The sequence below is a fragment of the Blastococcus sp. SYSU DS1024 genome (assembly GCF_054050795.1).
Genome location: NZ_JBJHAA010000008.1, coordinates 111667 through 166336, shown reverse-complemented (window position 1 = coordinate 166336; position 54670 = coordinate 111667). Strand labels below are relative to the sequence as shown.

General features: G+C 75.6%; 61 protein-coding genes (2 of these 61 running past the window's edge). 39 read left to right on the top strand and 22 right to left on the bottom strand.

Going from position 1 to position 54670, the window contains the following annotated elements; all coding sequences use genetic code 11:
* On the bottom strand, nucleotides 1-1086 hold the 5' portion of the coding sequence (gene pstS / locus ACI79S_RS10065) for a phosphate ABC transporter substrate-binding protein PstS (RefSeq protein WP_456593289.1). It extends 30 nt beyond the left edge of the window; the window shows 1086 of its 1116 coding nt (coding positions 1-1086); it begins with the start codon at nucleotides 1084-1086; its stop codon lies off the left edge, out of view.
* Nucleotides 1087-1485: 399 nt separating this feature from the next.
* Here pstS and ACI79S_RS10060 point away from each other — a divergent pair, with 399 nt between their 5' ends.
* Nucleotides 1486-1815, top strand: coding sequence for a hypothetical protein (locus ACI79S_RS10060; RefSeq protein WP_456593288.1), 330 nt, complete (start codon nucleotides 1486-1488; stop codon nucleotides 1813-1815).
* 24 nt (nucleotides 1816-1839) lie between these two features.
* Here ACI79S_RS10060 and ACI79S_RS10055 read toward each other — a convergent pair whose 3' ends face one another.
* The 3 genes from ACI79S_RS10055 to ACI79S_RS10045 form a co-directional block, all read right to left on the bottom strand.
* Nucleotides 1840-2781 (bottom strand): lysophospholipid acyltransferase family protein, encoded by a 942-nt coding sequence (locus ACI79S_RS10055; RefSeq protein WP_456593287.1) that lies wholly within the window; start codon nucleotides 2779-2781, stop codon nucleotides 1840-1842.
* A gap of 133 nt (nucleotides 2782-2914) precedes the next feature.
* Nucleotides 2915-3808 carry a mycothiol synthase gene (gene mshD / locus ACI79S_RS10050; RefSeq protein ID WP_456593286.1) on the bottom strand — a complete coding sequence of 298 codons (894 nt, stop codon included), beginning with the start codon at nucleotides 3806-3808 and terminating at the stop codon, nucleotides 2915-2917.
* 7 nt (nucleotides 3809-3815) lie between these two features.
* Entirely contained in the window at nucleotides 3816-4571 is a 756-nt protein-coding gene (locus ACI79S_RS10045) for a winged helix-turn-helix transcriptional regulator (protein ID WP_456593285.1), read from the bottom strand.
* A gap of 245 nt (nucleotides 4572-4816) precedes the next feature.
* Here ACI79S_RS10045 and ACI79S_RS10040 point away from each other — a divergent pair, with 245 nt between their 5' ends.
* From ACI79S_RS10040 to ACI79S_RS10020, 5 genes are all read left to right on the top strand, one after another.
* Entirely contained in the window at nucleotides 4817-5641 is an 825-nt protein-coding gene (locus ACI79S_RS10040) for a hypothetical protein (RefSeq protein WP_456593284.1), read from the top strand.
* A complete protein-coding gene (locus ACI79S_RS10035) occupies nucleotides 5638-6327 on the top strand; it encodes an LmeA family phospholipid-binding protein (RefSeq protein WP_456593283.1) in 690 nt (229 codons plus the stop codon). The genes ACI79S_RS10040 and ACI79S_RS10035 overlap by 4 nt, the downstream gene beginning before the upstream one ends.
* 54 nt (nucleotides 6328-6381) lie before the next feature.
* A complete protein-coding gene (locus tag ACI79S_RS10030) occupies nucleotides 6382-6708 on the top strand; it encodes a thioredoxin family protein (protein WP_456593282.1) in 327 nt (108 codons plus the stop codon).
* A gap of 236 nt (nucleotides 6709-6944) precedes the next feature.
* Nucleotides 6945-7772 (top strand): sulfurtransferase, encoded by an 828-nt coding sequence (locus ACI79S_RS10025; protein ID WP_456593281.1) that lies wholly within the window; start codon nucleotides 6945-6947, stop codon nucleotides 7770-7772.
* Between the two features lie 6 nt (nucleotides 7773-7778).
* Nucleotides 7779-8072, top strand: coding sequence for a DUF1416 domain-containing protein (locus ACI79S_RS10020; RefSeq protein ID WP_456593280.1), 294 nt, complete (start codon nucleotides 7779-7781; stop codon nucleotides 8070-8072).
* 64 nt (nucleotides 8073-8136) lie between these two features.
* Here ACI79S_RS10020 and ACI79S_RS10015 read toward each other — a convergent pair whose 3' ends face one another.
* Both ACI79S_RS10015 and ACI79S_RS10010 read right to left on the bottom strand, forming a co-directional pair.
* Nucleotides 8137-9894 (bottom strand): SpoIIE family protein phosphatase, encoded by a 1758-nt coding sequence (locus ACI79S_RS10015; protein WP_456593279.1) that lies wholly within the window; start codon nucleotides 9892-9894, stop codon nucleotides 8137-8139.
* Nucleotides 9895-10021: 127 nt separating this feature from the next.
* Nucleotides 10022-10699, bottom strand: coding sequence for a WHG domain-containing protein (locus ACI79S_RS10010; protein ID WP_456593278.1), 678 nt, complete (start codon nucleotides 10697-10699; stop codon nucleotides 10022-10024).
* Nucleotides 10700-10828: 129 nt separating this feature from the next.
* Between ACI79S_RS10010 and ACI79S_RS10005 the strand changes: the two genes are divergently transcribed.
* The 3 genes from ACI79S_RS10005 to ACI79S_RS09995 all read left to right on the top strand — a co-directional run bounded on the left by ACI79S_RS10005 (nucleotide 10829) and on the right by ACI79S_RS09995 (nucleotide 14134).
* Entirely contained in the window at nucleotides 10829-11758 is a 930-nt protein-coding gene (locus ACI79S_RS10005) for an NAD-dependent epimerase/dehydratase family protein (protein ID WP_456593277.1), read from the top strand.
* A 136-nt stretch (nucleotides 11759-11894) separates the two neighbouring features.
* Nucleotides 11895-12428 carry an FABP family protein gene (locus ACI79S_RS10000; RefSeq protein WP_456593276.1) on the top strand — a complete coding sequence of 178 codons (534 nt, stop codon included), beginning with the start codon at nucleotides 11895-11897 and terminating at the stop codon, nucleotides 12426-12428.
* Nucleotides 12425-14134: a DUF885 domain-containing protein gene (locus tag ACI79S_RS09995; protein ID WP_456593275.1), complete on the top strand. Its 1710-nt coding sequence runs from the start codon at nucleotides 12425-12427 to the stop codon at nucleotides 14132-14134. Before ACI79S_RS10000 ends, ACI79S_RS09995 begins: the two co-directional genes overlap by 4 nt.
* On the opposite strand, the gene ACI79S_RS09990 is transcribed toward ACI79S_RS09995, so the two are convergent.
* The 3 genes from ACI79S_RS09990 to ACI79S_RS09980 all read right to left on the bottom strand — a co-directional run bounded on the left by ACI79S_RS09990 (nucleotide 14131) and on the right by ACI79S_RS09980 (nucleotide 17799).
* Nucleotides 14131-14889 carry a hypothetical protein gene (locus tag ACI79S_RS09990; RefSeq protein ID WP_456593274.1) on the bottom strand — a complete coding sequence of 253 codons (759 nt, stop codon included), beginning with the start codon at nucleotides 14887-14889 and terminating at the stop codon, nucleotides 14131-14133. The genes ACI79S_RS09995 and ACI79S_RS09990 overlap by 4 nt on opposite strands.
* A gap of 350 nt (nucleotides 14890-15239) precedes the next feature.
* Nucleotides 15240-16859, bottom strand: a complete 1620-nt coding sequence (gene nhaA / locus ACI79S_RS09985) for a Na+/H+ antiporter NhaA (RefSeq protein ID WP_456593273.1) — start codon at nucleotides 16857-16859, stop codon at nucleotides 15240-15242.
* Nucleotides 16860-16950: 91 nt separating this feature from the next.
* The gene (locus ACI79S_RS09980; protein WP_456593272.1) at nucleotides 16951-17799 is read right to left on the bottom strand and encodes an aminotransferase class IV; all 849 of its coding nucleotides are present in this window, start codon (nucleotides 17797-17799) and stop codon (nucleotides 16951-16953) included.
* A 38-nt stretch (nucleotides 17800-17837) separates the two neighbouring features.
* Here ACI79S_RS09980 and ACI79S_RS09975 point away from each other — a divergent pair, with 38 nt between their 5' ends.
* The 7 genes from ACI79S_RS09975 (at nucleotide 17838) to ACI79S_RS09945 (ending at nucleotide 22945) form a co-directional block, all read left to right on the top strand.
* A complete protein-coding gene (locus tag ACI79S_RS09975; protein ID WP_456593271.1) occupies nucleotides 17838-18296 on the top strand; it encodes a Fur family transcriptional regulator in 459 nt (152 codons plus the stop codon).
* A complete protein-coding gene (ygfZ, locus tag ACI79S_RS09970) occupies nucleotides 18293-19402 on the top strand; it encodes a CAF17-like 4Fe-4S cluster assembly/insertion protein YgfZ (RefSeq protein ID WP_456593270.1) in 1110 nt (369 codons plus the stop codon). Before ACI79S_RS09975 ends, ygfZ begins: the two co-directional genes overlap by 4 nt.
* Nucleotides 19403-19529: 127 nt before the next feature.
* Nucleotides 19530-20090, top strand: a complete 561-nt coding sequence (locus tag ACI79S_RS09965) for an RsiG family protein (protein WP_456593269.1) — start codon at nucleotides 19530-19532, stop codon at nucleotides 20088-20090.
* 118 nt (nucleotides 20091-20208) lie between these two features.
* Nucleotides 20209-21153 (top strand): asparaginase, encoded by a 945-nt coding sequence (locus ACI79S_RS09960; protein WP_456593268.1) that lies wholly within the window; start codon nucleotides 20209-20211, stop codon nucleotides 21151-21153.
* An 89-nt stretch (nucleotides 21154-21242) separates the two neighbouring features.
* Nucleotides 21243-21707 (top strand): helix-turn-helix domain-containing protein, encoded by a 465-nt coding sequence (locus ACI79S_RS09955; RefSeq protein WP_456593267.1) that lies wholly within the window; start codon nucleotides 21243-21245, stop codon nucleotides 21705-21707.
* Nucleotides 21708-21742: 35 nt separating this feature from the next.
* Nucleotides 21743-22519: a hypothetical protein gene (locus tag ACI79S_RS09950; RefSeq protein WP_456593266.1), complete on the top strand. Its 777-nt coding sequence runs from the start codon at nucleotides 21743-21745 to the stop codon at nucleotides 22517-22519.
* A 138-nt stretch (nucleotides 22520-22657) separates the two neighbouring features.
* Complete coding sequence (locus ACI79S_RS09945; RefSeq protein WP_456593265.1) at nucleotides 22658-22945, top strand: DUF2516 family protein; 288 nt, start codon at nucleotides 22658-22660, stop codon at nucleotides 22943-22945.
* A 25-nt stretch (nucleotides 22946-22970) separates the two neighbouring features.
* Here the strand turns inward: ACI79S_RS09945 and ACI79S_RS09940 are convergent, their stop codons facing one another.
* Nucleotides 22971-23174: a PspC domain-containing protein gene (locus ACI79S_RS09940; protein ID WP_456593264.1), complete on the bottom strand. Its 204-nt coding sequence runs from the start codon at nucleotides 23172-23174 to the stop codon at nucleotides 22971-22973.
* 65 nt (nucleotides 23175-23239) lie between these two features.
* Complete coding sequence (locus ACI79S_RS09935; protein WP_456593263.1) at nucleotides 23240-24079, bottom strand: spermidine synthase; 840 nt, start codon at nucleotides 24077-24079, stop codon at nucleotides 23240-23242.
* Nucleotides 24080-24182: 103 nt separating this feature from the next.
* Between ACI79S_RS09935 and ACI79S_RS09930 the strand changes: the two genes are divergently transcribed.
* On the top strand, nucleotides 24183-24530 hold the full coding sequence (locus ACI79S_RS09930) for an AraC family ligand binding domain-containing protein (RefSeq protein WP_456593262.1): 348 nt from the start codon (nucleotides 24183-24185) through the stop codon (nucleotides 24528-24530).
* Between the two features lie 7 nt (nucleotides 24531-24537).
* Here ACI79S_RS09930 and ACI79S_RS09925 read toward each other — a convergent pair whose 3' ends face one another.
* Nucleotides 24538-25401: a class I SAM-dependent methyltransferase gene (locus ACI79S_RS09925; RefSeq protein ID WP_456593261.1), complete on the bottom strand. Its 864-nt coding sequence runs from the start codon at nucleotides 25399-25401 to the stop codon at nucleotides 24538-24540.
* A 35-nt stretch (nucleotides 25402-25436) separates the two neighbouring features.
* On the opposite strand from ACI79S_RS09925, the gene ACI79S_RS09920 reads away from it, so the two are divergent.
* A complete protein-coding gene (locus tag ACI79S_RS09920; protein WP_456593260.1) occupies nucleotides 25437-26444 on the top strand; it encodes a UDP-N-acetylmuramate dehydrogenase in 1008 nt (335 codons plus the stop codon).
* Between the two features lie 6 nt (nucleotides 26445-26450).
* On the opposite strand, the gene ACI79S_RS09915 is transcribed toward ACI79S_RS09920, so the two are convergent.
* The gene (locus tag ACI79S_RS09915; RefSeq protein ID WP_456593259.1) at nucleotides 26451-26948 is read right to left on the bottom strand and encodes an N-acetyltransferase family protein; all 498 of its coding nucleotides are present in this window, start codon (nucleotides 26946-26948) and stop codon (nucleotides 26451-26453) included.
* Nucleotides 26948-27733 carry an SDR family oxidoreductase gene (locus tag ACI79S_RS09910; RefSeq protein ID WP_456593258.1) on the bottom strand — a complete coding sequence of 262 codons (786 nt, stop codon included), beginning with the start codon at nucleotides 27731-27733 and terminating at the stop codon, nucleotides 26948-26950. The genes ACI79S_RS09915 and ACI79S_RS09910 overlap by 1 nt, the downstream gene beginning before the upstream one ends.
* 83 nt (nucleotides 27734-27816) lie before the next feature.
* On the opposite strand from ACI79S_RS09910, the gene mshA reads away from it, so the two are divergent.
* The 5 genes from mshA (at nucleotide 27817) to ACI79S_RS09885 (ending at nucleotide 33439) form a co-directional block, all read left to right on the top strand.
* Nucleotides 27817-29154, top strand: a complete 1338-nt coding sequence (gene mshA, locus ACI79S_RS09905) for a D-inositol-3-phosphate glycosyltransferase (RefSeq protein ID WP_456593257.1) — start codon at nucleotides 27817-27819, stop codon at nucleotides 29152-29154.
* The gene (locus tag ACI79S_RS09900) at nucleotides 29151-29696 is read left to right on the top strand and encodes a YbjN domain-containing protein (protein WP_456593256.1); all 546 of its coding nucleotides are present in this window, start codon (nucleotides 29151-29153) and stop codon (nucleotides 29694-29696) included. The genes mshA and ACI79S_RS09900 overlap by 4 nt, the downstream gene beginning before the upstream one ends.
* A 77-nt stretch (nucleotides 29697-29773) precedes the next feature.
* The gene (locus ACI79S_RS09895; protein WP_456593255.1) at nucleotides 29774-31285 is read left to right on the top strand and encodes an MFS transporter; all 1512 of its coding nucleotides are present in this window, start codon (nucleotides 29774-29776) and stop codon (nucleotides 31283-31285) included.
* A gap of 100 nt (nucleotides 31286-31385) precedes the next feature.
* A complete protein-coding gene (locus ACI79S_RS09890) occupies nucleotides 31386-32636 on the top strand; it encodes an aminotransferase class I/II-fold pyridoxal phosphate-dependent enzyme (RefSeq protein WP_456593254.1) in 1251 nt (416 codons plus the stop codon).
* Nucleotides 32637-32680: 44 nt separating this feature from the next.
* Nucleotides 32681-33439, top strand: coding sequence for a phosphoglyceromutase (locus tag ACI79S_RS09885; protein WP_456593253.1), 759 nt, complete (start codon nucleotides 32681-32683; stop codon nucleotides 33437-33439).
* 57 nt (nucleotides 33440-33496) lie between these two features.
* On the opposite strand, the gene phoU is transcribed toward ACI79S_RS09885, so the two are convergent.
* Nucleotides 33497-34162 carry a phosphate signaling complex protein PhoU gene (phoU, locus tag ACI79S_RS09880; RefSeq protein WP_456593252.1) on the bottom strand — a complete coding sequence of 222 codons (666 nt, stop codon included), beginning with the start codon at nucleotides 34160-34162 and terminating at the stop codon, nucleotides 33497-33499.
* Between the two features lie 167 nt (nucleotides 34163-34329).
* On the opposite strand from phoU, the gene ACI79S_RS09875 reads away from it, so the two are divergent.
* Nucleotides 34330-35532, top strand: a complete 1203-nt coding sequence (locus ACI79S_RS09875; protein ID WP_456593251.1) for a sensor histidine kinase — start codon at nucleotides 34330-34332, stop codon at nucleotides 35530-35532.
* A complete protein-coding gene (locus ACI79S_RS09870; protein WP_456593250.1) occupies nucleotides 35529-36218 on the top strand; it encodes a winged helix-turn-helix domain-containing protein in 690 nt (229 codons plus the stop codon). Before ACI79S_RS09875 ends, ACI79S_RS09870 begins: the two co-directional genes overlap by 4 nt.
* Nucleotides 36219-36267: 49 nt before the next feature.
* Here the strand turns inward: ACI79S_RS09870 and ACI79S_RS09865 are convergent, their stop codons facing one another.
* Nucleotides 36268-36456 (bottom strand): DUF3072 domain-containing protein, encoded by a 189-nt coding sequence (locus ACI79S_RS09865; RefSeq protein WP_456593249.1) that lies wholly within the window; start codon nucleotides 36454-36456, stop codon nucleotides 36268-36270.
* 10 nt (nucleotides 36457-36466) lie between these two features.
* Nucleotides 36467-36685: a hypothetical protein gene (locus ACI79S_RS09860; protein WP_456593248.1), complete on the bottom strand. Its 219-nt coding sequence runs from the start codon at nucleotides 36683-36685 to the stop codon at nucleotides 36467-36469.
* Nucleotides 36686-36766: 81 nt separating this feature from the next.
* Between ACI79S_RS09860 and ACI79S_RS09855 the strand changes: the two genes are divergently transcribed.
* The gene (locus ACI79S_RS09855) at nucleotides 36767-37867 is read left to right on the top strand and encodes a GlxA family transcriptional regulator (RefSeq protein WP_456593247.1); all 1101 of its coding nucleotides are present in this window, start codon (nucleotides 36767-36769) and stop codon (nucleotides 37865-37867) included.
* On the opposite strand, the gene ACI79S_RS09850 is transcribed toward ACI79S_RS09855, so the two are convergent.
* Complete coding sequence (locus tag ACI79S_RS09850) at nucleotides 37751-38572, bottom strand: hypothetical protein (RefSeq protein WP_456593246.1); 822 nt, start codon at nucleotides 38570-38572, stop codon at nucleotides 37751-37753. The two genes, ACI79S_RS09855 and ACI79S_RS09850, sit on opposite strands and share 117 nt — an antisense overlap.
* Before the next feature lie 89 nt (nucleotides 38573-38661).
* On the opposite strand from ACI79S_RS09850, the gene ACI79S_RS09845 reads away from it, so the two are divergent.
* The gene (locus ACI79S_RS09845) at nucleotides 38662-39606 is read left to right on the top strand and encodes a Ppx/GppA phosphatase family protein (protein WP_456593245.1); all 945 of its coding nucleotides are present in this window, start codon (nucleotides 38662-38664) and stop codon (nucleotides 39604-39606) included.
* On the top strand, nucleotides 39606-40400 hold the full coding sequence (locus tag ACI79S_RS09840; RefSeq protein ID WP_456593244.1) for a hypothetical protein: 795 nt from the start codon (nucleotides 39606-39608) through the stop codon (nucleotides 40398-40400). Before ACI79S_RS09845 ends, ACI79S_RS09840 begins: the two co-directional genes overlap by 1 nt.
* Nucleotides 40401-40407: 7 nt before the next feature.
* Here ACI79S_RS09840 and ACI79S_RS09835 read toward each other — a convergent pair whose 3' ends face one another.
* On the bottom strand, nucleotides 40408-40974 hold the full coding sequence (locus ACI79S_RS09835) for a type 1 glutamine amidotransferase domain-containing protein (protein ID WP_456593243.1): 567 nt from the start codon (nucleotides 40972-40974) through the stop codon (nucleotides 40408-40410).
* A gap of 360 nt (nucleotides 40975-41334) precedes the next feature.
* Here ACI79S_RS09835 and proC point away from each other — a divergent pair, with 360 nt between their 5' ends.
* From proC to ACI79S_RS09810, 5 genes are all read left to right on the top strand, one after another.
* A complete protein-coding gene (gene proC / locus ACI79S_RS09830; RefSeq protein ID WP_456593242.1) occupies nucleotides 41335-42153 on the top strand; it encodes a pyrroline-5-carboxylate reductase in 819 nt (272 codons plus the stop codon).
* A gap of 330 nt (nucleotides 42154-42483) precedes the next feature.
* Nucleotides 42484-42837, top strand: a complete 354-nt coding sequence (locus ACI79S_RS09825; protein WP_456589141.1) for a helix-turn-helix domain-containing protein — start codon at nucleotides 42484-42486, stop codon at nucleotides 42835-42837.
* A gap of 317 nt (nucleotides 42838-43154) precedes the next feature.
* Nucleotides 43155-43253, top strand: coding sequence for a 30S ribosomal protein bS22 (locus tag ACI79S_RS09820; protein WP_012854759.1), 99 nt, complete (start codon nucleotides 43155-43157; stop codon nucleotides 43251-43253).
* Nucleotides 43254-43263: 10 nt separating this feature from the next.
* A complete protein-coding gene (locus ACI79S_RS09815; protein WP_456593241.1) occupies nucleotides 43264-44370 on the top strand; it encodes an NAD-dependent epimerase/dehydratase family protein in 1107 nt (368 codons plus the stop codon).
* Nucleotides 44363-45277 (top strand): lysophospholipid acyltransferase family protein, encoded by a 915-nt coding sequence (locus tag ACI79S_RS09810; RefSeq protein ID WP_456593240.1) that lies wholly within the window; start codon nucleotides 44363-44365, stop codon nucleotides 45275-45277. Before ACI79S_RS09815 ends, ACI79S_RS09810 begins: the two co-directional genes overlap by 8 nt.
* A gap of 28 nt (nucleotides 45278-45305) precedes the next feature.
* On the opposite strand, the gene ACI79S_RS09805 is transcribed toward ACI79S_RS09810, so the two are convergent.
* The 3 genes from ACI79S_RS09805 to ACI79S_RS09795 all read right to left on the bottom strand — a co-directional run bounded on the left by ACI79S_RS09805 (nucleotide 45306) and on the right by ACI79S_RS09795 (nucleotide 48359).
* The gene (locus tag ACI79S_RS09805; protein ID WP_456593239.1) at nucleotides 45306-46208 is read right to left on the bottom strand and encodes an HAD family hydrolase; all 903 of its coding nucleotides are present in this window, start codon (nucleotides 46206-46208) and stop codon (nucleotides 45306-45308) included.
* Between the two features lie 107 nt (nucleotides 46209-46315).
* Nucleotides 46316-47479: a DUF5667 domain-containing protein gene (locus tag ACI79S_RS09800; protein ID WP_456593238.1), complete on the bottom strand. Its 1164-nt coding sequence runs from the start codon at nucleotides 47477-47479 to the stop codon at nucleotides 46316-46318.
* A 115-nt stretch (nucleotides 47480-47594) separates the two neighbouring features.
* Entirely contained in the window at nucleotides 47595-48359 is a 765-nt protein-coding gene (locus ACI79S_RS09795; protein ID WP_456593237.1) for a sigma-70 family RNA polymerase sigma factor, read from the bottom strand.
* Nucleotides 48360-48557: 198 nt separating this feature from the next.
* Here ACI79S_RS09795 and ACI79S_RS09790 point away from each other — a divergent pair, with 198 nt between their 5' ends.
* The 6 genes from ACI79S_RS09790 to ACI79S_RS09765 all read left to right on the top strand — a co-directional run.
* A complete protein-coding gene (locus tag ACI79S_RS09790) occupies nucleotides 48558-50159 on the top strand; it encodes an AMP-binding protein (RefSeq protein WP_456593236.1) in 1602 nt (533 codons plus the stop codon).
* The gene (locus ACI79S_RS09785) at nucleotides 50152-50394 is read left to right on the top strand and encodes a glutaredoxin family protein (RefSeq protein WP_456593235.1); all 243 of its coding nucleotides are present in this window, start codon (nucleotides 50152-50154) and stop codon (nucleotides 50392-50394) included. The genes ACI79S_RS09790 and ACI79S_RS09785 overlap by 8 nt, the downstream gene beginning before the upstream one ends.
* 276 nt (nucleotides 50395-50670) lie before the next feature.
* Nucleotides 50671-51333: a redox-sensing transcriptional repressor Rex gene (locus tag ACI79S_RS09780; RefSeq protein WP_456593234.1), complete on the top strand. Its 663-nt coding sequence runs from the start codon at nucleotides 50671-50673 to the stop codon at nucleotides 51331-51333.
* Entirely contained in the window at nucleotides 51330-52709 is a 1380-nt protein-coding gene (locus ACI79S_RS09775; protein WP_456593233.1) for a glutamyl-tRNA reductase, read from the top strand. The genes ACI79S_RS09780 and ACI79S_RS09775 overlap by 4 nt, the downstream gene beginning before the upstream one ends.
* Nucleotides 52706-53692, top strand: coding sequence for a hydroxymethylbilane synthase (hemC, locus tag ACI79S_RS09770; RefSeq protein WP_456593232.1), 987 nt, complete (start codon nucleotides 52706-52708; stop codon nucleotides 53690-53692). Before ACI79S_RS09775 ends, hemC begins: the two co-directional genes overlap by 4 nt.
* A 91-nt stretch (nucleotides 53693-53783) precedes the next feature.
* Nucleotides 53784-54670: the 5' portion of a uroporphyrinogen-III synthase gene (locus ACI79S_RS09765; RefSeq protein ID WP_456593231.1), read on the top strand. It continues 658 nt past the right edge of the window; 887 of the gene's 1545 nt are visible here — the first part of the coding sequence; the start codon lies at nucleotides 53784-53786; its stop codon lies beyond the right edge, outside the window.

Below are 54670 nucleotides of genomic sequence, written 5' to 3'. Positions count from 1 at the left end.
GGACTGGTTCTGCTCCCGGAGGGCGTCCGAGATCGGAGCCGACCCGGCGGCCTCGGCCGCGGCCTGCTGGCCCTCCTCGCTGATCACGTAGCCCATGAAGTCCTTGACCAGGTCAGCGGTCTCCTGGTCGTCGTACTCGATGCAGCCGATGTGGTAGCTGACCAGCACGATCGGGTAGTTGCCCGACTCGGTGGTGTCGCGCGCCAGCTCGATGGCGAAGTCGTACTCGCCCCGGCCCTCCAGCGTCTCGGAGTTCTCCACGACCGCGGCCGCGGCCTCGGCGGACGGCGCGACGAACTCGTCGCCGACCCCGATGTTGGCCACGCCGAGATCGCCCGCCTGGCTCAGGTCGGCGTAGCCGATGGCGCCGTTGCCGGCCCCGACCGCGCTGATCACGCCCGACGTGCCCTGGGCGGCCTCGCCGCCGGACACCGGCCAGACGCCGTCGGCCTCGTGCGGCCAGGCGTCACCGGCGGCCGCGGCCAGGTACTCGGTGAAGTTCTCCGTGGTGCCCGAGTCGTCCGCGCGGTTGACCGGGGTGATCGGGAGGTCGGGCAGCGTGGCGTCGGGGTTGTCGGCGGCGATCGCCGGGTCGTCCCAGTTGGTGATCTGCTGGTTGAAGATGCCGGCGAGCGTCTCGGGGGAGAGGTTCAGCTCGTCGACGCCCTCGAGGTTGTAGACGACCGCGATCGGCGCGATGTAGTTGACCAGCTCGAACACCCCGGAGGTCCCGCAGCGCTCCTCGGCCTCGGCGAGCTCCTCCTCGTCCAGGTAGGCGTCCGAGCCGGCGAAGTCGGTGCCGCCGGCGAGGAACTGCTCGCGACCGCCGCCCGAGCCGACCGGGTCGTAGTTGACGGTCACGTCCGGCTGGACGCTGTTGTACCCCGCCGTCCAGCCCTGCATGGCCGCCTGCTGAGCGCTGGACCCGGCGCCGACGAGCGTGCCGCTCAGCTCGCCGCCGCTGCCGGTGTCGCTGCCCCCACCGGTGCTGCCGGACTCGTTGGACGCGCCGCAGGCGGCGAGCGCGAGGGTGCTGGCGAGCGCCACGGAGAGCGTGGTGGCGCGCGTCTTGGTGCTGAGCTTCAACTCAGGGCCTCTCAGGTTCGCCCGGACCTGTTCCGGGCAGCGTGGGACCGACGCGACCGAAGCTAGGGACCTCAGGTGGCGCGCTTACCGAGGACAGGTGAACGCGGGGTGAACGACCGCGGAGGACTGAGATGATCATGGGTGGCGGGGGTCACGTCGGCCGGCGTGGATGGTCGCCCAGGCGATGCCGGCGGGGCAGGACCGGGCACGACCCGGGGCGTGTCCTCCCGGGTCGGCGTCACCGGGCGGCGCGGCGACCGCCGTCCGGGCGTCCGTCGGCTCCCGGAGATGCCGCGCGGACTCCAGCCGGCTGACACGCCCGCGCCACCCCGGGGTCACGTCGACGGCCGAGGGTGGGCTCATGAGGAACCACTCCGGCCGCGTCCTGGTCCCCGGTCCGTGACGACGGTGGTCACCGCCCTGCTGCTGCTGGCGGCCGCGGTGCTGGCGGTCGCCGCGGGTGCGTCGATGGTCCGCCAGGCGGGGGAGCCGCCGGTGGGGGCCGGTGACGCCGAGCGCGAGTGCGGTCGCGCGGTGCGCGTCCTCGTCCTGGCGGCCTCGGCCGTCGCCGCGGGAACCGCAGGAGCCGCTCTGGTGAGCACGGGCGAGGTGTCCGCCGGTGGCCTCGGACCGTTCGCCTTCCCCGCGGCCCTGGTGCTGACCCCGCTCGTCGCAGCGGTCCGCCGCGGCCGGCGGGGCGGTCGCGGTCGCCGGGGCGTCGGGCCGTAGCGCGGCGGTGTCCCGGCGTCGCCCTCAGGCGGCCGGCGGGGTGTGCCGGCGCGGGACGGGGATCCCCGGTCGACCGGGGGCTGGGGTCGACCGGGTGGGGCCGACCGGCGGCGGCAGGGGCCGGCCGGCACCGTGGATCGCGTGGGCCGCGAGGGCCCTGCGGTCGCCCGCGGTCGCCTCCAGCGCGGGCAGCAGGTGCACCTCGACCACCAGGCGCCGCGCGGCGAGGACCCGCCGGATGCTGCGCCGCAGCGAGCCGCCGGCGCAGAAGGGCAGACCCGCGGGCCCTGCGGTGCGGTACCGGATCGAGACGGGGCACACCGCGGCGCCGGCGTCCACGGCAGCTTGGGAGAACACCGGGCGGACCTGCCCGACCTGCCCGCTGCAGGCGGGGGTGCCCTCCGGGTGCACGGAGACGGATTCGCCGCGCCGCAGCCGCGCGGTGACCTCCGCGGCCCCCGCCGCGACCGACCTCGGTCGCCCGGGGTCCACGACGACCGCGCCGAGGCGCCGCGCCAGCCGGCCGAAGAGCGCCCGGTCCCGCTCGCCGGCCTCGACCACCGGCGTCGCCCGGACGGCGACGAGCAGCGCGAGCCCGTCGAGCCACGAGGCGTGGTTGGCCACGACGAGGTGGCCGGTCCGCGGGCGGGGCCAGGGCCGTGCCGGGTTCACGACCTCGACGCGGACCCCCAGCGCGGTGAGGATGCCGGCGGCGCTGCAGACGGCGGCCCGCCGCCGGGCGTTCGCGCCGGTGCTCGCCCGCAGCGGGACGCGGACCGCCGCGGCCAGCAGCGCCCCGGCCAGGCGGCACGACCTGAGGCGGCGGGTCGTCGTGTCGGCGCGAAGGCCGTCCCCGTCGGAGCAGGCCGCTCGACACGGCGCCGGCGCCTCGGTGGCCGGGCCGAGAGGTCCGGCGCCGGTGCCTTCGGGGAGCGTGCGCGGACGACGGGGTCGGAGCAGGGGCACGGTGCGACCTCGAGTGCTCGGGAGACCGGAGGGCCGGACCCGCCGAGCATCACCGGGCCAGGTGGACGGGCGGTGGCCGGCGTGCGGAGCCGGTGCGACGGCTGCCCGAACGGTCAGCAGCTCTCCGCGGCGGTCAGCCGCGGGGAGTCGGGCGCTCCCACGCGACGTCCACGGCGAACCGGCGGAACCCCCGCCCCTCGTACAACCGCACGGCCGCCGCGTTGTCCTCCTCCACGTACAGCAGCACCTCCTCGAGGTCCTGCCGCCGCAGGTGGGCCAGGCCCAGGTCGGTGAGCGCCCGGCCGAGCCGCAGCCCCTGGGCCGCGGGGTCGACACCCAGCACGTAGATCTCGCCGACCGGCTCGGGACCGGCGTCCCCGGCCGGGTGCACCTTGGTCCAGTGGAAGCCGAGCAGCTCGCCGGCTCCCGGATCCCCCCGCCAGGCCATCAGGAAGCCCTCCGGGTCGAACCACGGCTCGGCCTCCCGCAGCTCGAGGTCCGCGCGCGTCATGCGGCCCTGCTCCGGGTGCCAGGCGAAGGCGCGGGCGTTGACCCGCAGCCACGCCTCCTCGTCGCGGCCGGGGACGAACGGCACCACCTGGACGTCGGCGGGCAGCTCGGGCCGCGGCTCGGGGTCGACGCCGGCCAGGTCCCGCCGCATCTGCAGCAGGACCCGTGCCCGCCGGAACCCGTGCGGAGCGAGCAGCTCGGCGGACCCGGGCAGGTCGCCGTGCGCCCAGACGCTCAGCGTCCGGTCGCCGGCGACGTCCAGCAGGCGCCGCAGCAGCGCGGTGCCGTGGCCACGCCGGCGCCGCTCGGGGTGCACCACCAGCTCGGCGGTGTCGCCGTCGAGGCGGGCGTAGCCGGCCAGCTCACCGTCCTCGTCGTGGACGGTGAGGTCGTGCCCCTCGGGCGCGCCGTGGCGGAGCCGCAGCTCGCCCTCCTCGGAGACGGGGCGGACCCCGTCGGCGGCGCCGGCGGCGCGGAGCAGGGCGAGGACGCCGGCGACGTCGGGATCGTCGATCACCGGGCCATCAGACCAGTTCGGCGCCGGCCCTGTCCTCGGCGGTGGCGGCGCGGTCCTCCGCGGCGGCCCGGGCGGTCGCGTCGGCCACCTGCTGGTCGAGCTTGTAGCCGACGTTGCGCACGGTGCCGATCAGCGCCTCGTGCTCGGTGCCGAGCTTGGCCCGCAACCGGCGCACGTGGACGTCGACGGTGCGGGTGCCGCCGAAGTAGTCGTAACCCCAGATCTCCTGGAGCAGCTGCGCGCGGGAGAAGACCCGCCCCGGGTGCTGCGCCAGGTACTTCAGCAGCTCGAACTCCTTGTAGGTGAGGTCGAGGGGGCGGCCGCGCAGCTTCGCCGAGTAGCTGTGCTCGTCGATCACCAGCTCGCCGGCCTGGGTGACCCCGCCGTCGGCGCCGTCGGCCGGGGTGGCCGCGGCCAGCCGCCGGGCGGTCGCCCACTTCAGCCGGGCGTCGACCTCGGCGGGGCCGGCGGTGTCCAGCAGCACGTCGTCGACGCCCCAGTCCGCGGACAGGGCCACCAGCCCGCCCTCGGAGAGCACCGCGATCAGCGCAGAGGCCACCCCGGTCGAGGAGAGCAGCCCGCACAGGGTGCGCGCCTGGATGAGGTCGTACCGGGCGTCGACCAGGACGACGTCGCCGGAGTCGCCGTCGAGGAGGCTGGAGAGCTCGGGCGCCACGACGCGGACCTGGTGGCCCAGCAGCCCCAGGGCGGGCAGCACCTCGGTCGTGGCCTGGCGCGCGGCGGTCATGAGCACGAGTCGCATGTCGTCTCCTCAGGGGTCCAGGGCCGGCGGGTGCCGACCGGACCTGCGACAACGCTGTCGAGGTGAGAGGGCAGGATAGCGGACGTGCCTTCCGGGCAGCCCCATCTGCCGGGATGCGGCCGGTCGAGGTGCCGACCGCGGGCCCCTCGGTCGCCGGGTGGGTGCCCCGGGGGGTCCGGACACGCCGGGAGGGGAGGTCCGCTCGTCGAGCGGAGCGGGCGCCCGGCTTCTGAGACGATCGGCCCGTGAGCCCCAGCGCGGTCCCGTCGACGGCACCGGCCCGACCGCACCACCTGTCGGGCGCGGGCCTCGCCGTCGTCGTGGCGGGCCTGGTCGCCGGCCCCCCGGCGGTGGTCGGCGAGGTGGGCACGCTCGCCGCCGTGCTCGTGCTCCAGCTGGCGCTGGTCCTCTCCTGGGTGCTCGCCACCGGGATGCAGGGCTTCGCGGCCTCGCTCGCCGTCGGCACGGCCGCCGCGGTGGCGGCGGACCTCGCGCTGGCGCTGCCCGAGGACCCGGGGCCTGGGGGCCTGCTGGCCGTGCTCGGCGTCGGCTTCCTCGCCGCCGTCCTGCAGCAGATGCTGCGCACGCCGCGGCACGACCTGGTCGACTCGCTGGCCGGGTCGGCCGTGCTGCTCACCGCCGTCGGCGCTCTGGCGGTGCTGCTGCCGCTGGGCCGGGCCGACGACGGCCGCCTGGCCACGACCGCCCTGGTGGCCGGCGTCGCGCTCCTGGTCGGCCACCTGGTCGACCAGGTCCTGCCGCGGCCGCAGCTCGCCCCCGGCGTCCCCCGCGGGCTGCTCGGCATCGTCCTCGCGGTCCTCGCGGGCGCCGGCACGGCCTGGGCCGTCCGTGATCTGGCCGAGCTCGGTGCGCTGCGCGCACCGGCCGTCGGTGCCGTCGTCGCCGGGGTGGTGGCGCTGGTCGCCGTGGCCGGCAGCTACCTCGCCGTCGAGACGACCACCGAGGGCCGGGCGGAGGCGCTCTCCCCGTGGGCGCCGACCGTGGTGCAGGTCGTGCTCCCCTTCGCCGCCTGCGCGCCGGTGGCCCTGGCCCTGCTGACCGTCCTGTGAAGGTCGCCGCCGTCCTCATCGTCCTGCTCCTCGGCCTCGGCATCCTGCTCGACCGGGTCGCGGTGGGCTTCGCCGAGGACCAGGTCGCCGAGCAGCTGGCGAGCCAGGACGAGCTGGCCGGCCGTCCGGAGGTCGACGTCCGCGGCTTCCCGTTCCTCACCCAGGCCATCGGTGGGCGCTACGAGGAGGTCCACGTCTCGCTGACCGCGGAGGACCTGGGCCAGCCCGAGGGCACCCGCGCCGACGTCACCCTCCGCGGGGTGCACCTGCCCCTCTCGGCGCTGCGGTCGGGGTCGGTGCAGGAGGTACCCGTCGAGCGCATCGACGGGACGGCGACGCTCTCCTACGAGCTGCTCGCCCGGGAGCTCGGCGGGGACACCACGCTGGAGCGGGAGGGAGAGGGCCTCCGGATCACCCGGACGGTCGAGCTGCTCGGCCGCCCGCTGCCGCTCACCGCCGTCGGCACCGTCTCGGTCGACGGCGACGACCTCGTCGTCGACGTCGACCGCGTCTCCGGTGCCGGCATCGAGGTGCCCCGTTCCCTCGTCGACCGGGTCACCGATCTGCTCGACCTCCGCTACCCGGTGGAGCTGCCCTACGGGCTGCGGCTCACGGACGTGACCCCCGCGGGGGACGGCGTCGAGGTGCGCGCCGAGGCCGAGGACACGGTCATCCGGCCGGAATAGCGCCCCGGCGGGTCCGGTTCGTGCCCACCGGGGCCCGGAGCGGAGGTGGATGCGGTGGACACGGCTGCGGTGTTCGGACGGCTGGGCGTGCGCCCGGCCGAGGCGGACCTGACCGTCGTGCAGTTCTCCACCGCGTTCTGCGGGCCGTGCCGGGCGACCAGGGCGCGGCTGGCCCGGCTGGCGGCGACCCGGCCCGGCCTCGTCACGGTGCACGTCGACGCGGAGAGCCACCTGGACGAGGTGCGGGAGCTCGGCGTCCGGCGGACGCCCACGCTGTTCTACCTGGACCGGGCCGGAGCGCTCGTGGCGCGCAGCACCGGCGCCCCCCGGCCGGAGGAGCTCCTCGCCCTGGTGGACGCCCACGTGGGGGGTGCGCCGTGATCGGCTACCCTCGCGCCGTGGGCATCCTGCTGACCTCGCGCCGCGCAGTCGACCTGTGCCGCGTCGGCAGCTGCCTGTGTCGCGCCCTCTGAGGGCGGCACCGCGCCGTCCAGACGCGCTGTCCGCGCCGTCGGGATGCCCCTCTCTCCCGTGAGTTCCGCGGTCTGAGCGATCAGCGTCGTCCCTGCACCACCAGACCGACCGACCGCACACCGATCACCCGGAGGACCACCACCATGAGCCGCAACGACGTGCTCGTCACCGTCGACTGGGTCCAGGAGCACCTGGGCCAGCCCGGCATCGTCCTCGTCGAGGTCGACGAGGACACCACCGCCTACGACGGCGGCCACATCGAGGGCGCCGTCAAGCTGGACTGGAAGAAGGACCTGCAGGACCCGCTGCGCCGCGACTTCCTCGACAAGAGCGCCTTCGAGGAGCTCATGTCGGCCCGGGGCATCAGCAACGACGACACGGTTGTGCTCTACGGCGGCAACAACAACTGGTTCGCCGCCTACGCCTACTGGTACTTCAAGATCTACGGCCACTCCGACGTGAAGCTGATGGACGGCGGCCGGAAGAAGTGGGAGCTGGACGGCCGCCCGCTGTCCAAGGACGTCCCGCAGCGCCCGGCCACGCAGTACAAGGCGAGCGAGCCGGACCTCTCGATCCGGGCGTTCCGCGACGAGGTCGTGGCCTCCATCGGCAGCAAGAACATCGTCGACGTCCGCTCGCCCGACGAGTTCTCCGGCAAGATCCTCGCCCCCGCGCACCTGCCGCAGGAGCAGTCGCAGAAGGCCGGCCACGTGCCCACGGCGATCAACATCCCGTGGAGCAAGGCGGCCAACGAGGACGGCACCTTCAAGTCCGACGAGGAACTGGCCAAGCTCTACGCCGAGCAGGGCTTCGACGACAGCAAGGAGACGATCGCCTACTGCCGGATCGGCGAGCGCTCGAGCCACACCTGGTTCGTCCTGCAGGAGCTGCTCGGCAAGAAGAACGTCAAGAACTACGACGGCAGCTGGGTGGAGTACGGCTCCCTCGTCGGCGTCCCGATCGAGAAGTGAGCTGAGATGTGCGGAGCGCCGAAGCAGGGTGGTTCCCTCGACGGGATCGACCTGAGCACGCAGACGGTCATCCAGGGCTCGGTGTGGCACGACGGCGCGCCGGTGGCCGGGGCCTACGTCCGGCTGCTGGACTCGACCGACGAGTTCACCGCCGAGGTGGTCACCAGCCCCGAGGGTGAGTTCCGGTTCTTCGCCGCGCCGGGGCAGTGGAAGCTGCGCACCCTGGCCGCGGTCGGCAAGGGCGAGCGCGTGCTCGCCGCCGAGGTGGGGTTGAACGAGACCACCGTCGCGATCGCCTAGCGAGGTGGTGTCCGGCGGCCCGTCTCCCTCCGGGGGGCGGGCCGTCGGCGTTCCCGGGGTCGCCTCAGGCCAGGCCCGGCGGCACCCGGCGCGGACCGGCCTCGGCCGGCCGGGGCCGGTCCTCGGGGAAGGCGCGGACGGCCACGATGGCGACGTCGTCGGCCCCGGCGTCGGGCACCAGCCGGGTGAGGACGGTGTCCAGCAGCTCTTCCAAGGGGGTGCGGCCGAGGTCGCGCAGAGCCTCGCGCAGCCGCTCGAGGCCCTCGTCCAGGTCGATGTCGCGGCGCTCGACGAGCCCGTCGGTGACCAGCAGCAGGGTGCACCCGTCGAGCAGGTCGGCGGTCTGGTCGCCGCGGGGTGCATCGGGATCGATGCCGAGCATCAGCTCCGGGCTGCTGGTGAGCAGCGTGGTGGTGCCGTCGGGGGCGAGCAGGACCGGCGGCAGGTGCCCGGCGTTGCTCCACCGCAGCTGCCGCCGGCCGGCGACGGGCTCCGCGGGATGCCGTTCGATGCGCGCCAGCACCGCGGTGGCCAGGGCCGAGACCGCCAGCCCCCGCGCGGCGTGCTCGACCCGGGTGAGGGTCGCCGCCGGGCCGTCCTCCTCGGCGTAGGCCAGCGCCCGCAGCAGCCCGCGGAGCTGCCCCATGGCCGCGGCCGCGCTGCTGTCGTGGCCGACGACGTCGCCGATGACCAGCATGGTGGCCCCGTCGGGCTGGAGGAAGGCGTCGTACCAGTCCCCGCCCACCTGCGCCTCGTGCGCCGCGGGGCGGTAGCGCACGGCGATCTGCAGGTGGTCGGGCTCCGGCGGCGGGGTGAGCAGGGACTGCTGCAGCCGGTCGGACAGGGCGCGGTCCGCGGCGGCCCGGGCGGCCAGCGCCTCCAGCTCCGCTGCCTGCCGCTGGGCGGCCAGCCGGTCGGTGAGGTCGCGGAAGGAGACCACCACGCCGGTGAGCTCGTCGTCCTCCACGGTGGGCACGACCACCATCTCGACGGGGATGGGGGTGCCGTCGCTGCGCCAGAACGTCTCCTGGTCGGCGACGACGGTGCGGCCGGTGCGCAGCGCCTGCCAGACCGGGCACTCCTCGCGAGGGTAGGGCGAGCCGTCCGGGCGCGTGCCGTGGATCAGGGCGTGCTGGTCCCGGCCGAGCTGCTCGTCGGGCAGGTACCCGGTGAGCCGGGCCGCGGCGGGGTTGAGGAACTCCACCCGGCCGTCGACGTCGAGGCCGTAGATGCCGTCGGCGACGTTGGCCAGCACCCGCTCGGTGATCGCGAGCGCGCGGGTGAGCTTGGCCTCGGTCTCCCGCAGCACCTCGAGGTCCCGGGCGCGCGCGGTGGCGACCTGGCGCAGCGTGGTGGCCTCGGCACCGGCCGCCCGCGCCTCGGCGGTGAGCCGTTCGTTCTCCAGCCGCTCGGTGACGTCCAGGCCGGTGACCAGCAGGTACTCCTCCTGCGTGCCCTCGCTCACCAGCTGCAGGGTCAGGTCGGCGACCCGTCGCGTCCCGTCGGCCAGGAAGAGGTCGGTGGCTGCGCGCACCGGCGCGCCGCCGGTGGCCACCTGCAGGCACCAGGTGGTGACCCGGGCGCGGGCCGCGGGGTCGCCGGCCCACCAGTCGACGTCCCACAGCAGCCGGCCCAGCTGGTCGCGGCGGTCGAAGCCGCAGTCCTCCAGCGCCAGCCGGTTGGCGGTGAGCAGCGTGCCCCCGGTGTCGCAGACGGCGGCGAGCAGCAGGGAGGAGTCCTGCAGCACCGAGAACCACGACGGCGTCCCGGGCAGCGCCTCCTCGCCCGTGATCGGCGCCGTGCTGCGGCCGGCCTGGGCCATCTCGATGTCCGCTCCTCCCACTGCCTCCCGCGTGCGCGGGGCCGGTCCAGCCTGCCGTACGACCTGCCGACTCTCCAACGACCCGGCCTGTCGGGTCGGCCTCACCCCGGCCCACGCCGGTGGCGGGTCAGAGGCCGAGCGAACCGGCGAGCTCGGCCATGGCGCGGTCGAACCAGCGGTCGCGGTCGACCACCGAACCCACCAGGTGGCCGAACAGCTCGAAGCTGATGGCACCGAACATCGAGCTCCAGGCCAGCAGGGCACGCACGCGCACCGTCTCGTCGAGGGCCGGGTGCTCGCCGCCCAGGAGCGCGACCGCACCGTCGCTGATCAGACCGGGGTCGCGCTCGCCGGCCGACTCGGGGAGCGCACCGGAGCGGGCGGCATCGCCCAGGATGCGACCGAGGACCACGCCGGCGCGGGCGGCGGCGGGCACGGTCTCGGCGGGCGCCTCGTACCCGGGGACGGGTGAGCCGTACAGCAGCGCGTACTCGTGCGGGTGCTCCAGAGCCCAGCCGCGCACCGCCCGGCAGACGGCCAGCCAGCGCCGGCGCGGCGGGTCCGACGGGACGTCAGCAGCCTCCGCCGCGGCGCCCAGGTCGTCGTAGCCGTCGATGATCAACCGGGTCAGCAGCTCGTCGCGGCTGGGGACGTAGCGGTAGACGGCGGAGGACGCCATGCCCAGTTCGCGGGCCACCGCGCGCAGGGAGAGCCCGGCCGCACCGACGGCGGCGAGCTGCCGCCGGGCCGCGTCGGCGATCTCGGCGGTGATCTCGGCGCGGACGCGCTCCCGGGCGGTGGGCACCGGTCCAGGGTGCCCGCTCGGAGCGGTGCACGCAACGGAGAGCGGTGCTCTTGACAGGCGTCGTCGGCGAGCGCGAGCATCGCCCCACAACGAGAGCACTGCTCGCAGCGTGATCACCGAGGAGCACCCATGGCACTGCACGTCGTCGTCGGCAAGGGGCCGGTCGGCCTGACCACGGCCCGGGAACTGCGGGAGCGCGGGCACGACGTGCGCGTCCTCTCCCGGAGCGGCGGGGTCTCCGCGGACGGGCTCGAGCACCGGCAGGTCGACGCCGCCGACGCCGGGGCCCTCGCCGAGGCCGCCCGGGGCGCGGCGGCGCTCTACAACGCGGTGAACCCCGCCTACCACCGGTGGGCCACGGACTGGCCGCCGGTCGCGGCCGCGCTGCTCCTGGCCGCCGAGCGCACCGGCGCCGTCCTGGTCACCATGTCCAACCTCTACCCCTACGGGCGCCCCGACGGGCCCATGACGCCGCGGACGCCGCTGGCCGCCACCGACACCAAGGGGCTGGTGCGGGCGCGCATGTGGCAGCAGGCGCTGGCCGCCCACCAGGCGGGCCGGGTGCGGATCACCGAGGCCCGCGCCGCGGACTTCGTCGGGCCGCAGGTGCCGGCCGCGCAGTCCCACCTGATACGCCAGCTCCCCGCCCTCCGGCGCGGGCGCACCGCCTGGGTGATCGGGGATCCCGACGCCCCCCGCAGCTGGGCCTACCTCCCCGACGTGGCCACCACCCTGGCCGTCCTGGGCACCGACGAGCGCGCGCTCGGGCGGGCCTGGCACGTGCCGAGCACCCCACCGCGCTCCCAGCGCGCGGCCCTCACCAACCTGGCGGCCGCCTTGTCCGCCCCGGCGCCGACCGTCCGCGGGGTGCCCTGGCCGGTGCTGCGCGCGGTGGGGCTCCTGTCGCCGGTCATGCGGGAGGTCGTCGACGTGCGGCACCAGTTCGACCAGGAGTACGTCGTCGACGCGGCGGAGACGACGGCGACGTTCGGCATCGCGGCGACCCCGTGGGCCGAGGTGGTGGCCGCGACCGCGGAGCACGCACCGGCGGCCGCCTGAGCACCGGTCGCCCCGCCGTCACTACGGTGGTTCCCATGGTCTCTGCCTGGCTCCTGGTCACCCTGACGGCGTCGTGCGCCGTGGCGCTGGGCTACGGCGCCCTCCGGCTCGCGCGCGGCCCGAAGGCGGGCCGGCGATGAGCGGCCCGACCGAGCTGCCGGTGCCCGACACCGCCGACGTCCGCAGCGGACCGGAGGTCTCCGAGCAGCTCCTCGCGGTGCTGCCCCTGCTGGGGGAGTGGCACGGGGAGGGGCAGGCGGCCGGCACCGGCGGCGACCACCGGTTCGGCCAGTGGATCCGGTTCGCCCACGACGGCCGGGGCTTCCTGGCGTACGAGTCGCGCACCTGGCGGCTCACCGACGACGGGAAGATCGTGGGGCCGGACGTCCGCGAGTCCGGCTTCTGGCGCCCCCGCGGGAACGACGACGTCGAGCTGCTGGTGGCCAGCCCCGACGGGCTCGTGGAGATCTACGTCGGCACCGCCCGCACCACCACCAGCTGGGAGCTCACCAGCGACGTGCTGGCGCGCACCCCCGACGCGCCCGAGGTGACCCGGTCGGTGCGGCTCTACGGCATCGTCGAGGGGGCGCTGATGTACGCCATCGACCGGGCCGTGGGGGAGCAGCCGCCCCGCCCGGTCATGTCGGCCCGCCTCGAGCGCATCCGATGACCGCCGGCACGACCCGCCCCACGACTCCTCGCCAGGTCGCCGACGCCTACGTCGCACGGGCCGCCGAGCTCGACCCGATCCTGGCCACGGCGCTCGGCGTGCGCCCCGGTGACGACCGGCTCCCGGACCTGTCGCCGGCGGGCATCGAGGCCGAGGCGGCGCTGGCGCGCGAGACGCTCACCGAGCTGGACCGGGTGCTGGCTGCCACCCCCGCGCTCGGCGACGACCCGGTCGAGCGCCGGTGCGCCCGGCTGCTGCGCGAGCGGCTCACGGCCGAGCTCGACGCGCACGCCGTGGGGGAGCCCTACCGCTCGCTCAACAACCTGTTCAGCCCGGTGCACTCGGTGCGCCAGGTGTTCAGCATGATGCCGGCGGCGACGGAGGAGGACTGGTCCGTCCTCGCCCGGCGCCTGGCCCGCGTCCCGGAGGCCTACCGCGGCTACCTGGAGACCCTCGAGGAGGCCGTGCGGCGGGACCTGCTCGTGGCCCCGCGCCAGGTGCGCACCGTCGTCGAGCAGCTGGACCAGTGGTTGGCCGGCCCCTACTTCGCGACGTTCGTGGCCGCCGGCCCGGAGGCGCTGCAGCCGCAGCTGCGGGCGGCCGCCGAGGCCGCCGACACCGCGGTGGCCGCAACCCGCGACCACCTGCGCGACGAGTACGGCCCGCGCACCGAGGGCGTGCCCGACGCCGTGGGCCGCGAGCGCTACGCCCGGGCGGTGCGCCGCTGGACCGGGTCGGACCTCGGATCGGGCGGAGGGCTGGAGGAGGTCTACGCCTGGGGCTGGGCCGAGCACCGGCGGATCCTCGCCGAGCAGCGGGTCGAGGCGGAGAAGGTCCGCCCCGGCGCCACCCCGCTGGAGGCGATGCGCTGGCTGTCGACCAACGGCCCGGCCGTCGAAGGCGTGGCGGAGATCCGCGAACGGCTGCAGCAGATGATGGACGAGGCGATCGCCGAGCTCGACGGGGCGCACTTCGACCTCGCCGAGCCGGTGAAGCGGGTGGAGGCGATGATCGCGCCGCCCGGCAGTGCGGCGGCGCCGTACTACACCCGGCCGGCGCAGGACTTCTCCCGCCCGGGCCGCACCTGGCTGCCCACCCTGGGCCGCACCCGGTTCCCGCTGTGGGACCTCGTCTCGATCTGGTACCACGAAGGCGTTCCCGGCCACCACCTGCAGCTGGCCCAGTGGGTCCACGTCTCCCACCAGCTGTCGACGTACCAGACCTCGATCGGCTCGGTGAGCGCGAACGTGGAGGGCTGGGCGCTGTACGCCGAGCGGCTGATGGACGAGCTCGGCTACTTCCGTGACCCCGCGGAGCGGCTCGGGTTCCTGGATGCCCAGCAGCTGCGGGCGGTGCGGGTGGTCATCGACATCGGCATGCACCTGCAGCTGCCGGTCCCGGACGACGCCGAGGGGGCGCTGGCCGAGCACCGCGGTCAGCCCTGGACGCCGGAGCTGGCGCGCGCCTTCCTGGGCGAGCACTCCGGCGCCGATGTCGCCTTCCTCGACAGCGAGCTGGTGCGCTACCTCGGGATCCCGGGGCAGGCGATCAGCTACAAGCTCGGGGAGCGGGCGTGGCTGGCCGGCCGGGCGGCGGCCCAGCAGGCCCACGGGGCGGCCTTCGACCTGAAGGCCTGGCACATGGCGGCGCTGTCGCAGGGGTCGCTGGGCCTGGACGACCTCGAGGCGGAGCTCGCGCGGCTCTAGCCGCGTGGTGGGGTGGGGTTGACCGGGTCGTCGGCGTGGCCGACCCGGTCCGCCACCCCGCAGGTCAGGACCTCCAGCCCCGGCGTGGACAGCAGCTCGGCGACGCAGGCGGGGCTGCCCCCGACGTAGGTGCTCATCAGGTCGATGTCGGTGGCCACGACCCAGGTGCGGTCGGCCGGCCACCACAGGTTGGCGCTCTGCTCGGAGGGTTCGGGCGCCAGGTTGCGGGCCGCGTCGGCCACCCGGCCCCGCACCAGCACGGCGTCGCGGCCCCGGGGCAGCGGCAGGGTGGGCTGCCCGCGCAGCGCGGCGGCGTCGACGCCGAGGCCGGCCCACCGGCCGAAGAGGCAGTCCTCCGGCGCGGTCGTGTGCCGGGCGAGCACGGCGGCCATGCGCGCGGCGACCGTGGTGGGCAGGTGCCCCTCCGCGGGGGCGCCGTCCCAGTCGGGAGGCTGGCTGTCCTCGTGCAGGTACTCCCACCCGCCGGTCACCGACGGCCACTGCGCCAGCGGGTGGATGACGGTGCCGTTGAGCGCGGCGACCGCGGCCCAGGGGACCTCCACGTCGTCGTCGCCCTCGTAGCGGTAGGCGGGGTGCAGCACGCGGGCGTGAGCGGGGAACACCGGCGGCACGAGCGAGGCCACCGTGCCCCAGTGGGCCCGGCCGACCGCCTCGGCGATCCAGGCGCCGGTGGACACGTCGGCCTCGACGGGAAGTCCGCCGAGCTGCACGTACGCCTCCTGGGAAACGGACAACCCCCGGGCTGCTCCGCGGCGCTCCACGGGGGAGCCGCACGCGGGCCGACTGGACAACTGTCGGCGGCCCGGGGGTCGGGTGACTGTCCGGTTCTCGCTCGCCGCCATCGACGGACGGGCGATCATGCCGTCGTTCGGATTCCCATCCGAACGGGCGGCCCATCTGGACGGCGGCTAGCGGACAGCCACCTCACGAGTCCTGTAGCTCAGCAAAGTTACGGACCACCTCCTCTCTCGTGTGCCACGACGGTACGGCCGCGGGCACGGGAGCGGCAACCGATCTGCTCCGCTGTGAGCGAACGCGCTGGTGGCCGGTCCGGGACCGGCGTGTCCCGGACCGGCCGGACGGGTCAGCTCCCGCTGCCGGGACCGATCGTGCGCCCCGGCGGGCGGGTGCCGGACCAGTCGGGGTCGTGGTCGGCCTGGTCGTCGACCGTCTCGTAGTCCGGCCGCGGGCCGTCGTCGTTCCCGAGGTCCTCGGCGGCGTCGGTGGCGGTGCGCCCGGGCGGCGTGGCGACGCCCTCCCACTCCGGCTCGTGCTCGGCCTGGTCGTCGACCGTCTCGTAGCCCGGCCGTGCGGCCTCCTCGCCGAGCTCCTCGGTCGCCGGGGTGGCGCCGGGGCCGGGCGGCGTGGCGGCCGCTCGGGCCGGCTGGTGCTCGGCGCGGTCGTCGACGGTGTCCCAGGCGTCGGGGATGCCGTCCTGGTCGACGTCGCTGAGCTCGTGCAGGTACATCGCCTTGTAGCGGCGGTTGCGCAGCCGCAGGATCACGCTGGCCAGCAGGGCCGCGGCGACGGTGCCGGCGAGGATGCCGACCTTGGCGTGCTCGTAGCTCTCGCTCTCGGCGCCGTAGGCCAGCTCGGTGATCAGCAGCGAGACCGTGAAGCCCATCCCGCCGAGCAGCGCCAGCCCGAGGACGTCGGGCCAGCCGAGGTTCTCGTCGAGCTGTGCCCGGGTGAAGCGGGCGACCAGCCAGGTGGCGCCGGTGATGCCGATCGCCTTGCCGGCGACCAGGCCGGCCACGATGCCGAGGGCGATGCTGTCCCCGAGGGACTCGCCCAGACCCGACAGCCCGCCGACCGCCACGCCGGCGGAGAAGAAGGCGAAGACCGGGACGGCCACGCCCGCCGACAGCGGGCGGATGCGGTGCTCGAAGTGCTCGGCCAGGCCCGGCCCGGCGTCCGGCCCGCCGGCCGCCTCGCTGCGGACGACCGGGACGGTGAAGGCGAGCAGGACGCCCGCGACCGTGGCGTGGACGCCCGACTCGTGGACGAGCACCCAGGTGACGGCGGCCAGCGGCAGCAGGAGCCACCAGGAGCGGATCCGCTTCTGCACCAGGAAGCCGAACAGCGCGAGCGGGACCAGCGCCAGCAGCAGCGGGGTGACCGCCAGGGCGGAGGTGTAGAAGATCGCGATGATCGTGATGGCCAGCAGGTCGTCGACGACCGCCAGCGTCAGCAGGAACGTGCGCAGGGCGCTGGGCAGGTGGGTGCTGATCACCGCCAGGACGGCGAGGGCGAAGGCGATGTCGGTGGCCGACGGGATGGCCCAGCCCGCCAGCGCGCCCTCGGGGCCGCCCAGGTTGAGCAGCACGAAGAACAGCGCCGGGACGGCCATGCCGCCGACCGCCGCGGCGATGGGCAGGGCCGCCCGGCGCGGTTCCCGGAGGTCACCGGCGACGAACTCCCGCTTGAGCTCCAGCCCGGCCACGAAGAAGAAGATGGCCAGCAGACCGTCGGCGGCCCACGTCCCGAGGGTGAGGTCCAGGTGCAGGGCCGCCGGCCCGACCCGGGTGTCGCGCAGCGCCTCGTAGCTCCCCGCCCACGGGGAGTTGGCCCAGATCAGCGCGATCGCCGCACCCACCAGCAGCAGGGCGCCGCCGACGGTCTCCTTGCGGAGCACCGAGGCGACGCGCTGCGCCTCGGTCCAGGAACCGCGTCCGAAGAGGCGGGCGGGGGCGGGCGACGTCACGGGGCGGCTCCGGAGGGCAGGATCGGGTCGGGGGCGCGCCCGGCGACGGACGCGCTGCCGACCAGACTTCCCGGCGCACCTGCGTTTCACGCTACCCGGCGAGGAGTTCCCGGATGCGGGGGGACAGCCCGGCGTCACCGCGGGGCACGCCGTCGACGGTGTGCACGGTGACCGCGCCGCGCACGCCGGAGAGCAGCCAGACCGCGTCGGCGGCGTGCAGGTCCTCGACCGTCCCGGGGGTCGACGCGGTCGGCCACCCGGCGGCGCGCGCGGCGTCGAACAGCCGCGCCTGGGTGGTGCCGGCGAGGATGCCGCTGTCCACCGGGGGCGTGTGCAGCGTGCCCGCGGCGGCCCAGACGACCGTCGAGGTGGGGCCCTCCAGCAGCCGGCCCTCCAGGCTGGTGAGGACGACGTCGTCGGCCCCCACGTCGTGCGCGTGGCGCTGGGCGGCCATGTTCACCGCGTAGGAGAGGGTCTTGGCGCCGCCGAGGAGCCACGGTGCGCCGGCGCGGAAGTCCGCGGGCACCCCGAGCCCGAGCGTCACCACGGCGATGCCCTCGCGGCGCTGCCGCACCGTGTCCGCGGGAACCGGGGCGAGCAGGGCCAGCGCCGTGGGCGGTGCGCCGTCGCCGAGCCCGCGGGTGAGGAGGAGGCGGCACACGCCCTCGACGTCGGCCGGCCAGCCGGCCAGCACGGCGCCGACCAGCGCCCGCCAGGCCGTGTCCCCGGGGTGCGGCAGCCCCAGGAGGCCGGCGGAGCGGGCCAGCCGGGCCAGGTGCGCGGGCAGGTGCGGCGTGCTCCCCCCGACCACGAGGACGGACTCGAAGACGCCGTCGCCGCGGGCCAGCCCGAGGTCGAAGGCGGTCACGACCGGCTGGTCGGCCGGGACCGCCGTCGCTGCGCCGTCCCGCCAGACCGCCACCCTGCGCTGCTCGCTCACGGGTCCAGCCTGCCGCACCGCAGGCATAGGCTCACGGCATGGGGACCGACGACGTCGCCGCTCCGCTGGCGGAGCAGCTGCGGGCCCGCGGCCTGCGGCTGACCCCCCAGCGCGCCCGGGTCCTGGCCGCGGTCGCGGCGCTGCCGCACGCCACGCCGGAGGCGATCGGCGCCCGGCTGCGCGCGGAGGCCGGCCCGGGCGGCAGCGCTCCCGACACCTCGACGGTCTACCGCACGCTGGAGCTGCTGGAGCGCCTCGGGCTGGTCTGGCACACCCACCTGGGGCGTGGCGCGCCGGTCTACCACGCCGCGGAGCGGCCCCACCTGCACGTGGTCTGCAACTCCTGCGGCGAGATCTCGTCGGCGGCACCCGACCTGCTCGACGAGGCGGCGGAACGTCTGGCGGCCGACCTGGGTTTCACCGTGGACGTCGGCCACGTCGCCCTGTCGGGCACGTGCCGCGCCTGCCGAGACCGCGCCCGAACGGAGTCGTCATGACCACGCCCTCGCCCCTCCTCTCGCGGCCCGGGGCGGTGCCCCTCGAGCCCGGACCCGAGGCCGCCCGGGTCGTCGCGGCGCACTACGGCGACCCGCTGCGCGAGCAGCGGCTGCTCGCCGAGGGCGCCGGCCTGGTCGACCGCAGTGACCGCGACGTCCTGGCGGTTCCCGGCGCGGACCGCCTCTCGTGGCTGCACAGCATCACCAGCCAGCACTTCGCGCAGCTGGCCGACGGCATCGGCAGCGAGGCGCTGGTGCTCAGCCCCCACGGCCACGTCGAGCACCACCTGGTGGTGACCGAGCTGGGCGGCACGACCTGGGCCGACGTCGAGCCGGGCGCCGGGCCCGCCCTGCTGGCGTTCCTCGAGCGGATGCGGTTCATGCTCCGGGTGGAGCCGGGGCTGGTCACCGGCGAGCGGGCGGTGCTGTCCCTCGTCGGCCCCGGGTCCGCCGCGGCCCTGGCGGCGGCCGGGCTGCCGGTGCCCGCCGAGCCGTACGCGGTGGAGCCGGCCGGCGACGGCTGGGTGCGCCGCATGCCGCCGGTCGGCGACGGGTCGGCCGTCGTCCACGACCTGCTGGTGCCCCGGGCGGACGTCGGCGCCCTGGCCGACCGCCTGGGCGTCCCCCTCGCCGGCGCCGCGGCGTACGAGGCGCTGCGCGTGGAGGCCCGGCGGCCCCGGTTCGGCGTCGACAACGACCACCGCACCATCCCGAACGAGCTCGAGTGGCTGCGCACCGCCGTGCACCTGGACAAGGGCTGCTACCGCGGGCAGGAGACCGTGGCCCGGGTGCACAACCTCGGGCGCCCGCCGCGCCGGCTGGTGCTGCTCCACCTCGACGGCGTCAGCGAGGACCTGCCGGGCCCCGGCGAGCCGGTGCTGGCGGGCACGCGGACGGTCGGTCGGGTGGGCAGCGTCGTCCGGCACCACGAGCTGGGCGTGATCGCCCTGGCGCTGGTCAAGCAGTCGGTGGCCGAGGACGCCGCGCTGACCGTGGGTGGCTCGACGGCCGCGATCGATCCCGACGACGCCGCGCCGGCGCTCGACGACACCCAGATCGCGGCGCGGAACCGGGTCCGGGCCGTCCGGTCTGGGACGATCGGCTGAGCGCGCCGCGGCCGCCCGCCTCGCGGGTGGGCAGGTCGGGGGCACTGACCTACGCTCCGGCCAGCGCCCGCCGCTGACCACCGCCGATGCCCGCCCGCCGGGCGTCCCGCACCTGGAGGCCACCCCCGTGAGTCCGAAGCCGTCCCCCGCCGGGGGTGCCGCCGTCGACGCGCTGCTGGACCCGGCGTTCCTGGAGAGCGCCGTGCGTCGGCCCATGGGCGACGTGCGCCGGCTGCGCCGCGAGGCGGAGCAGCAGGAGGTCAACCTCTCCTACACCCGTCGGCTGCTGCAGGGGCGCCTGGACATCGTGCGGCGCGAGCTGCAGCGGCGGGCCGAGCACGACGGGCGCTCGCTGGTCGATCTGCTGCCCGAGATCCTCGCCGAGAAGGGGCGGGGCCCCGCGCACGGCCTCGGCCGGCACCAGACGGTGCAGCCGGCGGACCCCCAGGAGTACGAGTCCTGGGTGCACGCGCTCACCCCGGGCGCCGACCTCTCGGCGATCACCGAGCTCTCCGACGCGAAGCTCGAGGCCGCCGCGCGTGCCCTCGCCGACGCCGAGAAGGGGCTGTCGGAGCGTCGCCGCGGCGTGCAGCAGGTCATGGACGGCCTGGCCGCGGAGCTCGGCCGCCGGTACCGCGACGGCGAGGCGGACGTGGCCGCGCTGCTGGCGGACGAGGCCCGCCACTAGAAGGACCACGCATCCCCCCATGCCTCGCACGCTCGGCATGGGACCCTGAGGCGTGGCCGTTCCAGCAGCTCACCAGGCTCGCGGTGGTTCCCGCACCTCACCGTGGCCGGAGAATCCCGTGCTGGTCGAGGTGTGGCGGTCGGGGTTCCTGGAGTCGGTCCACCGGGGAGCCCTGGTCGTGCTGGGCGCCGACGGGGACGTGCGGTTCGCCGCCGGCGACGTCGGCCGGCCGGTGCTGCCCCGCTCGGCGAACAAGCCGGTGCAGGCCACCGCGATGCTGGCGGCCGGCTGGGCGCCGCGCTCGGCCGAGGAGCTGGCCATCGGTGCCGGCTCCCACAGCGGCGAGGACGGGCACCGGGAGCTGGTCGCCGGCATGCTCGCCGCCGTCGGGCTGGGGCCGGAGGACCTGGGCTGCCCGCCGGCCCTGCCGCAGCACGACCCGACGAAGGCGGCCTGGCTCGTCTCCGGGCGCGCCCCTGAACGCCTGGCCATGAACTGCTCGGGCAAGCACGCCGCGATGCTGTCGGCCTGCGTCGCGGCCGGCTGGCCCACGGCGGGCTACCTCGAGCGGGACCACCCGTTGCAGCAGGCGATCGAGGCGCGGCTGGGCGAGGCCGCCGGTGCGCCGGTCGCGGCCGTCGTCGTCGACGGGTGCGGTGCGCCGCAGCACGCACTGTCGCTCACCGGGCTGGCGCGCGGGGTCCTCTCACTGGTGCAGGCGGCCGACGGCTCGCGGGAGCGGGCGGTCGCCGACGCGATGCGGGCCCACCCCTGGTTCGTGGCCGGCTCGGGCCGCGAGGACACCGACCTGATGCGTGCGCTCCCCGGCCTCCTGGTGAAGGGCGGCGCCGACGGCGTGCACGTGGCGGCGCTGCCGGGCGCGGGGGCGGTGGCGCTGAAGCTGGACGACGGCGGGGACCGCGGGCGGACGCCGGCGCTCGCGGCCGGGCTGCGCCGGCTCGGCGTCCCGGCGGAGGTGCTTGCTCCGTGGGCGCGGACACCCGTCTCCGGTGGGAGCGGCGTCGTCGGCGAGGTCCGGGAGTCCGCAGCACTGGACGGCTGACCGGCCGCCGGCCGGGTGTGGGCGTGATCACGCCCGAGTGCTAGCCGCTCCGCTTGCAAGAGCTAGCACTCGGGGTTAACGTCGTATGCGTGCAGACCCCCGGTGAGTTCGTCCGCGAGCAGGTGACCACGGTCCGCGAAAGGGTGGACCGGGTCGCCGGCAGCATGGCCGACACGGTCGCCGACTCCCCGAGCGTCTCGGCGGTCGGCTCGTCGGTGGGCGACTTCATCCGCGAGCAGCGCAGCGCCGCGCGCGTCTCGCTGCGCGAGCTGGCCCGGACCGCCGGGGTCAGCAACCCCTACCTGTCCCAGGTGGAGCGGGGCCTCCGCAAGCCGTCGGCGGAGATCCTGGCGTCGATCGCCCGGGGCCTGAAGATCTCGGCCGAGACGCTCTACGAGCAGGCGGGGATCCTCGACCGGCGTTCCGGGAACCCGGACACCGTGGCGGCGATCCGCAACGACGACGCGCTGTCCGAGCGGCACAAGGCCGTCCTGCTCGAGCTCTACGAGACCTACGTCCGCGAGCACCGGGCTTCCTCCCCGGCCGCCAGCTGAACCTCCCCCCATCTCCCACTCCCAAGGAGTCCGGCATGACCCCCACCCAGACCGTGAAGCAGTACGGCGAGTTCGCCGTGGCCCAGGGCCGCACGTTCGCCGAGCAGGCCCGCACCCCGCTGCTCGCCTTCGTCGGCGCCGGTGACCTCGCCGTCGAGCGCGCCCGCACCGTCGTCGCGCAGTTCCGCAGCACCGCCGAGGCGCTGCCGGGCGAGGCCCAGGTCCAGGCCGACCTCGCCGTCAAGGAGGCCCGCACCCGGGCCGCCGAGGCCGCCGGAACCGCCCGCACCACCGCCCAGCAGCTGGCCGACGCCGTCCGTCCCGAGGTGCTGGCCAGCACCGTCGCCGGGCTGGTCGAGACCGCCCGCACGCAGGCCGCCGCCACGGTGGAGACCCTGGCCGAGCGTGGCGCGGTCGTCGTCGAGGACCTGCGCCGCCAGCCCGGTGTCCGCCGCGTCGCCCGTCGCGCCGAGCAGGCCGTCGACACCGTCGAGGACGCCCTCGAGGACGCGCTCGAGGAGGGCGCCGAGGCCGTGGTCGAAGCCTCCAACGAGGTGACCTCGGTGGCGCAGAAGACCGCTGCCAAGGCGACCAAGGCCGCGGCCCGCGCCGAGAACGTCGTCGAGGACGCCGCCGAGGCCACCAAGGACACCGCCGAGGAGGCCGTCGCGGCCCCGAAGCGCCGGACGACCGCGAAGAAGGGCACCTCGGCCGCCCGCAAGTCCCCGGCCAAGGTCACCTCGGCCCGCGTGACCCGGGCCCGCTCCGCCAAGCCGGCGGACCCGACCGCGGTGCCCACCAAGAAGAACTGACGCCACGGCGCCACCGACAGGGCCCCGGAGCTGCGACGAGCGCTCCGGGGCCCTGCCGCGTCCGGCGAACCCCTCCGTCCGGGCGAGTCGACCGGCCGGCCGGCCCGGCGGACCGCGGTGCGCGGGTAGGCTCGGGGCATGGGCGTGTTCGACGGGTGGCTGCTGCTCATCCTGTACTGGGCGTCCCTGGGGCTGACCGCCTGGGCGTTCGTCGACGCCCTCATCCGGCCGGCCTCCGGGTACGTCGCCGCCGGGAAGCTGACCAAGCCGGGCTGGGCGGCGATCACCGGCCTGGCCCTGCTGGTCATCTTCTGGCAGAAGACGCCGCTGTCACTGCTCGGGCTGCCCGCGGTCATCGCGGCGATCGTCTACCTGGTCGACGTGCGTCCCGCCGTCGGCGGTATGCGTCGCGACACCACCTGGTAGCAGGCGGCTGCCCCCGCCGGCCGGCTCAGGGCCGGTCGTCGGCCGGCATGATGATCCAGAGCAGCAGGTAGGCCACGAACTGCGGGCCCGGGAGCACGCAGGAGATCAGGAAGGCCACGCGCAGGCCGCTGCGCGAGAGCCCGTAGCGCCGGGCGATGCCGGCGCAGACGCCGGCGACCATCTTGTGGCGGGTGTCCCGGCGCAGCCGGTAGGGCGCAGGCGTCGTCATGCGTGCAGCCTAGGACCGGGCGGCAGGTCCGACCGGTCGGTGCGGCTGGGAAGCGGGTCGGGCGGTCAGCGGCCGAACACGCCGGCGGGCGGCTCGGGCGAGGGTTCGGCGTCGGCGTCGAGGACCGGCCGGGCGTTGCCCGTGAAGCGGTCCAGCTCGTCGCCGTCGACGACGCGCGACGGCATCGGGTCGCGCGCGCACGTGCGGCTGAGCTTCGCGAGCGGCAGCTCCGTGTCGGACGCGACGGCGACCAGGTTGCCGAAGCGCCGGCCCCGGAGGATGCCCGGTTCGGCGAGCAGGCAGACGTACCGGAAGGCGGTGCGGAGCGTGGCGACCTGGCCACGTGCGAAGCGCAGCGGCGGCCCGTCGGCCACGTTGGCCGCGTAGACGCCCCCGGGCCGGAGCGCCCGCGCGACCTGGCCCGCGAACTCGACGGTGGTGAGGTGGGCGGGCGTGCGGGCGCCGGCGAAGACGTCGGTGACGACGACGTCGGCGCTGTCCGGGCGCAGCGCGGCGAGGGCCTCGCGGGCGTCGGCGGCCCGCACCCGCACCCGGGCGGCGCGCGGCAGCGGCAGGAACTCGCGCACCAGATCGGTGAGGGGCTGGTCGATCTCGGCGACCCGCTGGCGGGACCCGGGGCGCGTGGTGGCCACGTAGCGGGGGAGCGTCAGCGCGCCGCCGCCGAGGTGGACCACGTCGAGCGGGGCGCCGGCATCGGCGGCGAGGTCCAGCACGTGGCCGATCCGCCGGACGTACTCGAACTCGAGGTGGGTCGGGTCGGCCAGGTCCACGTGGGACTGCGGGGTGTCGTTCACCATCAGCACCCACGAGCCGTCGCGGTCGGCGTCGGCGAGCAGCTCCGCGGTACCGCCGTCGACGGGGACCGGCCCCGGCGGTGTCCTCACCGGCGCCCCGTCCCCATCCGGCACCCGGCCGTCCCCGCACTCATCCGGATCATGGTCGCACCCGGGAGGGACTCCGGGCGCCCGGGTGGCTACCGTCCCGGGCGTGCGCCGGGTCCGCCTCTCCGCGCGGGAGATCACCGCCTTCGGCAGCCGTGGCGTGGTCATGGTGTCGCCCGCCCGGGTGGGGGAACCGGTGGCCGGCTTCGGGGTGCACCTGGCGACCTTCGCGGCCGGTGCGGTCGTGGGCCGGCACGAGACGCGCCTCTGGCAGCTGTTCGCGGTCGTCTCCGGTGCGGGCTGGGCGGCCGGCGCCGACGGCGGCCGGGTCCCGCTGGCCACCGGGGACGCCGTCCTGTGGGAGCCCGGTGAGCTGCACGAGAGCGGATCGGACGCCGGGATGGTCGCCGTGGTGGTCGAGAGCCCGGTGGTGCCGGTACCCGACGAGGGCTGAGGCCCGGTCAGACGGGCGCGACCGCCGACCACCGCACGGTGATCTCGCCGTGCCGCCAGCGCCGGCTGGAGCCCACCAGCGGCCAGCCCTGCCGGCCCAGCGCCTCGACCGCCGTCGTCCAGCGCTGGCGCGGGCCGAAGGCGCTCATCCCGGCCGCGGCGGCCCACGCGGCGTCGAAGGCGCGCAGGAACTCGTGGACCGGCTGCCCGGGCACGTTGTGGTGGATGAGCGCCTTGGGCAGCCGCTCGGCGAGGTCGAACGGCGTCGCGATGTCGGAGACGCGCGCCGCGAGCGTCAGGGTCAGCGGGCCGTCGGCGTCCAGCGCCACCCAGGCCGCGCGCCGTCCCCACTCGTCGCAGGTGCCCTCGACGATCAGCCCGCCGGGAGCCAGCGCGCCGCGCATGGTGTCCCAGGCGCGCGCCGCGGACTCCTCGTCGTACTGGCGCAGCACGTTGAAGGCGCGCACCAGGACCGGCCGGAGCCCGGCCAGCTCGAACCCGCCCACCCGGAAGTCCACCCGGGGCGGATCCCGGTCGTCGGCCACGGCCGCCACCCGCGCCGGGTCGATCTCCAGCCCGACGACCTCCAGCCCGTCGACCTCGGGCCCCAGCCGCTCGACCAGCTCCAGCGTCGTCACGGCGGAGGAGCCGTAGCCGAGGTCCACGACGAGCGGACGAGCGGCGTCCCGCAGCCGCGGCACCTGCGTGGCCACCAGCCACCGGTCGACCCGGCGCAGCCGGTTGGCGTTGGTGGTCCCGCGGGTGGGCAGCCCCAGTGCCCGCGCCCGCCCCGCGGCCAGCCGGGGCGCCCGGCGCTGCGGCTGAGGGGACAGCGAGGCCCGGCGCTTGTGGTCGTTGCCCGGCTCGCTCACCGGGTGCGAGCCTAGTCCCGGCTACCGTCGTCCCCGTGCAGGTGCGATCCGAGGTCCCGCTGGCGGAGCTGACCACCCTCGCCGTGGGCGGCCCCGCCGAGCGGCTGATCGAGGTGGAGACGGCCGCCGAGCTCGTGGCCGCCGTCCGCGACGCCGACGAGTCCGGCCGCCCGCTGCTGCTCATCGGCGGCGGCTCGAACCTCATCGCCCCCGACGAGGGGTGGCCGGGAGACGTCGTCGCCGTCCGGTCCCGCGGCATCGAGCGCACCGGCGACACCCTCACCGTGCAGGCGGGGGAGGACTGGGACGCGCTGGTCGCGCACACGGTCGAGCAGCGGCTGGCCGGCGTGGAGGCGCTGTCGGGCATCCCCGGCTCCACCGGGGCGACGCCGGTGCAGAACGTCGGCGCGTACGGCCAGGAGGTCGCGCAGACGATCACCGCCGTCCGCGTCTACGACCGGGCCGAGAAGGCCGAGTGCACCCTCGCGCCCGCCGAGTGCGGGTTCGCCTACCGCGACAGCCGGCTCAAGCGCGAGCCCGGCCGGTTCGTCGTCCTCGAGGTGGCGTTCGAGCTGCGCCCCGGCGAGGTGTCGCGGCCGGTCGGCTACGCCGAACTGGCCCGCACCCTCGGCATCCACGTCGGCGAGGTCGCCCCGCTGGCCGACGTCCGGGAGGCCGTCCTGGGGCTGCGGCGGGGCAAGGGCATGGTCTGGGACCCCGCCGACCCCGACTCGCGCAGCGCCGGGTCGTTCTTCACCAACCCGATCGTGCCGGCCGGGCACGCCGTCGAGGGGTGCCCCAGCTGGCCGGCCGGCGACGGCCTGGTCAAGCTCAGCGCCGCGTGGCTGGTGCAGCACGCCGGCTTCGGCCGCGGCACCCGGGACGGGCGGGTGGGGACGTCGTCGCGGCACAGCCTGGCCCTCACCACCTCCGACGGTGCGACGGCGGCGGAGCTGCTGGCCTTCGCCGACCGGGTGGCCGGCACCGTGCGCGAGCGGTTCGGCGTCAGCCTGGAGCGCGAGCCGACCGCCGTGCGGCCCTGACCCGCCTCAGGCGCCGGTCAGGTCCAGGTGCATGACGTGCAGGCCGACGTAGCCGTGCTCGGGGTGCGCGAACGCCTGCGGCACGGTGCCGATGACGCGGAAGCCCAGTGACTGCCACAGGCGCACGGCCGCCGTGTTGGTCTCGACGACGGCGTTGAACTGCATCGCCCGGTAGCCGTCCGCGCGCGCCGCCGCGACCACGTGCTCGCCGAGCGCCCGACCCACGCCACGGCCCTGCGCCGCCGGGTCGACCATGAAGCTCGCCGTCGCCACGTGGGAGCCGCGACCCGGCCGGTTCGGGCCCGTCTTCGCGGTGCCCAGCACCCGGTCGCCGTCCACCGCGACGAACGTGCGGCCGGGCGGGGGCTCCATCCAGAGCGCCCGCGCCTCCTCGGAGGAGAGCCCGGCGGGATAGGCGTAGGTCTCCCCGGCGTCGACGACGGCCCGGAAGATCGGGTGGATCGCCGGCCAGTCGTCTCCGGTCGCCTCGCGGACCAGCATCATCACTCCTCCCGGGCGACCTTGTGCTGGGCGGCCTGGGCGCGGGGCCGCACGACGAGCAGGTCGACGTTCACGTGGTGCGGGCGGGTCAGCGCCCAGGCGATGCAGTCGGCGACGTCCTCGGCCACCAGCGGCTCCCGCACCCCGCGGTAGACGGCGTCGGCCCGCTCCTGCGAGCCGGTCCGGTTGAGCGAGAACTCCTCGGTCCGCACCATGCCGGGGGCGATCTCGATCACCCGGACCGGCTCGCCGCACAGCTCCAGCCGCAGCGTCTCGGCCAGCGTGTGCACCCCGTGCTTGGCCGCCGTGTACGACGCCCCGCCCTCGTAGGAGATCAGCCCCGCGGTGGAGCCCACGAACAGCACGTCACCCGCGCCGGAGGCCCGCAGCGCGGGCAGCAGGGCCTTCGTCAGGCGCACGGTCCCGAGCACGTTGACCTCGTAGGTGCGCGCCCACGAGTCCAGGTCGGCCTCGGCCACCGGGGCGGTGTCGAACGCCCCGCCCGCGTTGTTGACCAGCACGTCGACGCGGCCGAGGGCGGCGGTGAACGCCTCCACCGAGCCGGGGTCGGTCACGTCGAGCGGGAGGGCCCGGGCCCCGATCGAGGAGGCGAGCGCCTCGAGGCGGTCCAGGCGGCGGGCGCCGACGACGACGTCGAAGCCCTCGGCGGCCAGCCGGCGGGCCGTGGCCGCGCCGATCCCGCTCGAGGCGCCGGTGACGACGGCGGTGCGGCCGGTACCGGGCAGGGCGCCGGCCCCCGCGGGGGCCGAGGGTGAGGGACCTGACATGTGCCCATCCTGGCGCTGTTGCAGGATGGAGTACCGACAGGGGTGCCGGTCGGGGCCCTCGCAGAGCAGAGCGGAGGTCCCTCGTGCCCGCTCGCCGCTTCCCCCGGGCCGGCCGCCCGGCGCGCGTGGCGACGCTGTCGGTGCACACCAGCCCGCTGGATCAGCCCGGTGCCGGTGATGCCGGTGGCATGAACGTCTACATCGTCGAGGTGTCGCGCCGGCTGGCCGCCCGGGGCATCGAGGTCGACGTCTTCACCCGCGCCACCTCCAGCGAGCTGCCCCCGGTGGTGGAGGTGAGCCCCGGCGTCACCGTGCGGCACGTCAGCGCCGGGCCGTTCGAGGGCCTGGGCAAGGAGGAGCTGCCCGCCCAGCTCTGCGCGTTCACGGCCGCGGTGCTGCGTGCGGAGGCCCAGCACGAGCCGGGTCACTACGACGTCGTGCACTCGCACTACTGGCTCTCCGGGCAGGTCGGCTGGCTGGCGCGCGACCGGTGGGGGGTGCCGCTGGTGCACACCGCGCACACCCTGGCCAAGGTCAAGAACGAGGCGCTGGCCGCGGGCGACCGCCCCGAGCCCCGCGCCCGCGTCATCGGCGAGGAGCAGGTGGTGGCCGAGGCCGACCGGCTGATCGCCAACACCGACGAGGAGGCCCGCCAGCTGGTGCGCCTCTACGGCGCGGACCCCGCGCGCACGCTCGTCGTCCCGCCGGGGGTCGACCTCGACCGCTTCCGGCCGGGCAGCCGGGCGGCGGCCCGCCGCACGATCGGCGTCCCCGACGACGCGGTGGTGCTGCTGTTCGTCGGGCGCATCCAGCCGCTCAAGGCCCCCGACGTGCTGCTGCACACCGCGGCCCGCATGCTGGCCGACGACCCGGCGCTGCGGTCCCGGCTGCAGGTGCACGTGGTCGGCGCGCCCAGCGGCACCGGCCTGGACGCCCCCCGGCAGCTCGAGCAGCTGGCCCGCTCGCTGGGCATCGGCGACGTCGTCCGCTTCCACGCGCCGCAGCCGCCCGCGCGGCTGGCCGAGTTCTACCGGGCCGCGGACGTGACGGTCGTCCCCAGCCACAACGAGTCCTTCGGCCTGGTGGCGCTGGAGTCGCAGGCCTGCGGCACCCCCGTCGTCGCGGCGGCCGTGGGCGGGCTGCCGACGGCGGTGCGCGACGGTGTCTCCGGGGTGCTCGTCGACGGGCACCGGGCCGACGACTACGCCGGTGCGGTGCGCTCGGTCCTCGCCCGCCGCGAGCTGCTGGCCGCGGGCGCCGGCCGGCACGCGGCCGGCTTCTCCTGGGACCGCACCGCCGACGCGCTCGTCGACGCCTACGTCGCCGCGGCCGCCGAGATGGCGGCGCCGCCGGTCCGCCCGGTGCGCGACCGCCGGGGTGGACCGCTGCGGGCCCTGCCCGGGATGGGGGTCGCGCGGTGAACCGGACGATCGAGGAGCTCGACGCCGTCATCGACCGGGCTCTGCGCGACAGCGAGCTGGTGCACGAGCACCCGAGGCCGGGCACCTGGCTCGTGGACCTGCCGGGGACGAAGAAGCTGAAGACGGTGTGCGGGCTCGTCGTCGGCGACCACGCCCTGCGGGTCGAGGCGTTCGTCTGCCGCCAGCCCGACGAGAACCGCGAGCAGCTGTGGACCTACCTGCTGCAGCACAACGCCCGCATGTACGGCGTCGCGTACTCGATCGACTCCGTGGGCGACGTCTACCTGACCGGCCGGCTGCCGCACGCCGCCGTCACGCCCGAGGAGCTCGACCGGCTCCTCGGCGCGGTGCTCAGCTACGCCGACGACCACTTCAACACCATGCTGGAGATCGGGTTCGGCACGTCGATCCGCCGCGAGTGGGAGTGGCGGGTCAAGCGCGGGGAGTCGCTGCGCAACCTGGAGGCGTTCGCGGCCTTCGCCGACCCGTCGCGCCGCCCGGCCGCGGAAGGGCGGGGCACCGACCCGGCGCCGGGGGCGTGACGGCGACGGACAGGTCGCAGCCGGGTGCCGGGGCACCCGGTGAGGGAGCGGGGCCCGGCTACGAGCGCCGGTGGTGGGTGCTGGCCACCATGACCGTCTGCCTGCTCGTGGTGATCATGGGGAACACGATCCTCAACGTCGCCATCCCGACCCTCCAGCGGGAGCTGGGCGCCACCCAGGGCGAGCTGCAGTGGGCCGTGGACGCCTACATCCTCGTGTTCGCCGGGTTGCTCTTCTCGTGGGGTGTGATCGGCGACCGGATCGGCCGCCGGCGGGTGCTGCTCATCGGCCTGAGCATCTTCGCCGTCGGCTCGGTGCTCGCCGCGTTCAGCGGCAGCGCGCTGGAGCTCATCGCGTGGCGGGCGGTCATGGGCATCGGCGGCGCCGCGGTGCAGCCGACCACGCTGGCGGTCATCACCAACGTCTTCCCGGCCCGCGAGCGCGGCCGGGCCATCGGGGTCTGGGCCGGCACCGCCGGGATCGCGGTCGCGGGCGGACCGCTCGCCGGTGGAGCGGTCCTGGAGCACTTCTGGTGGGGTGCGGTCTTCCTCGTCGGCGTCCCGGTCGCCGTCCTCGGGATCGGCGCCGTGCTGGCCGTCGTGCCCGAGTCCCGCGACCCCCACCCCGGTCGCCTGGACGTACCCGGGGTGCTGCTGTCGATCATCGCGCTGGCCGGGTTGGTCTTCGGCATCATCCGCGGCGGCAGTGGCGAGGGGTGGACGACCCCTGGCGTCCTGGTGCCCCTGGTCGGCGGGGTCGTGCTGCTCGCGGTGTTCGTCTGGCTGCAGCGGCGCTCGCCCCACCCGGCGCTGGACGTCTCCCTGTTCCGCAACCCGGCCTTCTCCGCGGCCGCCGGCGCGCTGGGGCTGAACTTCTTCGCCCTGCTCGGCGCCACGTTCTACCTCGTCTTCTACCTGCAGGGCGTCCGCGGCTACTCCCCGCTGCAGAGCGGTGCGGCGCTGATCCCGGTCGCGCTCGGCATGGCGGTCATGGCGCCTCGCAGCTCCGGGCTGGCCGAGCGGTTCGGCGCCAAGGCGGTGTGCGCCACCGGGTTCCTGCTCATCGCGACCTCCTTCGCCGGCGTGCAGTTGCTCGACCTGACCTCCCCGGTCTGGCTGCTGCTGACGGTGCTGCTGGTGCAGGGCGTCGGGATGGGTGCGGTGATGGCCCCCGCGACCGAGTCGATCATGTCCGTCGTCCCCCGGGAGAAGGCCGGCGCCGGCGCCGCGGTGAACAACTCCGTGCGCCAGGTGGGTGGCGCCCTCGGCGTCGCGATCCTGGGTTCGTTGCTCGCCGCCACCTACTCGGCGCAGCTCGGCTCGGCGGCGGACGGGCTGCCTGCGGATGCACGCGACGACGCCCGCCACTCGATCGTCGCCACGCTGGAGGCGGTGCGCCGCGCGCAGGCCGAGGGGACGCCGGAGGCGGCGCGGGCCGCGGCCGCGGTGGTCGAGCCCGCCCGGGAGGCGTTCGTCACGGCGATGCACCTGACGGCCATCGGGACGGCGGCCGCGACCCTGGTCGCGGCGGTGGTGGTGCTGATCTGGCTGCCCGGACGGCCGAAGCAGGTGTCCTCGGTCACGCAGTGACTCCAAAGGGCAACGCAGTGTTGACGACGACTTGGTCCGTTGCCCAGGCTGACCCGCGACGCGAGCGGGGCTCCCCGCGCCGAACCGGAGGGGATCCGCCGTGCCCGACCACGTCCAGCACCCGGGTACGGGACGACGTGACCCCTTCGCCCCGCTGCTGCAGAACCCGCTGGCCGCGCTGCTGCGCGAGCACAGCCGCACCGGCGCGGCCACCCACGCCGTCCCCACCGGCGGTGCCCCCTTGCCGGTCACGACGTACGCCGACGGCCGGGCCCGCATCAACCTGGGCACCGGCAACTACCTCGGGCTCGCGGGCGACCCGCGCGTCGTCGAGGCCGCGGCGGGCGCGCTCCGCCGCTACGGCACGAGCGCATCGGGCAGCCGGGTGCTCAACGGCACCACCGCCCTGCACCTGGAGCTCGAGGAGGAGCTCGCCGACCTCTACGGCACGGAGGCGGCGGTGCTGACGTCCTCGGGCGTCAACGCCAACCTGGCGCTGCTGTCCACGGCGTGCGGTCCCGACGACGTGCTGCTCGTCGACGCCCACGTGCACGCGAGCCTGCACGCCGCCGCGGCGGCCAGCCGCGGCACGGTCGTGCGGTGGCGGCACAACGACCTGGACTCGCTCGCCGTCCGGCTCGAGCGCCTCGACCCCCGCGTCGGCGCCGTCGTCGTGGTCGACGGGGTCTACTCGATGACCGGTGAGCTGGCGCCCCTCGCGGAGATCACCGCCCTGTGCGAGCGGTACGCGGTGCGCCTGGTGGTCGACGAGGCGCACGGGCTGGGCGTGCTGGGTCCGCGTGGGCGGGGCGCCGCCGAGCAGCTGGGCGTGCTCGACCGCGTCGACGCGGTGACGGTCGCCCTGAGCAAGTCGCTGGCCAGCGTCGGTGGCGCGGTGATGACCTCCCGGGCCGCCGCCGACGGCATCCGCGCCGGCGCCATGCCCTACGTCTTCAGCGCCGCGAACGACCCGGCGTCGGTCGCCGCCGCGCTCGCCGCCCTGCGCATCCTGCGCGCCGAGCCCGAGCGGCTGGTCCGGCTGCAGCACAACGGCGAGCGGCTGCGCCGCGCGCTGGCCGAGGCCGGCGCCGCGCCCGTGCCCGGCCGCGGCGCGGTCCTCGCCGTGCCCACCGGCAGCGAGGAGATCACCGCGGCGGCGTGGGGGGCGAGCTTCGACGCCGGCGTCTACACCAACGCCGTGGCCTACCCCGCCGTCCCGCGCGGGAAGGGTGTGCTGCGGCTGACCGTCATGGCGACGCACACCGACGAGCAGCTGGGGGAGGCCGCGGAGGTGGTCGCGGCGGCGGTGCGCTGGGCGCGCGACGGCGAGCGGGAACTGGCCCTGGCCTGACGGCCCTGCTGCCCGTGCCGGCCGCGTCGGGCAGGATGATCGCCGTGACGACCTCGACGGGAACCCTGGTGCTGCTCCGCCACGGCGAGAGCGAGTGGAACAAGGCCAACCTCTTCACCGGCTGGGTGGACGTCCCGCTGTCGGAGAAGGGGCGCGCCGAGGCCGCCCGGGGCGGCCGGCTGCTCGCCGAGCACGGTGTGCTGCCCGACGTCTCGCACACCTCGCTGCTGCGCCGGGCGATCATGACCGCCGAGCTGGCGCTGCACGAGGCCGACCGGCAGTGGATCCCGGTGCAGCGCACCTGGCGGCTCAACGAGCGGCACTACGGCGCGCTGCAGGGGAAGGACAAGGCCGCCACGCTCGCCGAGTACGGCGAGGAGCAGTTCATGACCTGGCGCCGCTCCTACGACACCCCGCCGCCGCCGATCGAGCCCGGCAGCGAGTACGCCCAGGACGGCGACGCCCGCTACGCCTTCCTCCCGCCGGAGGCCCGGCCGGCGACCGAGTGCCTGGCCGACGTCGTCGTCCGGATGCTGCCGTACTGGTACGACGCGATCGTGCCGGACCTGCGGATGGGGAAGACCGTGCTGGTCGCCGCCCACGGCAACAGCCTGCGCGCGCTGGTGAAGCACCTCGACGGCATGGGGGACGCCGAGGTCGTCGGCCTCAACATCCCGACCGGGGTGCCGCTCCGCTACGACCTCGACGACGACCTGCGGCCGGTCACGCCGGGCGGCGAGTACCTCGACCCCGATGCCGCGGCCGCCGCCATCGAGGCCGTCAAGAACCAGGGCAAGAAGTAGGCGGACCCCTGTGCCCCGCCCTGCTCACAGGGGCGGGGCGCAGGAGTCCGTCCCGGCTCAGGCCTGGTTCGCGGTCTCGGTCTCCCAGCGCTCGCCGGTGACCAGGTAGCAGACCCGCCGGGCCACGCTGACCGCGTGATCGGCGAAGCGCTCGTAGTAGCGGCCCAGCAGCGTGATGTCGATGGCCGACTCGATGCCGTGCGGCCAGGTCTCGCTCAGCAGCTGGCGGAACAGGCCGCGGTGGATCTGGTCCATCGCGTCGTCGTCGGTCTCCAGCTCCCGTGCCGCCTCGATGTCCCGCTTCGCGATGACCGTCGCGGTCTTCGTGATGAGCAGCTCGGCCACGTTGCCTGCCTCCAGGAAGGCCGGCCGGACCTCCTGCGGCACCGCGTGGTCGGGGAAACGCATGCGCGCCACCTTGGCGATGTGCGCGGCGAGGTCGCCCATGCGCTCGAGGTCGGCGACGATCCGCATGGCCGTCGTGATGGTCCGCAGATCGCCGGCCACCGGCTGCTGGCGGGCGAGCAGCGTGAAGGTGCGCTGCTCGATGCTCTCCCGGGTGGCGTCGATCTGGTCGTCGCCGGCGATCACCAGGTCGGCCAGCGCGACGTCGGCGTCGAGGAGCGCCGTCGTGGCGGTGCTCATCTGCGATCCCACGGAGTTCGCCATCTCCACCAGGCAGGTGTTGATGTCGTCGAGTTCCTCGTGGTAACTGTCCCGCACGGTCGTCCTCTCGTCGTGAGTCACCGGCGACGGTAGGCGCGCCGGGGACCGTTCCGGCCGCTGTGAGGTGAACTCCGACCCTATCGCCGGTGAACACTGACCCGTCCGAGCGGTGAACCTCTTGCCGGATCATGGTGCCTGGCCCCGGCGCACCTAGCATCTGGGCCGTGAGTCCACTGGTCGCCCTGGTGGTCGGCCTCCTCCTGGGTGGGGTGGTGGCCGCCACCATCATCCTCCGTTCCCGTCCCGACCTGGGGCGCCGCCCCCTCGACGGGGCGGCCGTCGCGCTGCCCGAGGAGACGCTGGCGCGGCGGCTGGTGGAGCTGATGGACCCAGCGGTCGTGGTGGTGGGTCTCGACGACGCCGTGCTGCTGGCCAACCCGGCGGCCCGGGCGCTGGGCATCGTGCGGGGCACCCGCCTGCTGGTGCCCGAGCTGCTGACGCTCGCCCGGGCGGTCCGCGGCGGGGGCACCCGCCGCGCGGACGTCCGGCTCCCCGGCGATGTGGTCGGCGGGGGGCCGCGGCTGGTCGGGGTGCACGGCGTGCGCCTCGACGGCGGCACCGTGCCGACCCCCGGCCCGGTCGCGATGGTGCTCCAGGACGTCACCGAGGCGCGCCGGGTGGAGGCGGTGCGCCGCGACTTCGTCGCGAACGTGGGGCACGAGCTCAAGACGCCGGTGGGGGCGCTGGCCCTCCTCGCCGAGGCCATCGAGGGCGCGGCCGACGACCCCGAGGCGGTGCAGCGCTTCGCGGCCCGGATCACCCACGAGGCCGACCGGCTGGGCCGGCTGGTGCGGGAGCTGATCGACCTCTCCCGGCTGCAGGGCGGTGAGCCGCTGCCCGACCTGGTGCCCGTGGAGGTCGACCGGGTGCTCGGCGAGGCGGTCGACCGCACCCGCACCGCCGCCCGCGCCAAGGACCTGGAGATCGCGGTCGGTGGGCAACCGGGGCTGGTGGTGCGCGGGGTGGAGAGCCAGCTGGTCACCGCCGTGACCAACCTGCTGGCCAACGCCGTGGCCTACAGCGAGGGCAAGAGCCGGGTCGCCGTCGCGGCCCGGGCGCGGTCGGGGTTCGCGGAGATCGCCGTCACCGACAGCGGCATCGGCATCCCGCGCGCGGACCGCCACCGGGTGTTCGAGCGCTTCTACCGGGTGGACCAGTCCCGCGCCAGCAGCACCGGGGGGACCGGGCTGGGCCTGGCCATCGTCAAGCACGTCGCCAGCAACCACGGTGGTTCGGTGACCGTGTGGAGCGAGGAAGGGCTGGGCTCCACGTTCACCCTGCGCATCCCGCTCGCCGGTCCCACCGAGAACCCGGCGGCGGAGTCGTCCGTCCCCGCAACGCAGAAACTGGAGAGCGAGACCTCATGAGCCGTGTCCTGGTCGTCGAGGACGAGGAGTCCTTCTCCGACGCCCTGTCCTACATGCTGCGGCGGGAGGGGTTCGAGACCGTCGTGGCCGCCACCGGGCCCGACGCGCTGGCGGAGTACGACCGCGGTGGCGCCGACATCGTGCTGCTCGACCTGATGCTCCCCGGCCTCCCGGGCACCGAGGTCTGCCGGGCGCTGCGGGCCCGCGGCAACGTGCCGATCATCATGCTCACCGCGAAGGACGCCGAGATCGACAAGGTCGTCGGCCTGGAGCTCGGCGCCGACGACTACGTGACCAAGCCGTACTCGGCGCGCGAACTGGTCGCGCGCATCCGTGCGGTGCTGCGCCGCCGGGGCGAGGCCGCCGAGGCGGCCCCCGTCGAGGGCGGGGTGCTGGTCGCCGGGCCGGTCCGGATGGACGTCGAGCGGCACGTCGTCGCTGTCGACGGCGAGCAGGTCGCCCTTCCGCTGAAGGAGTTCGACCTGCTGGAGTTCCTGCTCCGCAACGCCGGCCGGGTGCTCACGCGCGCCCAGCTCATCGACCGGGTGTGGGGGTCGGACTACGTCGGCGACACCAAGACCCTCGATGTCCACGTGAAGCGGCTGCGGGCCAAGCTCGAGCCCGACCCCGCGAACCCGAAGTACCTGCTGACGGTGCGGGGTCTGGGCTACAAGCTCGAGGCATGAGGCCCCGTCCGGAGGCTCACCGCGAGCGGTGGAGGGGCGGGGGCCTTCCTCAGTTCTTGAGGTCGTCGATCTTCTTCGAGGCGTCGGCCTTCGAGATCTCCTCCGGGATCTCCTCGTCGGTGCCCCGGGCGAGCGTCTCGAGGTAGCTCTTCTGCGCGCCCGTCGCGGGCTCGTCACCGGTGACCCAGTCGTCCGGGTCCTTCTCGGTGGTCTGGTCTGCGGCGTTCGGTTCGCTCATGTGTTCGATGCTAGGCCGGGTGCAGCTCCCTCGCCTCCCGGACGGGTGCGGCGGCCCGGGCGGCCCGCACGGCCTCCCATCGGCGGCCGGTGCGGTACACGTGCACCGCACCGCAGGCGGGGCACTCGACGTGCAGCGCGATGTGCGTCGGGTGGTTGGTGACCGACCGGATCCGCCGGTCGGCGACCAGCTCGTCGGAGCGGGTGACGGGGCAGGTGATCAGCAGCATGGCGGAAGCCTGCGCCGGTCCGACCGGTGGGACGAGTGGCGGGACTGACCGGCATCGCGTCTTTTCTGCCATGATCTCCCCATGGCCAGCACCGCGCCCGCCGGCGCAGCCCCCGTCGTCGTCAGCGCGGTCGTGGCCGACGGGCTCGTCGGCAGCTTCGGGGTGGGGGTCGCCGCCGAGGTGTTCGGCTACGACCGCCGTGCCCTCGGCCTGCCCGTCTTCGACTTCGCGCTGGTCACAGAGCGGCCCGGCGTGCTCCGGACCGACACCGGCATCCCGATCGTCGTCGAGCACGGCCTCGACCGCCTGGAGCGCTCCGACATCGTGCTGATCACCGCCTGGGAGGTGTTCGAGGAGGACCCGTCGGCGGAGCTGCTGGACGCGCTCCGGGCCGCCGCCGCCCGCGGGGCGATCCTGGTGAGCCACTGCACCGGGGCCTTCGTGCTCGCCGCCGCCGGCCTGCTGGACGGCCGGCGGGTGACCACGCACTGGAAGTACGCCGGGGAGCTCGCCGCGCGGTTCCCCGCGCTCGACGTGGACCCCGCCGTCCTCTACGTCGACAACGGGCGGGTCATCACGGGTGCCGGGACGGCGGCCGGCGTCGACGCGCTGCTGCACCTGGTGCGCCGCGAGTGGGGCGCGACCGCGGCGAACGCGCTCGCCCGGGAGATGGTCGTCCCGCCGCACCGCGACGGCGGCCAGGCGCAGTTCATCGACGCCCCGGTCCCCGCCTGCTCCGACGACCTGCTGGGCGTCGTCCTGGAGTGGGCCGGTCGGCACCTGGCCGAGGACCTGTCGGTCGACGTCCTGGCCCGCCGGGCCCTGATGAGCCCGCGCAGCTTCGCCCGGCGGTTCAAGGCCACGACCGGGACGACGCCGCACGCCTGGGTGCTCGCGCAGCGGCTGGCCGCGGCCGAGGAACTGCTGGAGAACAGCGACGCACCCGTCGAGGAGGTCGCCCGGCTGGTGGGTTTCGGGACCGCCGCCGGGTTGCGCGAGCAGTTCGCTCGCCGGCGCGGGGTCTCCCCGCGCTCCTACCGGCAGACCTTCCGGACCGGCGGGGGGTCACGCGCCGGGGCGGCGCCGGTGCAGCTGGACGGGTACCGGCCCGGCGAGAGCCGGGCTGGCGGGGTGCGGGGCGATCAGGCCCTGGTCGAGCCGGAGCTCGGCCAGCCGGCGTAGCTCCTCGTAGGCCGGCGCCCCGAGCAGCGCCACCAGCTCCGCGGCGTAGGTCTCGACCAGCGGTTCGGGGGAGACGTGCGCCGTCGGCGAGCCGGTGCACCACCAGTGCAGGTCGTGACCGCCGGGCCCCCACCCGCGCCGGTCGAACTCGCCGATCGTCGAGACCAGCACCCGCGTCCCGTCGGGGCGGTCCACGTGCTCCTGCTCGCGGCGCACCGGCAGCTGCCAGCACACGTCCGGCTTGGTGGCGAGGGGGTGCAGGCCGGTGCGCAGCGCCATCCGGTGCAGCGCGCACCCCGTGCCACCGGAGAACCCCGGCCGGTTCAGGAAGACGCAGGCGCCGTCCACGACACGGGTCCGCAGCGACCGGGTGGCGTCGTCCTCGTCGTCGGCGTCGTCCTCCTCGGTCCACGCGCCCCGCCCGACCGGGGCGAGCTGCCAGTCCTCGTCGGTGAGGTCGGCGACCGCGGCGGTGACCCGGTGGAGGTCGTCCTCGTCGGTGAAGAAGGCCCCGTGGCTGCAGCAGCCGTCGTCCGCCCGACCCTCGACGACGCCCGCGCAGCCCCGGCCGAACACGCACGTCCACGCCGACGTCAGCCAGGTCAGGTCCGCCCGGACGACGTGCTCGGGGTCGGCGGGATCGGGGAACTCCACCCATTCGCGGGGGAAGTCCGGGTCGACCTCGTCGGGAGGCTCGTTCCGCACCGGGCCAGCCTAGAAGGACCCCCTGCCCCCGCTCCGCTCGCATGCTCGCGGTGGGGCCCCGCAGGGGGCCGTCCGGCAGAATCGCTCGCATGCGGTTGGGTGTGCTGGACGTCGGATCGAACACGGTGCACCTGCTGGTGGTGGACGCCCACCGCGGCGCGCACCCCACGCCCATGCACGACGACCGCTGGCTGCTGCGGCTCGCCGAGCAGATCGGCGACGACGGGCTGCTGTCCAAGGCGGGGGAGAAGGCGCTCCTGCGGGCGGTGCAGAACGCCTGCGACCAGGCCGAGAAGCAGGGCTGCGAGGAGCTGCTCGCGATGGTCACCTCCGCCATCCGCGACGCGGCCAACGGCCTCGAGGTGCTCGCCCGCATCCGCGAGCGGACCGGCGTCGAACTGCAGGTCCTGAGCGGTGAGGACGAGGCCCGGCTGACCTTCCTCGCCGTCCGCCGGTGGTTCGGCTGGAGCGCGGGGCGGCTGCTCATCTTCGACATCGGGGGCGGATCGCTCGAGCTGGCCAGCGGCGTCGACGAGGACCCGGACGTCGCCCTGTCCCTGCCGCTCGGTGCCGGTCGCATGACCCGGCGCTTCCTGCCCGAGGCGCAACGGGGCGGGCGGCCGGACCTGGCGGCGCTCGACGAGCTCGCCGCGTACGCCGACGGGCTGATCGAGCCGGCTGCGAGGAAGCTCCGCGGCGCCGGGGCGCCGGATCTGGTGGCGGCCACCAGCAAGACCTTCCGCACCCTCGCGCGCCTGACCGGTGCCGCCCCCTACTCGGCGGGGCTGCAGGTCCCGCGCGAGCTCACCGCCGACGGGCTGGGGCAGCTGGTCGGCTTCATCTCGCGGATCGAGAGCTCGGCGCTGGCCGAACTGCGGGGGGTCTCGCCCGATCGCGCGCACCAGGTTCCCGCCGGCGCCGTCGTGGCTGCCGCTACGCTGCGTGCGCTCGACGTACGGTGCGTGCGGATCTGTCCGTGGGCGCTGCGCGAGGGAGTCATCCTCCGCCGGCTGGACTCGTTGGGAGGGGCGTGATGGCCGAGCCGGACTGGAACCCGGACACGGGGGGTCGCTCGCTCGCCGAGATCCTGCGCGAGGCCGGGATCGAGTCCGCCGCCCGCACCGCCCGCCGTCGCCGTGCCGACGACGAGGACGACACCGGGATCCGCCAGCGCCGCGCCGACGCCGGTGCCGACCGCTCCGGGTACGGCCGGCGGCGCAGCGACATGCAGGACCAGGCGCCCGCCCCCGCCGCCCCCGCCGCGCCGGCCCGCGGGAGCCGGGCGGCCGGCCGGGCCGCCGATCCCGTGACCGCCGCGATCCCTGGCCTGCGGCCGGACCGCAAGCCGGGGGTCCCGCATCCTTCGGGTCCGGTGCCGCCGTTGCGGCGGTCCGCCGAGGCGGCCGGCGCGCAGCGCACCGCCACGCGCCGGCCCGCCCGCGACGCACCGGCCACCGAGGCCCCGCCCCGCGACGGCGTCGCCTCGACCGGGCCCATCCCGGTCGTGCGGGCCGGCGACCCGGACGCCGACCTCGACGCCACCCCGCGGGAGAGCGCGCTGGCCTGGCTCCGGTTCGCCGGCGAGCTGGTCATCGCGCTCGCGGCCGGGGTGGGCACCTACTTCGCGGCCACGGTGCTGTGGGAGATGATCCCGCACCTGGCGGTCTTCCTCGCCCCGCTCGCGGTCACCGGGCTGGTGAGCGGGGTCAACATCTGGCGGGAGCGCCAGGGCGCCGAACCGGTGGGCGCCCGGCTGCTCGCCGTCCTGGTGTTCGCCGGCACCCTGCTGACCATCGCCCCGGCGGCCACCCTCCTCGCGACGTCCTGACCGGCGGTCAAGCGTCGGCGGGCTCGGCGTCGCGCGAGGCCGCGAACTCGTCGACGATCGCCGCCCCGAACGCGTCCAGGTCGTCCGGCTTGCGGCTGGTGACCAGGTTCCCGTCGACCACGACCTCCTCGTCCACCCAGTTCGCGCCCGCGTTGCGCAGGTCGGTCTGCAGCGACGGCCAGGAGGTCATGCGCCGGCCGCGGACGACGTCGGCCTCGATCAGGACCCAGGGCGCGTGGCAGATCGCCGCCACCGGCTTCCCCGCCTCGAAGAAGGCCTTGACGAAGGTCACCGCGTCGGCGTCGGCGCGCACGAAGTCGCCGTTGATCACGCCGCCCGGCAGGACCAGCGCCGCGTAGTCGTCCGGATCCGCCGACCCGAGGTCGGTGTCCACCGTGCGGCGCTCGCCCTTGTCGATGTGGTCGTAGGCGGTGATCGTGCCGGTCGAGAACGAGACCAGCTCCGGTTCGGCACCGGCCTCCTCCAGCGCCTGCCAGGGCCGATCCAGCTCGACCTGCTCCACACCGTCGGTGGCCAGCACGGCCACCCTCATCCCGTCCAGTTCTCCTGCCATGCCGGCGGCGCTACCCGGCGCCCTGAGCCGGCACACGCCGGAGCACTACGGTTTCGGGCGTGCCCGTCCGTCCGCGCCGCCGCGGGTCGGCGGGTGCGTCTGGTCCGCGGCCGGTGGGCGGGCGCCGTGCCGGCGTTCGTCCGCTGCCCGGACGCCCTGACGGACGCGACGGGGAACCGGCCGTCGCGTCCGTCGATCCGCGCCTGATCGCCATCACCGGTGAGCGTGCGGCCTGGAACGGCCCGCGCCCGACAGCTGGGAGCACGTCATGCCCTGGGGAGAACCGATCGAGGACCAGCGCCGCCTGCCGGCCGCCGGTCGCGCAGTCCGCGCGCAGGTGACCGTCGCGGGCGGGCGGTCGTGACCGCCACCGGCCGCCGCGGCCTGGCGATCATCGGCGGCGGCAAGATCGGTGAGGCGCTGCTCTCGGGCCTGGTCCGGCGGGGCGGGGCCGACGGGATCCTGGTCGTCGAGCGCAGCGCCGGGCGCGCCGCGGAGCTGACCGGGCGCTACGGCGTGCCGGCGGTGTCGCTGGGCGAAGCCGCGGCCCGGGCGCGCGTGCTGCTCCTGGCGGTGAAGCCGCAGGACATCGACACGCTCCTCGGCCTGGTCGCCGAGCACGTCGACAGCGGGCACCTGGTCGTGTCGGTCGCCGCGGGGGTGCCCACCGCGCGGCTCGAGGCGGCGCTGCCGCCCGGCGTCCCGGTGGTGCGGGTGATGCCGAACACGCCGGCGCTCGTGGACGAGGGCATGAGCGTGCTGTCGGCCGGTGCGCACGCGGCTGAGGCGCACCTGGACGAGGCGGAGGCGCTGCTGGCCGCGGTCGGGCAGGTCCGCCGGGTGCCGGAGTCGCAGCAGGACGCCGTCACCGCGCTGTCGGGCAGCGGGCCGGCGTACTTCTTCTACCTGGTCGAGGCGATGGTGGACGCCGGCATCCTGCTGGGCCTGCCCCGCGCGCTGGCCGCGGACCTGATCGTGCAGACGGCGCTGGGCGCCGCGGTGATGATGCGCGACTCGGGGGAGCACCCCGTCCAGCTGCGCGAGGCGGTCTCCAGTCCGGGCGGCACGACCATCGCCGCGATCCGCGAGTTGGAGAAGCACGGCGTCCGCGCGGCGCTGATGGCCGCGATCGAGGCGGCGCACGCCCGTTCGGTGGAGCTGGGTGCCGACAAGTCCTGACGTCGACACGGCAGGACGCGGTGCCGGCGGCTTCCCGTGTCGACAGATCGACCGGACGGTGCGTGAGCGGGCGAACACGGTAGTGCACAAAAGTGCGGAAACGGGCGACGTTGCGTCACCGAGTTCTCACCGTGTCGCGAAACGCGCCGAAACGCGTGTGCACCGTGTTGCATAGGTGTAGTTCTGCCTAGGACGGACCGGTCCGCCTGTTCGTTTCAACCATCGCTTCTGTCACGCGCGCCCCCTTACTCTCAGTACCAGCGCGTGCGTGTTCAGTTGCCGGTGGGGAAGCCGGCGCCACGACACGAGCTAGGTTCCGGAGACGAAGACATGACCATGCCCCAGCGCCACGCCGCTCACGCTGCCGCCACCGTCGTCCGTCCGGGGATGCCCGTCCCCCGCCCGATGGGCCGTCCGATGACGGCCGCCGCGATGGGGCGCCCCGTGCCCGCCCAGCACCCGGCCGCCATGCCGATCGGTCGCCCGGCCGTCCCCGCCCCCCGCGCCGCCGTCACCTTCCTGACCGTCGCCGAGGTCGCCTCGATGATGCGCGTCTCCAAGATGACCGTGTACCGCCTGGTCCACGCCGGTGAGCTCGCCGCCGTGCGCGTCGGCCGCTCGTTCCGCGTGCCCGAGCGCGCCGTGCAGGACTACCTGCGCGACGCCTACACCGACATCGCGTGACGACAGCGTCGGGAGCATCGCAGCGAGGAACGAGCGAGGAGCGGACCGGCGCGCGGAGTCGCGCCGTCGGCCTCGCCTGAGAAGGACGCACCACGCCACTGCGGTGTCGCGACGAGTGGGGCCGGAGGCTCCCGCGAGGAGTGACGTGCCGGCTCCACCCGACGGGAGCCGGCACGTGGCCGCGGGGGTCGCCCGGAGGGCGACAGTGTCATCGCCCCGGCCCGGCTCGGGTACGCTCGGTCGCCGGGCGACACCGGGATGCGGTCCCGCTGTCGCGTGCGAGCTGATCATCTAGCGACGAAGTCGGGAGCACACACGTGGGTTCGGTCATCAAGAAGCGGCGCAAGCGGATGGCTAAGAAGAAGCACCGCAAGCTGCTGAAGAAGACGCGCGTCCAGCGCCGCAACAAGAAGTGAGCTGACGCTCGTGCCGCCCGCGGTCGTCCTCGTCACCGGCGTGAGCCGGTGGTTGGGCGGCGCGCTGGCGGCCGAGCTCGCCACCGATCCGCGCATCCAGCGGGTCATCGGCGTGGACACCGTCCCGCCCTCTCCGGCCATGCTGCGCCGGCTGGGCCGCACCGAGTTCGTGCGGGCCGACATCCGCAACCCGCTCATCGGCAAGGTCATCGCGGCGGCGTCCGTGGACACCGTCGTGCACATGAACATCAGCTCGACGCCCGCCGGCTCCGGTGGGCGGGTGCCGATGAAGGAGCTCAACGTCATCGGCACGATGCAGCTGCTCGCGGCCTGCCAGCGGGCGCCGTCGGTGCGCCGGTTCGTGCTGAAGTCGACCAGCGCCGTCTACGGCGCGTCCTCCCGTGATCCCGCCGTGTTCACCGAGGCGATGCAGGCCCGGCAGGTGCCCTCGGGCGGGTTCGCCAAGGACAGCGTCGACATCGAGGGCTACGTGCGCTCCTTCGGTCGCCGGCGTCCCGACGTCGACGTGGCCGTCCTGCGCTTCACCAACTTCATCGGTCCGCGCATCGACTCGCTGCTCACCGGCTTCCTGCGCATGCCGGTGGTGCCCACCGCCCTGGGTTACGACGCCCGCGTGCAGCTGCTGCACGAGGACGACGCGCTGGCGGTGCTCACCCGCGCCACCTCGGGCGACTTCGTCGGCACCGTGAACGTGGGCGGCGAGGGGACCCTGCTGCTCTCGCAGGCCATCCGTCGCCTCGGCCGCGTCGAGGTGCCGCTCCCCTCGCCGGCGCTGGGGTCGGTCGGGCGCCTCTCGCGCCGGTTCGGCTTCGTCGACTACTCCCCGGAGCAGATGCGGTTCCTCAACTTCGGTCGGGTGGTGGACACCACGGTGCTGCGCACCTCCTTCGGCTACACCCCTCGCTACAGCACGGCCGCGGCGCTCGCCGACTACGCGCGCACGGTGACCCCGCTCCTGGACCCGGCTGCCGTTCGGGCGGTCGGCGGGGGGCTGCGCTCGGTGCTGGGCCGCCTCGGCGACACCGCCTCGGCCGTCGAGCAGCGGTTGCGACCAGCCCCGCCGGCGCCGGGCCTCCGGGCGGTGCGCGATGCCTGAGGCCCGGGTCATCCGGCTGCGGCCCGACGAGGACGGGCCGTACGTGGCCGCGCCGCCGACGCCGCCGGGCTGGGAGGAGCAGGTCGTCGGCGGGGTCGACTTCCTGGAGCGGCGCCTCACCGGCGAGTACGAGACCGACGAGTTCGGCTTCGACCCCGACCTGGCCGATCACGTGCTGCTCCCGATGCTGCGCCCGCTGTTCCGGAAGTGGTTCCGCGTGGAGACGTTCGGCCTGGAGAACGTGCCGGCCGACAGCGGGGCGCTCGTGGTGGCCAACCACTCCGGCACGCTGCCGGTGGATGCGCTCATGACGACCGTGGCGCTGCACGACGAGCATCCGGCGAACCGCCGGTTCCGGCTGCTCGGTGCCGACCTGGTGTTCGAGCTGCCGGTCGTCGGCGCGCTCGCCCGCAAGTTCGGCGCCACCCTGGCGTGCAACGAGGACGCCGAGCGGCTGCTCACCAGCGGCGAGCTGGTGGGCGTCTTCCCGGAAGGCTTCAAGGGGATCGGGAAGCCGTTCCGGGAGCGGTACACGCTGCAGCGGTTCGGCCGGGGTGGCTTCGTGTCCGCCGCACTGCGCACCGGGGCGCCGATCATCCCGTGCGCGATCGTGGGCGCCGAGGAGATCTATCCGATGATCGGGAACGCCCGGACCGCGGCGCGGCTGCTGGGCCTGCCCTACGTCCCGGTCACCCCGACCTTCCCGCTGCTGGGCCCGCTGGGCCTGGTGCCGCTGCCCTCCAAGTGGCTGATCGCCTTCGGGGCGCCGATCGAGACGGCGTCCTACGGCCCGGCCGCGGCGGAGGACCCGATGCTGGTGTTCAACCTGACCGACCAGGTGCGGGAGACCATCCAGCACTCGCTCTACCAGCTGCTCCTGCGCCGCAGGGGGGTCTTCGCCAGGTGACCGGCGCGGTTCCCGATGGGGCCGTGGGTCACCAGGGCAGCTTGTTGCGGCGGCGCAGGGCGAGCGCGCCACCGACCAGCCCGCCGGAGAGCGCGGCCGCGGCCACCGTCGGCACGCCGATCTTCGCCGCCTTCCGCCCCGTGCGGAAGTCGCGGATGGTCCAGCCCCGGGCGCGGGCGACCGCCCGCAGCTCGGTGTCGGGGTTCACCGCGACCGCCGTGCCGGTGAGGGACAGCATCGGCAGGTCATTGGCCGAGTCGCTGTAGGCGGTGCAGCGGGAGAGGTCCAGACCTTCCCGCTCGGCGAGGGCCAGCACCGCCTCCGCCTTGGCCGGTCCGTGCATCAGCTCGCCGACCAGCCGCCCGGTGTAGCGGCCGTCGACGATCTCGGAGACCGTTCCGAGGGCGCCGGTCAGCCCGAGCCGGTGGGCGATGATCGACGCGAGCTCGACCGGGGTGGCCGTCACCAGCCACACCCGCTGACCGGCGTCGAGGTGCTTCTGCGCGAGACCGCGGGTGCCCGACCAGATGCGGTCGGCCATCAGCTCGTCGTAAATCTCCTCGCCGGCCTGCATGATCTCCGAGACCTCGCGGCCGGCGACGAAGGCGAGCGCGTTCTCGCGGATGGTGAGCATGTCGTCGGCGCTCTCGTTGCCGGCGATGCGGAACTTCGCCTGCTGCCAGGCGAAGCGGGCGATGTCGCGGCTGGTGAGGTACTTGCGGGCGGCGAGGCCGCGGGCGAACCAGAACAGCGAGGCGCCCATCATCATCGTGTTGTCGACGTCGAAGAACGCCGCTCCGGTGACGTCGGGCTCGACGGCCGTCGGGCCCGCGACCTCCGCCGCCGCTGCCGACGCCGCGCCGGCGACGTGGGCGCGGGTCTCCTCGGCGGACTGTGCGGCACGGCGACCGCGCACCGGCAGTCGCGGCACGGCGACCTCCCTCACTCGATCCGGCTCCGCTGCGCCGGGACTACGCCTGACGGCCCGGCACCGCCCTTGCGACCCTAGCCGGGCCGGTGGTCCGGGTCAGGTCGTGGTCAGCACTCGCCGATGGTGAGCAGCGGGGGCAGGCAGAGGTCCAGCGGACCGGGCAGCGGGACGTCGAGCACCGGTGGGGGCGCCGTCCGGGTCGTGCTGCCGCCGGTGCCGGTGCCGGGACCGCCGGGCAGCGGCAGGGTCGGCATCGACGGCCGAGGGCCGCCGGGCGTGGGCGTGGCGCCACCGGTGGGCGCGCTGCTCGGCACGGCGACCTGCGGTGTGCCCGCCGGAGCGCTACCGGGCGCGGACGGGACGGGCGGCGCGGCAGGATCGGCGGGCCCGGCCGACGGCGGGACGGCGGTGTCGGTGCCGGTTCCCGGCGGGACCGTGGCCGGGGACTCCTCGACCACCGCGGGCGGGGCGACGGTGCGGCAGAGGCCGGGCACCGGGCCGAGCGCGTCGTCCCCGACGACGGGGGGGCCCGCGGAGCACTGCAGCGCCGCGCGCAGCCCCTGGATCCGGGCGGTCAGCGCGCGCAGCAGGTCCGTGGACTCCCCGTAGGCCGGCGCGGCGGAGGCCGGGACGCCGTCCGACAGCATCGCGAGCCCGCCCGAGTGCGCCGCGGCCCAGCGGGCCAGGGTGTCCAGCGGCGCGGCATCGCGGAGCTCCACGGCGCGACCGGTGAGCCAGGTGGCCCCCTGGGCGGTGTGCTCGTCCATGGCTCGCAGGGTGCGCTGGACGAGCACCGGATCCCCGGCGCCGGCGAGGAGCGTGAGCTCCTCCAGGCGCGTGCTGGCCAGCTCCAGCAGGGTCTGGCCGCGGCTGTCGCCGGCGAGCGCCAGCTGGGTCTGCTCGGTGCCGCGCTTCAGGTCGTAGAGGGGGTCGCCCGGCTGTGCGCCGGCCGCCACGGCCACGAGCGCCGCCAGGCCGGTGACGCCCACCGCGGCGCCGGCGAGCCCTGCGGTCAGCCGCCCCCGCCACCGGGCCGGCGGGCGGTCCACCGCCCGGGCTGCGAGCAGCCGCCGGCGCAGCGAACGGGCAGCGGGCTGCGGGGTGCGGACGGCGGCCATCGCCACCAGTCGGGCGCGGGCGCGTGCCCGGTACTGCGGTTCGGGGTCGGTGTCGAGCTGCGCGGCGAGGGCCTCGAGGCGGGCGGCCAGCGCCGCCTCGGTTCCGGGCGCGGACGGGGGACCCGTCAGGGTCGAGCCGTCCTCGGGCCGCATCACCCGCCACCTCCCGTCCTCGCCTCGGCGCTCGTCCGCCTCCCGGCGAGGGTCCGCCGCCCCGTGTCCAACGAGGGAGCGCCCCGGCCGGTTACGGCCCGGCCCCGGGCCGCTGTCACCGCAGCCCGTCGGGGAGCAGGCTCGCCAGCCGCCGGACCGCCCGGTGCTGGAGCGCCTTGATCGCGCCGTCCTTCTTCCCCATGATCTCGGCAGTCTCGGAGACGGACAGACCGTGCAGGAAGCGCAGCACGATGCACTCCTGCTGCTCGCTCCCCAGCTGCCTCACGCACGCCAGGAGCTCCTCGTTGGTCAGGTGCTGCAGCACCGCGTCCTCGGGGCCGTCGGTCGCCCGGTCGGCGTCACGCATGTCCGCGGTGCTGACCTCCAGCCGGAACCGGCTGCTCTTCACCTGGTCGCGGATGATGTTGCGGGCGATCGTCACCAACCAGGCACCGACGTCACGACCCTGGAACGACAGCGAGTCGATGCGCCGCAGCGCCCGCACGAACGTCTCGCTGGTGACGTCCTCGGCCGTCGCCCGGTCGCCGACCCGGTGGTAGACGTACCGGTGCACCAGCGTCACGTAGTGGTCGTAGAGCCGCCCGAACGCCTCGGCGTCCCCGCCCTGGGCCCGGCGGACCAGTTCCCACACGTCGACGTCGCCGGCCGCCACGTGGCCGGGATCGGCGTCGGCGAGCTCCGCGACCACCTCCGTGGGGAGGGCCTCGGCGCCGTCGTCGTCCGGCTCCGCCGGAGGACCGGTGAGCGAGGCGAGGCCCCCGGGAGCCGGCAGCTCCTCGGTGCTCGCGCGGGGGAACGGTGTCGGACGCGCTCGGGACTCGGCGCCGGGCGGCCGCCCGGCGTCCAGGGGCTGCGGCATGCGGGCGTTCGACCTCCTCGTCGGCCCGCGGTGCCTGGACCGTCCCTCGTTCGCCACGCGCGCCGTGACGGTGCGCGTGGGCTGCGTCGCAGGCCCCATGGTGACAACATCGCCCCTGTCCGTCCACGGCAGCCCGCCCGGGCGCGTCCCTCGCGCGCGCCGGACGGGGCTGCGCCGCACCGACGACAGGAGATGTCCGTGTCCGAGGCAGGCACCTCGCTGGCCGCGCTCGTCCGCGCCGCCGCGCAGCGCGACCCCGACGCCCCGGCCGTGGTGAGCGGGGACCGCCGGCTCAGCTGGGGTGAGCTGGACGCGGCGGCGGACCGGGCGGCCGCGGGGTACGCCGACCGCGGGCTGACCGCCGGCGACCGCGTCGCCGTCCAGCTGCCGAACGGCCTGGACTGGCTGCGGGCGGTGCTGGGTGGTCTGCGCGCCGGGCTCGTCGTCGTCCCCGTGAACACCGCCTACACCGACCCGGAGCTCGAGCACGTCCTCACCGACTCGGGGGCCGCGCTCCTGGTGGCGCCCGGCGTGCGCGACCCGCTGGCCGGCGTGCCGGTCTGCCCCGGTCCGCCCGCGGCCGACGGCCCGGTGCCCGCCGTGCCCGACGACCCCGCCGCGCTGGCCTTCCTCTGCTACACCAGCGGGACCACCGGCCGCCCGCGCGGCGCGATGCTGACCTCGGGGGCGCTGCGCGCCAACCAGCAGCAGTGCCTGGACATGGCCTCGCCGCCGGTCCGCCCTGACGACCGGGTGCTGCTGGTGCTGCCCCTCTTCCACGTGTACGGCCTCAACGCGGGTTTCGGGCTGGTCGCGGCCACCGGGGCCTGCGCCGTCCTGCAGGAGACCTTCGACCCGCGCGCGTCGCTGGCGGTGATGGCCGAGGAGCGCGTCACCGCCGTGCCGGGTGCCCCGCCGATGTACCAGGCCTGGCTGGCCGCGGCCGACGCGGGCAACCTCGCGGACCCCGCCCACCCCGACGCCGACCTGCGCCGCGCCTTCGCGGCCGTGCGGGTGGCCTCCGCCGGAGCCGCGCCGCTGCCCGAGGAGGTCTGGACGGCGATGCGCGAGCGTGCCGGAGTCACCGTGTGGGAGGGCTACGGGCTCACCGAGGCCGCGCCCGTCGTGGCCAGCACCCTGGCCACCGGCCGGGCCAAGCCCGCGTGCATCGGCGGCCCGGTGCCGGGGCTGGAGCTGGAGCTGCGCGACACCGCGATCGCCGGCGCCCGCACCGTGGACCTGCCCGACGGCGGGGGAGCGGGCGCCGGTGCGGACGAGGACGCGGACGAGGCCGACGAGGGCCCCGGCGAGATCTGGGTGCGCGGGCCGAACCTCTTCGCCGGCTACTGGCCCGACGGGGCCGACGGACCGGACGCCGACGGCTGGCTCGGCACCGGCGACCTCGCGTACCGCGATGCCGACGGCGATCTCCACCTGGTCGACCGGCGCAGCGACCTGGTCCTCGTCAGCGGCTTCAACGTCTACCCGGCCGAGGTGGAGCGCGTCCTCGAGCAGCATCCCGCGGTCGCGGAGAGCGCGGTCATCGGCGTCCCCGACCCGCGCACCGGGGCGGCGGTGCAGGCCGTCGTCGTCCTGGAGCCGGGTGAACGGCTCGCGGCGGAGGAGCTGCAGCTGCACGCCGCGGAGTCGCTGGCGCGCTACAAGGTCCCCACGTCGGTGCACTTCCTCCCGTCGCTGCCGCACTCGCTCACCGGCAAGGTCAGCCGTGCCCGCCTTCGCGAGCTCGGCCTCACCGGCACCGACCCGGCGGCACCGGCCGACGAGGACACCGATGGCTGAGCGGCTGCAGCTGCTGGTGCGTGACGGCTGCCACCTCTGCCTGACCGCCGCCGAGCAGCTGGCCCCCATCGCGGCCCGCGCCGGCCTGGAGCCGGTCCGGGTGGACGTCGACGCCGACCCCGAGCTGCAGGCCGAGTACGGCGACCGGGTCCCGGTCCTGCTGCTCGACGGCCGGGAGCACTCTTACTTCACGCTCGACGTCCCCCGGCTGCGACGGGACCTCGGCCTGGGCTGAAGCGGCGCCGGCGGCCGCGCCCTCGCGGGTCCGGGGAGGGGGCGGAGCCGGGCCCCCCGTACGGGTGGCGGCAGGTCGGCGGTTATCGTGGCTTCCACCACACCTGTGACCCGATCGGTCCAGGTCAGCGGGCCGTCGCTGCGTCGGCAACTTTGTTCCTGCGTTCACAAGCGGTTACCGTGGCGGACGTGAGCGCGTCGAGCGCTCGCGTCCCCGATGTCGCAGCTCCGCCCCCGGCGCCCGCCGGGTCCCGGGCGCGACCGCTGTGGAGAGCCCGTGATCCAGCCGCGGCCCCGGACCATCCCCGAGGCCACCGTCGCTCGTCTGGCCGTGTACCTGAGGGTGCTGACCAGCTTCGCCGACGGCGGCCGGACCACCGTCTCCTCCGGTGACCTGGCGACGGCCGCGGGGGTCAACCCGGCGGGTCTGCGCAAGGACCTGTCGCACCTGGGCTCCTGCGGCGTCCGCGGCGTCGGCTACGACGTGCGCGCCCTGCGGGAGCGCATCGCCCGCGTGCTGGGGGCCGAGCAGTCCCGCGCCTGCGTGCTCGTGGGCATCGGCAACCTCGGGTCGGCGCTCGCCGACTACGCCGGTTTCGGCAGCCGGGGTTTCGAGTTCGTCGGCCTCTTCGACGCCGCGCCGGCCCGGGTGGGCCAGCGCATCGGCGGCCTGACCGTGCAGGACGTGGCCGGTCTGGAGTCCGCCGTGACCGCCGCGGGGGCCTCCATCGGGGTCATCGCGACGCCGGCCGAGGTCGCCCAGCCGGTGTGCGACCGGCTCGTCGCGGCCGGGGTGAGGAGCATCTTGAACTTCGCACCGGTGACGTTGTCGGCACCTCCGGGCGTCGACGTCCGCCAGGTCGACCTGTCCGTCGAGCTGCAGGTGCTGGCCTTCCTCGGTCAGCAGCGGGCCGTGCCCGTGGGGGAGGAGTCGGCATGAGCCTGCTCGCGGTGGGCGTGAGCCACCAGACCGCACCGGTCGCACTGCTGGAGCAGTTCGCGATGGGGCCCGACGAGCGGGTCAAGGCGCTGCACGAGCTGGTCGGCAGCGACCACGTGAGCGAGGCCCTGGTCCTCGCCACCTGCAACCGGGTCGAGGTGTTCGCCGAGGTCGAGCGCTTCCACGGCGGCGTCACCGACGTCAGCCGGGTGCTGGCCCGTCAGGCCGGGGCCACGGTGGAGGAGCTCTCCCCGTACGTGACCGTGCACTACGAGGACCAGGCCGTCGCCCACCTGTTCACCGTGGCCGCGGGGCTGGACTCGATGGTCGTCGGGGAGACGCAGGTGCTCGGGCAGCTGCGCGCCGCCTACGCCCTCGCCCGCGAGGAGGGCACGGTCGGCCGCGCCCTGCACCCGGTCGCCCAGCGCGCGCTGCGCGTGGGGAAGCGGGTGCACTCCGAGACCGGCATCGACCGGGCCGGCGCCTCGCTGGTGTCGGTGGCCCTCGACCGGACCGAGGCCCGCATCGGCGCGCTCGCCGGCCGCCCCGTGCTCGTGGTCGGTGCCGGCTCCATGGGTGCGCTCGCCGCCACCACGCTGGCCCGCCGCGGCGCCTCCGTCGTCGTCAGCAGCCGCACCCCGGCCTCCGCCGCGCGGCTGGCCGAGGCCGTGGGCGGCCGCGCCGCCCCGGTCGACCGCATGGGCGAGGAGCTCGCTGCCGCCGACGTCCTGCTCACCTGCACCGGCGCCACGGGGCTGGTCGTCGGCACCGACGTCGTCGCCGAGGCGATGGCCGGCCGGGGCGACCGGCCGCTGGTGATCATCGACCTCGCGCTGCCCCGTGACGTGGATCCCGGCGTGGCGGCGCTGCCCGGCGTGCACGTGATCGACCTGGCCCTCCTGCAGGGCGAGAGGAACACGGCCCCCCTGCAGGGCGAGCGGCGCGACGGGGAGACCATCGCGGGGCCCGTGGCGGCCGACGACATCAGCACCGCGCGCGCCATGATCGAGGCCGAGACCGCGCTGCTGCGCGCCGAGCGGCAGGCCGCCGAGGTGGGGCCCACCGTGTCCGCGCTGCGCAGCCAGGCCGCCGAGGTCGTCGACGCCGAGCTGCTGCGGCTGGCCGGCCGGTTGCCCGACCTCGACGCGCGGGCGCGTGCGGAGATCGCCCGCACCGTGCGCCGCGTCGTCGACAAGCTGCTGCACGAGCCCACCGTGCGGGTGAAGGAACTGGCCGCCACGCCGGGTGGCACGGACTACGCCGGCGCGCTGCGGGCGCTGTTCGGCCTGGGCATCGACGCCGATGTCACCCCCGGCGCCGGCCGGCTGGCCGACGCCGTCACCGTCGACCCCGACCGTCCGGGAGGCCCGGCATGACCGCCGCCGACGTGCAGGACGCCGCCGCCACGGTGGCGGGCACCGCGGTCCCGCTGCGGCTGGGCACCCGGGCCAGCATGCTGGCGCAGACCCAGTCCCGCGCCGTCGCCGACGCCCTCACCGCCGCCACCGGCGTGCCGGTCGAGCTGGTGCTGATCAGCACCGAGGGCGACCGGTCCTCGGCCGCCATCGCGCAGCTCGGTGGGACCGGGGTGTTCGTCACCGCGATCCGCCGGGCCCTGCTGGCCGGCGAGGTCGACCTGGCGGTGCACAGCTACAAGGACCTGCCGACCGCGCCGGAGCCGGGGCTGAGCCTGGCCGCCGTCCCGGTGCGGGAGGACCCGCGGGACGCCCTGGTGGCCCGCGACGGGCTCACCCTCGGCGAGCTGCCGCCCGGTGCGCGGATCGGCACCGGAGCCCCCCGGCGGGTCGCCCAGCTGCGGGCCCTCGGGCTCGGGCTGGAGATCGTGCCGATCCGCGGCAACGTCGACAGCCGGCTCGCCCGGGTGGCCGGTTCCCCCGACGGCCGGGGTGACCTGGACGCCGTCGTCCTCGCCCGGGCCGGGCTGAGCCGCATCGGCCGCACCGACCGGATCACCGAGACCCTCGACCCGCTGCAGGTGCTCCCCGCCCCCGCCCAGGGAGCCCTCGCCGTGGAGTGCCGCACCAGCGACGCCCGCACCCGCGAGCTGCTGGGCCGGCTCGAGGACGCCGCCACGCGCGCCTGCGTGGTGGCCGAGCGGGCCACGCTCGCCGCCCTCGAGGCGGGCTGCAGCGCGCCGGTCGCCGCCTACGCGGAGGTCGCCGAGGGCGAGAGCGGCCCGGAGCTGTACCTGCGTGCCTCGGTGACGGCGCTCGACGGCAGCGACTCCGTGCGCGGTTCGCTCACGGGCCCGCTGGCCGACGCCGCACCCCTCGGCCGCGCCCTCGCCGCCGAGCTGCTCGACCGGGGCGCGGCCGCCCTGATGGCGGCCGGCGAGTGACCCTCCGCCCCACCCAGACCCCAGCAGACGCCCGAAGGACTCGGGCCACAACAGACGCCCGACCGAGTCGGGCCAGGATCAGGAGCACGGCATGACGCGCTTCCGCAAGACCGCAGGCCAGTCCGGCCGGGTCGTGTTCGTCGGCGCCGGCCCGGGCGACCCGGGCATGCTCACCGCCCGCGCCACCGCGGCGCTGGCCGAGGCGTCGGTCATCCACGTCGACCCCGACGTCGCCGCAGCCGTCCAGGACGCCGTCCGCGAGACCAACCCGGAGGCCGAGCTGACGCCGGTGTCCGGGGAGCCCGCCGAGGTGGCCAAGGGCGCCGTCGCGGCGGCCAAGAACGGCGCGGTGGTCGTCCGGCTGGTCACCGGTGACCCCTACACCTCCGACGACGTGGTCAAGGAGGTGCTCGCCGTCTGCCGCACCTCCGTGCCCTTCGACGTGGTGCCGGGTGTCGCGACCGCCACCGCCGTCCCCGCCTTCGCCGGCGTCGCGCCGGGCAGCACCGCGGTGACCGCGGACCTGCGCAGCGGTGTCGACGTCACCGCGCTGGGCGGGGTCGCCGCCGCGACCGGTGGCACGCTGGTCCTCCAGGGCACCGCCGACGCGCTGCCCGACGCGGCCGCGCGGCTGGTGGAGGGCGGGCTCGCCGGCAGCACCCCGGTCGTGGTGACGACCGGCGGCTCCGGGACCGGCCAGAAGAGCCTGGTGAGCAAGCTGTCGGCCGTGGCGGAGAAGACCGCCGGGCTCGACCCGCTCAGCGGCCCGGTGGTGGCCACCGTCGGCGCCGCCGTCGACAAGCGCGCCAAGCTGTCCTGGTGGGAGAGCCGCCCGCTGTTCGGCTGGCGGGTGCTCGTGCCGCGGACCAAGGACCAGGCCGGTGACATGAGCGACCGGCTGCGGGCCTACGGGGCGGTGCCCGTCGAGGTGCCGACGATCGCCGTCGAGCCGCCGCGCAGCCCCGCCCAGATGGACCG

Bases quoted from the DNA above. Each gene is read 5' to 3' on its own strand.
- ACI79S_RS10045 (WP_456593285.1), bottom strand. From the start codon at position 4,571: ATGCGACTCGTGCTCATGACCGCCGCGCGCCAGGCCACGACCGAGGTG.
- ACI79S_RS10025 (WP_456593281.1), top strand. From the start codon at position 6,945: ATGAGCCGCAACGACGTGCTCGTCACCGTCGACTGGGTCCAGGAGCAC.
- ACI79S_RS10020 (WP_456593280.1), top strand. From the start codon at position 7,779: ATGTGCGGAGCGCCGAAGCAGGGTGGTTCCCTCGACGGGATCGACCTG.
- ACI79S_RS10015 (WP_456593279.1), bottom strand. From the start codon at position 9,894: ATGGCCCAGGCCGGCCGCAGCACGGCGCCGATCACGGGCGAGGAGGCG.
- ACI79S_RS10005 (WP_456593277.1), top strand. From the start codon at position 10,829: ATGGCACTGCACGTCGTCGTCGGCAAGGGGCCGGTCGGCCTGACCACG.
- ACI79S_RS10000 (WP_456593276.1), top strand. From the start codon at position 11,895: ATGAGCGGCCCGACCGAGCTGCCGGTGCCCGACACCGCCGACGTCCGC.
- ACI79S_RS09995 (WP_456593275.1), top strand. From the start codon at position 12,425: ATGACCGCCGGCACGACCCGCCCCACGACTCCTCGCCAGGTCGCCGAC.
- ACI79S_RS09975 (WP_456593271.1), top strand. From the start codon at position 17,838: ATGGGGACCGACGACGTCGCCGCTCCGCTGGCGGAGCAGCTGCGGGCC.
- ygfZ (WP_456593270.1), top strand. From the start codon at position 18,293: ATGACCACGCCCTCGCCCCTCCTCTCGCGGCCCGGGGCGGTGCCCCTC.
- ACI79S_RS09950 (WP_456593266.1), top strand. From the start codon at position 21,743: ATGACCCCCACCCAGACCGTGAAGCAGTACGGCGAGTTCGCCGTGGCC.
- ACI79S_RS09945 (WP_456593265.1), top strand. From the start codon at position 22,658: ATGGGCGTGTTCGACGGGTGGCTGCTGCTCATCCTGTACTGGGCGTCC.
- ACI79S_RS09940 (WP_456593264.1), bottom strand. From the start codon at position 23,174: ATGACGACGCCTGCGCCCTACCGGCTGCGCCGGGACACCCGCCACAAG.
- ACI79S_RS09915 (WP_456593259.1), bottom strand. From the start codon at position 26,948: ATGATGCTGGTCCGCGAGGCGACCGGAGACGACTGGCCGGCGATCCAC.
- ACI79S_RS09910 (WP_456593258.1), bottom strand. From the start codon at position 27,733: ATGTCAGGTCCCTCACCCTCGGCCCCCGCGGGGGCCGGCGCCCTGCCC.
- ACI79S_RS09870 (WP_456593250.1), top strand. From the start codon at position 35,529: ATGAGCCGTGTCCTGGTCGTCGAGGACGAGGAGTCCTTCTCCGACGCC.
- ACI79S_RS09865 (WP_456593249.1), bottom strand. From the start codon at position 36,456: ATGAGCGAACCGAACGCCGCAGACCAGACCACCGAGAAGGACCCGGAC.
- ACI79S_RS09860 (WP_456593248.1), bottom strand. From the start codon at position 36,685: ATGCTGCTGATCACCTGCCCCGTCACCCGCTCCGACGAGCTGGTCGCC.
- ACI79S_RS09855 (WP_456593247.1), top strand. From the start codon at position 36,767: ATGGCCAGCACCGCGCCCGCCGGCGCAGCCCCCGTCGTCGTCAGCGCG.
- ACI79S_RS09845 (WP_456593245.1), top strand. From the start codon at position 38,662: ATGCGGTTGGGTGTGCTGGACGTCGGATCGAACACGGTGCACCTGCTG.
- ACI79S_RS09840 (WP_456593244.1), top strand. From the start codon at position 39,606: ATGGCCGAGCCGGACTGGAACCCGGACACGGGGGGTCGCTCGCTCGCC.
- ACI79S_RS09835 (WP_456593243.1), bottom strand. From the start codon at position 40,974: ATGGCAGGAGAACTGGACGGGATGAGGGTGGCCGTGCTGGCCACCGAC.
- ACI79S_RS09825 (WP_456589141.1), top strand. From the start codon at position 42,484: ATGACCATGCCCCAGCGCCACGCCGCTCACGCTGCCGCCACCGTCGTC.
- ACI79S_RS09810 (WP_456593240.1), top strand. From the start codon at position 44,363: ATGCCTGAGGCCCGGGTCATCCGGCTGCGGCCCGACGAGGACGGGCCG.
- ACI79S_RS09800 (WP_456593238.1), bottom strand. From the start codon at position 47,479: ATGCGGCCCGAGGACGGCTCGACCCTGACGGGTCCCCCGTCCGCGCCC.
- ACI79S_RS09795 (WP_456593237.1), bottom strand. From the start codon at position 48,359: ATGCCGCAGCCCCTGGACGCCGGGCGGCCGCCCGGCGCCGAGTCCCGA.
- ACI79S_RS09785 (WP_456593235.1), top strand. From the start codon at position 50,152: ATGGCTGAGCGGCTGCAGCTGCTGGTGCGTGACGGCTGCCACCTCTGC.
- ACI79S_RS09775 (WP_456593233.1), top strand. From the start codon at position 51,330: ATGAGCCTGCTCGCGGTGGGCGTGAGCCACCAGACCGCACCGGTCGCA.
- hemC (WP_456593232.1), top strand. From the start codon at position 52,706: ATGACCGCCGCCGACGTGCAGGACGCCGCCGCCACGGTGGCGGGCACC.